Raw genomic sequence first — 57,671 nt, forward strand, 5'->3', positions numbered from 1 at the left:
TGTTCGCAGATGAAATCAATCTCGGAGGCGCCGAATTCATAGGTACGCCCCCGGCGCAGACCCCAGCACCCCTCGGGGTGGATATGTGCCTTATGGGTGCCGCCGTTCCAACTGGCACAGCCATCAAGCACATCGCGCGAGTTCGAGTAGACGTAAACGCTGCCCTCTGCTTCGGGCAGGATATGGGTCATAAAGCGCGAAACCATATCGAACAGTTCATCCAGCGAACGGCTGGATTGCAGCCATTCGTTCAGCTCCCCTAGCAGCCGCACCTCACGCGCCAGGCGGAGCTGGTCTGCCATCAGATCACGCTCTTTCTCGGATTGTTTGTGCAAAGAGCGCAGTTGCGCCCGGTTGGTCCTGTAGGTCACCAATGACACCATCGCCAGCGCCAACAGGGCCACACCGCTTAGAACGATCAGCGAAATTCTCAGCCGGGTTATGAAGGTCGCCCGCAAATCCGAGATATCGGTAAAAAACTCTATCGCACCGATGAAGCGACCGTTTTTTGTAACCGGCATAAAGACTTTGACTATGTGATGCGCACTGGAGTTCTGAATGTTGCCTGTGTGCAAGTCCAAGCCGTCAATCTCGGATAGGGGCACAACCTCTTGTAAATAGTACACCATTCCCCGGGCAACATCGGCGCGAAAGAACGCGCTGTCTTCGCGCAGACCGACCTCACCTTGACGAGTGGACCAGACCACGCGTCCACTCGTGTCGAACAACCTGAACCGGTAGACATCCGATGCTTCGGGCATCGAGGTCAGAAACTCTGCGTCATGCCCGTCTATATGGCCGGTTCGCAGCGTTGTTTCGGGGTCTTCAAGATGCAAAACAACGCGGCGTTTCCACAATTCTGACTGTTTGAGGATATCTGTCCGCAGCATCCGTTCCACCAAGGGCGCAGGAAGCCTATAGACACCCCAGCCCGCTCCAATGGCGAGGCTGATCAGCAATAGGGTGATCCCGGTCCATTTGAGTCGATGATTGATCGTCCCCCGCTCAGCCAATGCCATATCCATATGCTCCCAAACCTTTGGGCCAAGCATCTGACCTAAGGCTTTACAGAGAGTTAATGGCATCAGTCGAACACCGCTTCATTTGGTTGGAATTGAACGCAAGGAAAATCTTAAAAGCTTGTGAACAAGCCGTGAACAAAGCCTTTCCCTTTGCGCCCATCCGGCGTAGTTTGAGAGTATGAGCAGTTTTGACGAAATGGACGCCTTCGAGGGCGCATTGCTGTCGGCGCGGGCGATGCCTGCGGTGGCTGTCGACTATTTGAACGACCTCAACCCGGCACAGCGCGAAGCGGTCGAGCGGCTGGACGGTCCGGTTTTGATGCTGGCAGGTGCCGGCACGGGCAAGACCAAGGCACTGACCGCGCGGATCACCCATCTACTCAGATCACATCGGGTACGCGAGAACGAGATTTTGGCCGTGACCTTCACCAACAAGGCCGCGCGCGAGATGAAAGAACGGGTCGGGCGCATGTTGGGCCGACCTGCCGAAGGGATGCCGTGGCTGGGAACGTTCCACGCGATCTGCGTCAAACTGTTGCGCCGCCATGCCGAACTGGCGGGCCTCAAGTCGAATTTTACTATTTTGGATACTGATGACCAAAAGCGCTTGCTCAAGCAACTGACTCAGGCAGCCAATATCGACGACAAACGCTGGCCTGCGCGGATGCTGGCCGGGATCATTGATGACTGGAAAAACCGCGCGCTGACGCCAGATAGGGTGCCTGCTGCGGATGCCGGAGCTTATAATAACAAAGGCATTGAGCTTTATGCCCAATACCAGACCCGCCTGCGTGAGCTGAATGCGGTGGATTTCGGCGACCTGCTGTTGCACATGGTCACGATCTTTCAAACCCATCCGGATGTTCTGGAGCAATACCAGCGCTGGTTCCGCTACATCCTCGTGGACGAGTATCAGGATACCAACGTCGCTCAGTACCTGTGGCTGCGGCTGCTGGCCGGGGGGCACAAGAATATCTGTTGCGTCGGCGATGATGATCAGTCGATCTATGGCTGGCGCGGGGCCGAGGTGGGCAACATCCTGCGGTTCGAGAAGGACTTTCCCGGCGCCTTCGTGGTGCGGTTGGAGCAGAACTATCGCTCGACCCCGCATATTCTGGCGGCGGCGTCGAAGGTGATCCGAGGCAATGAAAGCCGGTTGGGCAAAGAGCTTTGGACGGCTGCAACGAGTGGAGAAAAAGTCAGCCTGATCGGTCATTGGGATGGCGAGGAGGAAGCTCGCTGGATTGGAGAGACGATCGAGGACCTCGCCAACGGTAGTTCACCTTTTGCTAAACGAAGGCAAAACTCTCGATCAGAACAAATGATGAAAGAGGTGGAGCGTCTCGACGAATTGGGCGCACTACGAGAGCTTAATAGTAGAGAGCAAGTTCTTGATCAGTTGAAGGAGCATAAGAGCTACTTTGCGGAAGAAGGCTTTTGGGCGGAAGAAAGTAACCAAGACCTCGTCTGGGAGTTAACAATGAGGCAACAAGAGGGGCTTTCCTTGGAAGCTCCTTTCCAAAGATTTGATCTCGACGAAATCGCCATCCTCGTGCGCGCGTCGCACCAGATGCGCGCGTTCGAGGATCGGTTTCTGACCATCGGGATGCCTTACAAGGTGATCGGCGGGCCCCGATTCTATGAGCGAATGGAGATTCGCGATGCCATGGCCTATTTCCGGCTGGTGGTCAGCCCTGAGGATGATCTGGCGTTCGAGCGGATCGTGAACACGCCCAAACGCGGCCTTGGTGACAAGGCGCAGCAGACTATTCAAGTGGTGGCGCGTGAAAACGGGGTGTCCCTGGTCGAAGGCGCGCGGATCGTGGTCGAGCAGGGGTTGATCAAGGGCAAGGGCGGCAAGGCGCTGCGCGAGTTGATCGACGGGCTGGCTCGGTGGAATGCGATGACACGCGGACCACGTATCGAAGTGGATGATGACACCGTCATTGATGACGGGGTGTCTCCGATCCGCTATGGCGCGCCCGAGCACACGCATATCGAACTGGCGCAGATCGTGCTGGATGAATCCGGCTATACCGCCCATTGGCAGAATGAGAAAACGCCCGAGGCGCCGGGGCGGCTGGAAAACCTCAAGGAACTGGTCAACCAGCTGGACAATTTCGAGAACCTGCAAGGGTTCTTGGAACATGTCAGCCTGGTCATGGACAATGAAAAGGAAACGGATGGGGCAAAGGTCTCGATCATGACTCTGCATGCGGCCAAGGGGCTGGAGTTTCCCGCCGTGTTTCTACCAGGTTGGGAGGACGGGTTGTTCCCGTCGCAGCGGTCGATGGACGAGACCGGAATCAAGGGGCTCGAAGAGGAACGGCGCCTGGCCTATGTGGGCATCACCCGTGCCGAAGAGGTCTGTACGATTTCCTTTGCCGCCAACCGCCGGGTGTTCGGGCAATGGCAGAATTCGATGCCATCACGGTTTATTGACGAACTGCCCGAGGAGCATGTCGAGGTTCTGACGCCTCCGGGACTCTATGGCGGGGGGCAGCCCTCGGCCGGGATCGAAACCCGTGCGGCTGAGGCAAATGTCTATAACTCACCCGGCTGGAAACGGCTGCAGGCGCGGCAGGGACAATATGGCATGTCGCAACCGCGCGAAACCCGCAACACGGTGATCGACGCAACCGCAGTGGCAAGTTTCACGCTGGGCGAACGGGTGTTTCACAAGAAATTCGGCTATGGCGCTGTGGAGGGCATCGAGGGCGACAAGGTTGAGGTCGCGTTCGACAAGGCGGGCACCAAGAAGGTTGTTGCCCAGTATCTTTTTCCGAAGGACGACGTTCCGTTTTAACCAAAAGGAATGCGCCTGACGGCGCATGCTCAATGTTTTGAAAGGCGCCTGGGTGGGCGCCTTTTTCTTTGGGAGAAACGAAAAACGGCGGTTCCCAGGGAGGAGGAAGGAAACCGCCGTTCTTTTCAACACCAAGGCAGGGAGGAGGAGAGCCCCGATGTATCCGAACCCGGGTTTGATCCCGGTATGAGGAAGACGCGGCGACGTCAGGGAGGAGGAGAGACGTCGCCGCGTACTTTCAACATCAGGGCAGGGAGGAGGAGAGCCCCGATGTATCTGCTTCCGGCGTTCAGGGCCGGTATAAAAGGCGGCAACGTCAGGGAGGAGGAGAGACGTTGCCGCAGATTACAGACCCAAGGGAGGAGTAGGGTCTGATCTCTGTATTGCTGTGCGCTTAACGCGCGAATTGTTCTTCTGCGGCCTGCATTGCCAGCCGACGGATCATTGAGCGGTGCAGGCCCAGGTCGGCCAACTCGCGATCGGACAGCTCGGACAGTTCGTTAACCGTCTGGCGGTAGGCCCGATAGCGTGCAAACCGGGTTTTTGCGGTTTCGATCATCGAAGCCAGGCCGAATGCCGGAGCGCTTCTCAGAGCGGTTTGTTGTGTTGCTACACCCATCTGCGTAACCCGTTTCGTATGTTGGTGCCGAAGTGTTTCGGCGTTTGCTTGAGGATGAAAATAAGCAAATGCTGCGATCGCACAATAGCTGACGTCGTCAATGCTGCTATGCAGCAAATGCATGGATATCAAAGAGTTGAATGTTGGCAATCGAATATGCCTTAAAAATATGGGTTTGAGTTGCGCCAAGGGTGTCGCTCCTAACCCGGTTCCACTGAAAACCATAGGATCGTGACGTAAGGTCCGATTGCTTCGGTACGGTTATCGAAGCAGCCGAACGGCTGGGCTCGTGCGTATATGGGAAATCGTGGGTTCAGGTGGCTTTTAGTAACTTGGGAGTGCGTGGGAACCGAGCCACCTTTGTTGATTCGTAGTTTGGAATGGAGGATTTGCTGGCTCTATCTACGGGGAATCGACGAAAGTAAAAAAATGTTGGGAATTCATGGGACGCTCAGAATTGCTCTGATTTATCTATATATGGTTACTATAAGGTAGTTGTATCCTAATTATGGTGTATAAATTGAGTTTCCATTCATTTTCTTATCGATTACATTGTGAGTTGGGGCATGAGTGTGAGAAATTTTCTATTGATTTCCATGAATTCCCATGTCATCCCTTAGTTATCCGATGAGGACGAGGCACATGGGGCGCTAAACGACCCCGAACCAATAAAATCAGGTTTCATACAGGCTTCTCGCTTTCATCAATCAAGAGATCCGGCGCGCGGGCGAGCAGACATCCCCCCAGGTGGCGCGCGCAGCTGGACATCCCGCAAAGCGGGTCAATGCGGCGGGTTGATCAGTGGCAGCAGATCAACCCGCCGTTTTAATTCTGGGGGGAGTGAGAATTTCAAGTGGGGCGCAAGCGAAAGGGACAGTCGTCTTGGCGCGCAGGTTTAGAGGTGAAAGCCACCATAAGGTGGACACGAAGGGCAGGGTATCAATCCCGGCCTCGTTTCGCCGTGTGCTTGAAGCTTCTGATCCCAACTGGAAGCCCGGTGACAATCCCGAACTTGTAATTGTTTATGGCGATCACCGGCGCAAATTCCTTGAATGCTATACTATGCAGGCGATTGACGAGGTTGACGCCAAGATCGATGCGCTTCCGCGCGGTTCGATGCAGCGGAAAACCCTGCAGCGTATGTTCCACGGGCAATCCTTTCCGACCAATGTGGACGAGACCGGGCGTCTGGTCCTGCCTGCCAAGCTGCGCAGCAAGATTGACCTAGAGGGCGAAGCCTTCTTTATTGCTGCCGGCGACACGTTCCAGATCTGGAAGCCTGAAACCTATGAGTCTGATGAATTGGCGGCGGCCGAAGAATGGCTGGATGATCAGCCCGAAGATTTTGACCCTCTGGTGTTCCTAGATGGCGTCGGGGACGCGTGACGGCATGGCCGGTGCGCAACCCTCTTCTGACAAACCACATATTCCGGTATTATTGCGCCCTTTGCTGGCTGCGGTCTCTCCGGTGTCGGGTGTTTGGTTGGACGGAACCTTTGGTGCCGGGGGATATACCCGTGGCCTGCTCGAGGCAGGCGCGGACAAGGTCGTCGGCGTTGATCGTGATCCGCTGGCCTTTGAAATGGCTGCGGACTGGGCCAAGGGCTATGGCGATCGGCTGGTGATGCAGCCCGGCGTCTTTTCGCGTCTGGACGAATACGCGCAGGACTTGGACGGGGTGGTGCTGGACCTTGGGGTTTCCTCCATGCAGCTGGATTTGGCCGAGCGTGGCTTTTCCTTTATGAAGGACGGCCCGCTGGACATGCGCATGAGCCAGGACGGCGAAAGCGCGGCTGATCTGGTCAACACCGCAAGCGAAGCGCAACTCGCCGACATCCTGTTTCACTATGGTGAAGAACGCGCCAGCAGGCGAATTGCCAGGTCTATAGTCAAGGCGCGGGCGGAAGAGCCGATCACAACCACTTTGCGGTTGGTGGGGCTTATCGAATCCTGTCTGCCCAGGCCCAAACCCGGTCAATCGCATCCCGCGACACGCAGCTTTCAGGGGCTGCGCATCGCGGTGAATGCAGAATATGAAGAATTGTTCCAGGGCCTGATGGCCGCTGAGCGCGCGCTGAAACCTGGCGGGCAGCTGGCTGTTGTGACGTTTCATTCGATCGAAGACCGCATGGTCAAGCGGTTCTTTCAGTCGCGGGCGGGCAAAACAGGCCGGGCAAATCGCTATGCGCCCGAAATTACGCAGGACCAGCCGCAATTTACGCTCAAAACCCGTAAGGCAGTGGGGCCGGACGAGCAGGAATTACAAGAAAACCCGCGTTCGCGCTCAGCCAAGCTGCGTGTTGCTGTGCGCACTGAGGCTCCGGCGGGGGAAATTGAAGCCCGCGCCATTGGGATGCCGCAACTAGGGGGAAGGGCAAAATGAAGAGTGTATTGTATGTGTTGACTGCCTTGGCCGTGTTCGGGGTGGCCCTTTGGGCGTATCAAGAGAACTACCGCACCCAGCAAGTTGTGAAAGAAACGCAAACACTGCAACGAGAGATCGGCGTGGCGCAGGTCCGACTGGCCGTTCTGAATGCGGAATGGGCTTATTTGAACCGTCCTGATCGTCTTCGAGAGCTGGCGGATCTGAATTTTGAACGTCTCGGCCTGCTGCCCTTGCGAGCAGAGCAGTTTGGGCGCGCGGATCAGGTTGCCTATGCCGAGGATCCAGATCTTCCGATTGTCGATCCCATCGAATTGCAGGCGATAACCAACATTAAGGCGTTGGGAGAGGTGCAGTTCCCATGACGCGCACGCCCCTCCGCCCTCTGGCCCGTGTCCTGGATGCGCGTGCACGCGGTGAAAATCCCAAGGTTATCGAGCGCGAAAACATCCAGAAGCGCCATGAAGATATGAAGGACAGGGCCCGTGCTCGGGCCGAGGGCCGTTTGCTGGTGCTGGGACTTTTCTTCTTTTGCGCCTTCTCGGTGGTTGGTGTTCGGATGGGGATGCTTGCGACATCCGAGGCGCAAGAACCCTTGGCCAACGCCCCCGGTGCCACAATCGCGATGCAGCGCGCCAATATTGTTGACCGCGAAGGGCGCATTCTGGCCACCAACCTGGACACCTATTCCGTCTATGCCCAGCCGCCGTTGATGATCGATCCGATTGCCGCCGCGGATCAACTGGTGGCAATCTTCCCGGATTTGGAAAAAGACCGTCTGATCAAGGATTTCACCGGCAACCGCAAGTTCCTGTGGATCAAAAAGCGCATCTCGCCCGAGCAGAAGCAAGCCGTGCATGACATCGGTGATCCAGGTATTCTGTTCGGCCCGCGCGAAATGCGCCTTTACCCGAATGGCAAGCTGGCAGCACATATCCTTGGCGGGTCAGGTTTTGGGCGTGAAGGCGTCAGTGCTGCCGAGGTGATCGGCGTGGCCGGGATTGAAAAGCAATTCGACGATTATCTGCGGGACCCTGCCAACGGAAACAAGCCGCTGCAACTCTCGCTGGATCTGACTGTACAGGCCGCTGTCGAACAGGTGCTTTTTGGTGGCATGAAGATCATGAACGCCAAAGGCGCCTCAGCCGTTTTGATGGATGCGCATACGGGCGAGGTCATCTCGGCGGCGTCGCTGCCATCCTTTGATCCCAATGATCGCCCGCGCCCCCCGACGTCGGGGTTCGATCCATCGGACAGTCCTCTGTTCAACCGCTATGTGCAGGGCGTTTACGAGCTGGGATCTGTGTTCAAGATATTCACCGCCGCGCAGGCAATTCAGCTTGGTCTGGTGAACTCTGAAACGATCATCGACACCTCGGGTCCGATGAAAATCGGGCGTTTTCCGATTGGTGAGTTCAACGGCAAGAATTACGGCAAGATCAGCGTGGCGGATGTGATCGTCCACAGCTCGAACCGGGGTACTGGGCGTCTGGCGCTGCAAATTGGCGCGCAGCGGCAACAGGAATTCCTGCGTTCGCTGGGCATGTTCGAACCGACCCCGTTCGAGATTGTCGAAGCAAAAGGTGGCGAGCCGCTCAAGCCCAAGAAATGGGGTGAGCTGAGCACAGTGACCATTTCTTATGGCCATGGCTTGTCGACCAGCCCGATGCATCTGGCGGCGGGATATGCGGCGATTGCCAATGGCGGGTATTATGTCAGCCCAACGATTCTGCGCAGGAGCGGGTCACAATATGGCCCGCGCGTGATGTCTCTGGGCGCTGCGACGCAGGCGCAGAAGATGCTGCGCAAGGTTGTCACCGACGGCACAGCGAGCTTTGGCGATGTCGCCGGCTATGACGTGGCAGGTAAAACCGGTACGGCAGACAAACCGAAGCCGCGCGGTGGGTACTATGATGACAAAGTCATCGCCACTTTTGCGACGATCTTCCCGGCCTATGATCCGAAGTACGTACTTATCGTCACTCTGGATGAACCTTCCATCGTGGCCTATGGCGAAAAACGCCGTACAGCAGGGTGGACAGCCGTACCTGTGGCTGCGGAGCTGATCGGGCGTGTCGCGCCCTTGTTGGGATTGCGCCCCCGGCTTGAGCCTGAGGCGCGCGCTGCTATAACGCTGACCTCGAATTAGGCGTCCGGCGAAAGGTGGGTCATGGGCACTAGGACTAAGAAACTCAGCCAACTGGCCCTGACCGCACGTGCGGGTGCAAACCCTGAGATTACCGGGTTGGCCGTTGATAGCCGCGAGGTCAAAGACGGTTATCTGTTTGCGGCACTTCCGGGAACGCGCGTCCATGGCGCAGAGTTCATTCAATATGCTCTGCGCATGGGGGCCGCCGCAATCCTCACCGATGCCGAAGGGGCCGAGGTCGCAGCGGGCGTGCTTGCGGGGTCGGATGCCGCGCTGGTGGTGGTTGAAGACCCAAGGCAGGCGCTGGCAGGATGCGCAGCACTGTGGTTCGGAAAGCAGCCTCAAACCATCGTGGCTGTGACGGGGACCAATGGTAAGACCTCTGTCGCGACCTTTGTCCGCCAAATCTGGATGGAACTGGGTCATGCGGCCGTCAACCTGGGCACAACCGGGGTCGAGGGCGCATGGACTGCCCCTCTGGCGCATACAACGCCCGAACCGATCACCCTGCATCGGTGTTTGGCCGAGGCGGCTGAGAACGGTGTGACACATGCCGCGATGGAGGCATCCTCGCATGGTCTCGAGCAGCGCCGCCTCGACGGGGTACAGTTGGCGGCAGCGGGTTTCTCGAATTTCACCCAGGATCATCTGGATTATCACGAAACCTTCGAGGCGTATTTTGCCGCCAAAGCAGGACTTTTCGACCGCGTGTTGCCTCAGGACGGCACGGTTGTGGTCAACATGAGCGATCCAAAGGGTGGGCAGGTTCGTCGTATCGCTGAAACCCGCGGGCAAAATGTGCTGACCGTTGGATTGGGTGATGCAGATCTGTGTCTGCTCAATCAGCGCTTTGATGCAACCGGGCAAGATCTGCGGTTTTCGTGGCAGGATAAGGTGTATCAGACCCGATTGAACCTGATCGGTGGGTTCCAGGCTGAAAACATCCTGCTGGCATGTGGGCTGGTGATCGCTGGCGGCGAAGATCCCACGCGTGTTTTCGAGACCCTGCCGCATCTGACGACGGTCCGGGGACGGATGCAACTGGCTGCGACGCGTGAAAACGGGGCTGCTGTGTTTGTCGATTACGCCCATACGCCAGATGCTGTGGCCACGGCACTCAAGGCTTTGCGCCCTCATGTTATGGGCCGGCTGATTGCCGTCATCGGTGCCGGCGGAGATCGTGATGCGACCAAGCGCCCGCTGATGGGCAAGGCTGCGGCCAATAACGCTGATGTGGTATTTGTCACCGACGACAATCCCCGCACCGAAGACCCAGCTACCATTCGTACTGCGGTGATGCTGGGCGCGCCCGAGGCAACCGAAGTGGGTGATCGTGCCGAAGCCATCCTGCGCGGCATAGATGCCCTGCAACCGGGTGATGCGCTGCTGATCGCCGGTAAAGGGCACGAGACAGGCCAGATTGTGGGCGATCAGGTTTTACCTTTCGACGACGTAGAACAGGCCAGCATCAGCGTGGCCGCCCTCGACGGGAGGGTGGCATGACGCTCTGGACTGCGGCCGAGGCCGCTGCGGCCACGGGTGGGCGTGCCACTGCTGATTGGCAGATCAATGGCGTATCCATCGACACCCGGACACTGCAGTCCGGCGACTTGTTTGTTGCTCTCAAAGCGGCACGCGACGGCCACGATTTTGTGGCGCAAGCGCTTGAGAAGGGCGCAGGCGCTGCGCTGGTCTCGCAGATACCCGAAGGCGTTTCCCCGGACGCGCCGTTACTGATCGTAGAGGACGTGCAGACCGGGCTTGAGGCGCTGGGACAGGCGGCTCGTGCCCGGACAGAGGCGCGCGTGGTCGGTGTAACCGGCAGCGTCGGCAAGACATCGACCAAAGAAATGCTGGTCAACATCTTGGAAATGCATGGAAAAACACATGCCAGCGTTGCCAGCTACAACAACCATTGGGGGGTGCCGCTGACGCTGGCGCGGATGCCGCGCGATACCGAATTCGCTGTGGTCGAGATCGGGATGAATCATCCCGGAGAGATTGCTCCGCTGGCGCGTCAGGCCCGCCCGCATGTGGCCTTGGTTACCACCGTCGCGGCAGTCCATCTGGAAGCATTCGAGTCGGTTGCAGGTATTGCGAAAGAGAAAGCCGCGATATTCGAAGGGTTGGTCCCGGGCGGTGCGGCCATCGTGAATGCGGATATCGAACACGCCGACATCCTGCGCCAATACGCAGATGAGGCCGGAGCAGGGATCGTCGATTTTGGGCGCGCTGCGTCAGATTACGTGCTGACCGATGTTGTGCAGAAACCGGACTCGGTCCATGCGACGGCCAGGGTCGACGGAAAAGCCATCTCCTTTGATGTGCAATCAGCAGGCACTCATTTTGCCATGAATGCACTTGGGGCATTGGCGACCTGCATTGAACTTGGTGTCGACCTGAACGAAGCCATCGCAGGCTTGGGCAACTGGTTGCCGGTAAAAGGTCGCGGCGTTCGCGAGCAGATTTCACTGCCGGATGGTGGTCAGGTCGAATTGCTGGACGACAGCTATAACGCCAATCCAACTTCGATGGAGGCTGCCTTGGAAGTTTTGGCCGCCTCACAGGGCAGGCGCCGGATCGCATTTCTGGGTGATATGAAAGAGCTGGGCGCGCAAGAGATCCCCATGCATGCTGCGATGGCGAATGTCGCGGCTATGACGCAGATGGATCAGGTTCACTGCATTGGCCCGCTTATGAAAGCGCTTTACGATGCGTTGCCAGCGGAAAAGCGCGGACTTTGGTTTGAGACCAGCGTTGAGATGGCTGAACGGCTGCCAGAGCTGATCTGCGCAGGCGACACTGTTCTTGCCAAAGGATCACTCAGCATGGCGCTGGCGCGAATTGTTGACGGTTTGCGGGAAATGGGGCAAGGGGACGCGCTTGAGCCATGATCGCCGCACGGGAAAGGTATTGATATGCTCTATTGGTTGACCGGCCTGTCGGACGGAGGGGATTTTTTCAATCTCTTCCGGTACATCACGTTCCGGGCGGGCGGTGCCTTTATGACAGCGCTGATTTTCGGGTTTATCTTTGGCAAACCGCTGATCAATGTTCTGCGCCGCAAGCAGGGCAAAGGGCAACCGATCCGGGATGATGGCCCCGAGGGGCACTTTTCCAAGGCGGGTACGCCGACCATGGGCGGCTTGCTGATCGTGGGCGCGCTTGTCACATCGACACTGGTTTGGGCACGGTGGGACAACCCCTATGTCTGGATGGTCTTATTCGTAACGTTGGCCTATGCCGCCATTGGGTTTGCAGATGACTATGCCAAGGTCTCCAAGCAAAACACCAAAGGTGTTTCTGGAAAAATGCGGTTAGGACTTGGTGTGATTATCGCGGTTCTGGCGTCTATTTGGGCCACGATGCACCACCCTGAGGCGCTGCAGAATCAGCTTGCGGTGCCGGTATTCAAAGACACGCTGCTCAATCTGGGGATATTCTACATTCCCTTCGCGATTGTCGTGATCGTTGGGTCCGCAAATGCGGTGAACCTGACTGACGGGCTGGACGGGCTGGCGATCATGCCCGCAATGATCGCCGCATCGACCCTGGGGATTATCGCCTATGCAGTGGGCCGGGTCGACTTTACCGAGTATCTCGATGTGCATTACGTGCCCGGAACCGGCGAGATCTTTATTTTCACCTCGGCCCTGTTCGGCGCTGGCCTTGGGTTTCTATGGTACAACGCGCCGCCTGCTGCCGTGTTCATGGGCGATACTGGATCGCTTGCCTTGGGCGGCGCTTTGGGAGCGATTGCGGTGGCCACCAAACACGAATTGGTGTTGGCTGTCGTCGGAGGTCTGTTCGTGGTCGAAGCGCTGAGCGTGATCATCCAAGTGCTGTATTTCAAGCGCACTGGTCGTCGCGTGTTCCTGATGGCCCCGATCCATCATCACTATGAGAAAAAGGGGTGGGCAGAACCCACCATCGTTATCCGGTTCTGGATCATCTCTCTGATCTTGGCGATGATTGGGCTTGCGACGCTGAAGGTCCGGTAGGCTCCCGCCAGGTTCGGAGGACAGCCGGCCCGCCGCCTCCTGTTGGGCCGGGCTCGCGCTGCGCACGAACCTGCTGTCGATCTTGCCAATGGCAGGTTCATCTGTGCAGTGTGTCGGCGCATTTGAAGTCGAAAGAAGGTGGGAAATATGATCCCGGTCAAAGGGTTTTCAGGACAGAAAGTTGCGGTTCTGGGGCTGGGTCGGTCTGGCCTGACCACGGCGCGCGCCTTGCGGGCCGGTAATGCCGAACCCGTCTGCTGGGATGATAATCCGGCTGCACGCGCGGCGGCCGAAGCCGAAGGGTTCACATGCTGCGATCTAGGCCGTCACGGGGCGTTTGATGAGGTTGCCTGTCTGATTGTCTCGCCCGGGATACCGCCTCTCTACCCATCGCCGAACCCTGTGGTGGCGGCGGCGCTTGAGGCCGGGGTGCCCGTGGATAACGATATCGGTTTGTTTTTCCGCTCGTTCGCTGGGCCGGAATGGGACAATCTCGATACTCCGCCCCGCGTGGTTGCGGTGACCGGGTCGAACGGGAAATCAACCACCGCCGCCCTTATCCATCATATCCTTATCGAAGCCGGCCGTGAGGCACAGCTGGCGGGGAATATTGGCCGAGGCGTTTTGGACATTGATCCAGGGGGCAATGGCTCGGTCGTGGTGTTGGAGTTTTCGAGCTATCAGACAGAGCTTGCGCGGTCGCTGACACCTGATGTGGCCGTTTTCACCAATCTGTCACCGGATCATCTGGATCGTCACGGTGGCTTGGGGGGCTATTTTGCCGCCAAGCGCCGTCTGTTTGCCGAAGGTGGCCCTGACCGTGCCGTGATCGGAGTGGATGAGGACGAAGGCGCCTTTCTGGCCGGTCAGCTGGCCGAAGCGCCAACGGATGACCGGGTGATCCGTATCTCGGTTGCCCGCAAGTTGACCGGACCCGGATGGCAGGTATTTGCGCGCAAAGGGTTCCTGTCGGAGTATCGCAAGGGGCGACAGGCAGGGTCGATTGACCTGCGCGAGATCAAAGGTCTGCCCGGTGCACACAATCACCAGAATGCCTGTGCCGCCTACGCCGCGTGCCGCGCGTTGGGGTTGGCCCCTCGGATCATTCAGGATGCGTTGCACAGCTATCCGGGCCTGCCGCATCGCAGTCAGATCATCGCCGAAGCGGATGGGGTCACCTATGTGAACGATTCAAAGGCGACCAATGTCGACAGCGCAGTAAAGGCGTTGAACGCGTTCAAGAAGGTCCGCTGGATCTGTGGCGGGCTTGAGAAAGAGGGCGGGTTGTCTGCACTCAACTCAGCCAGTGAACATGTGCTCAAGGCTTATGTGATCGGGCGCGAAGCTGCCGGATTTGCAATGCAGTTACAGGCAGATACCGTGGTTTGCACCACAATGGCAGAAGCCGTTGAACAGGCAATGAACGACGCGCAGTCGGGCGAGACGATTTTGCTGGCCCCTGCCGCAGCCAGCTTTGATCAATATGACAATTTCGAACAACGCGGTGAGGATTTTGCCGAACAGGTTCGCAAACGGCTTTAGGACACGCCATTTGCAATAGATCGCCGGTTGGGCCAAGCTGAGATGCTATCAGCTTGACGCGCCATATTTTTTGGTTTTGCTACCCGTCAAATTCAACACGAGGTTATGACTATGCCATATCGTAAGTTTTCCCTGATCCTGCCTGCCATTCTGATTGCGGGTGCCTGCACCAACACTGGCGCAAACTACCAACCGATCATCGATGGTCCGGTTGGCCCGAATTACAACGTTGATCTGCAGCAGTGCCAACAGCTTGCGGCATCGCAGGCATCTGTTGATGGCACCACGGCCGGGAATGCAGCCATCGGCGCCGTTGGCGCAGCCGCAGTGACCGGGATCGTACAGGACAGCAGCGATAATCTGGGCCGTGCTGCAGTTGCAGGTGCGTTGGTTGGCGCCGGTGCGGATGTGATCAACAAGAACCAGAACAAAGAAGTGTTGGTGCGTAACTGCATGCGTGGCCGTGGGTACAACGTCGTCGGCTAGTGCCGCGCAAATACCGTGTCGGCTAACCCCGACTGGCGATTGCAGTTCCAGCGGCATGGCCTGAGGACCATGCCCATTGGAAATTGTACCCGCCCAGCCAACCGGTGACATCCACCGCTTCACCTATCGCATAGAGGCCGGGGACATCCCTGGCCTCCATCGTTTTTGACGACAGATCATCGGTGTCGATGCCGCCCAGCGTGACCTCGGCGGTGCGATAGCCTTCGGTCCCGGAAGGGGTCAGATGCCAGTTCGACAGGGCCTCGACCAGGTCCGAAAGGGCAGTGTCCGATTGGTCGGCCAGATTGCCATGCATGGGAATGTGTTGGCTCAGGAAATCGACCAATCGCGCGGGTAACTGCCGGGAAAGTTCAGTAGTCAGGGCTTTGCGTCCGCTGTTTTGGCGCTGATCTCGCAGCAGGTCGAACAGTGGCATATCCTGGATGAGGTTGACCCGGATCGCCTCACCCTCGCGCCAGTATGAGGATAGTTGCAGCGCAGCTGGTCCGCTGAGGCCGCGATGGGTGAAAAGCAAAGCCTCGTCAAAGCTGGTCCGGTCGTTCGACAGCCGCGTCGGCAGCGAGACACCGGACAGGTCCTTGAACCTGCCATCGGAAAAGGTGAACGGCACCAGAGCCGCGCGTGTCTCGGTCATCCGCAATCCAAACTGGTGCGCGATGTCATAAGCCAGACCCGTCGCCCCCATTTTAGGGATCGACTTGCCGCCTGTGGCCAGTACCAGATTGGTGCAGGTCAGGGCATGACGCTGCCCCTCGCGCTCAACCGTCAGCGCGAAACCAGTGTCGGTTTTGCGCAGGTCCTTCATCTCGGTCCTTACCCACAGCTCGGCCCCGGCGCGCTCTATTTCATCCAGCAACATTTGGATGATCTGTTTCGAGGAACCGTCGCAGAACAGCTGTCCCAGTGTTTTCTCGTGCCAAGCGATGTCATGACGCCCGACCATTTCAATGAAATCCCACTGCGTGTAGCGTGCCAATGCGGACTTACAGAAATGCGGGTTCTGAGACAGGAAGTTGCCTGACCCTGCATACATATTGGTGAAATTGCACCGCCCGCCGCCCGATATGCGGATTTTCTCACCCGGCGCCTTCGCGTGATCGATCACCAGAACGCGCCCAACGCAATGGGCGGCACACATCAAGCCAGCAGCACCGGCACCCAGGATGATCGTATCATAAGTCATGCGCGGGGGATGGCGTGGAATGGCTGGGATGGCAAGGGGGAGACGTGAAAACGCGCTGCAAACGTCCGTCCGTGACTGTGGCTCCGTCCTCTGATTGGTTTGGGAAAATGGAATGAAATTGGCAGTTGGAACATTTGTGATATTGGCCGGAATACCATGTGCCAGAATACGCCCGACAAAAAAGCTCAATATGACGCTCTGCACAGGAGGGCGGTTCAGTGATCACGCGCATTTCCCAAGTCACAGTTCAACTGGGAAAAAAGGCTGAATTGGTCGAATCCAGGGGGATAAAGCACAACGATCTTGTTCCCTAGGTGATCCGAACGCCCGGGACGGGAAGCCCTGAAGCGGATCACTGGCTTGAAGGCGCCAATTTCCCCCTGTTGCGGCGTCATTCCACTAGCCCAAACGCTAAAACCCCTGTAGACTCGCACGTAGACCCCGAAAACGGGGCGTTGACGAGGCAGATAGTGGCGGTATCTCATGACTGAGATGGTGTATGGCGCGGTCCAAGACCAGCGCGGAGAACCGATTCTACCGAAGTGGTGGCGGACGATTGATCGTTGGACGATGTCCTGCGTACTGATCCTGTTTGTCATCGGGCTGTTGCTGGGGTTGGCCTCATCGCCGCCGCTGGCTGGTCGCAACGGGTTCGATCCGTTCCATTATGTCGAACGCCAGGCGTTGTTCGGCGGATTGGCGCTTGTTGCGATGCTGCTGACTTCGATGATGTCGCCCACACTGGTTCGACGTCTGGCGGTGTTGGGGTTTCTTGCTGCTTTTGTCGCGCTGGTCTTCCTTCCCGTCTTTGGCACAGATTTTGGCAAAGGTGCGGTGCGTTGGTATTCGCTTGGCTTTGCCTCGCTGCAGCCGTCTGAATTTCTGAAACCCGGGTTTATCGTTGTGGCGGCCTGGTTGCTGGCCGCGTCACAACAGATCAACGGCCCGCCCGGTCGGCTATGGTCTTTTGCGCTGTGCATGGCGATTGTCGCCATGTTGGTTATGCAGCCCGATTTTGGTCAGGCCTGCCTGATCCTGTTTGGCTGGGGCGTGATGTATTTCGTTGCCGGTGCGCCGATGTTGTTGCTGGTTGGTATGGCGGGGTTTGTCGTGCTTGGCGGTATGTTCGCCTATTCCAACTCGGAACATTTCGCCCGACGCATTGACGGGTTCCTGAACCAAGAGGTCGATCCGACCACTCAGCTGGGCTATGCCACCAATGCGATCCGCGAGGGCGGGCTTTTCGGTGTCGGCGTGGGTGAAGGGCAGGTGAAATGGTCGCTGCCTGATGCCCATACGGATTTCATCATCGCTGTCGCGGCCGAGGAATATGGCCTGATCCTGGTGCTGATCATCATCGCACTGTATTCGCTGATCGTTGTGCGGTCACTGCTGCGCCTGATGCGCGAACGTGACATGTTCATCCGTCTGGCTGGCACCGGTCTGGCTTGCATGTTCGGGGTTCAGGCGATGATCAACATGGGCGTCGCCGTGCGCCTTTTGCCCGCCAAAGGCATGACCTTGCCATTCGTCAGCTATGGCGGCTCGTCCCTGATTGCAGGTGGTATTGCAATCGGCATGCTTCTGGCGTTTACCCGCACCCGCCCTCAGGGCGAACTTGGTGATATTCTACGCGGACGAGGCTGATGGGCAAACCCTACCTTCTGATTGCGGCTGGCGGGACCGGGGGCCACATGTTCCCGGCTCAGGCGCTAGCCGAGGCGATGCTGCACAGGGGCTGGCGTGTGCGCTTGTCCACCGATACGCGCGGCGCACGATATACGGGTGGCTTTCCGCATTCGACTGAAATTGTCGAGGCGTCCTCGGCAACCTTCGCTCGTGGCGGACTGCCCGCCAAACTGATGGTCGGTCCCAAGATCGCAGGTGGTGTCGCCGGTATGGCGTTTCAGATGCTGCGCGACCGACCGGACGTAGTGGTCGGCTTTGGCGGTTACCCCTCGATCCCAGCGCTGGGTGCTGCGACGATGTTGAAGATCCCGCGCATGATCCATGAACAGAACGGCGTTTTGGGCCGCGTGAATCAGCTGTTTGCGACCCGCGTGGCGCAGGTGGCTTGTGGTGTCTGGCCGACTGATCTGCCGGACGGTGCAAAGGGCATACATACCGGCAACCCGGTTCGGGCCGCCGTGCTGGACCGGGCTGCGGCGGGCTATATCCCACCGGGCGATTACCCGATGTCGATCCTGGTGATGGGTGGCTCGCAAGGTGCGCGCATCCTAAGTCAGATTGTGCCCGAAGCGATTGCCGCGCTGCCTGATGAGATGCGCCGACATATTCGTGTCGCGCATCAGGCCCGCGACGAAGACGGCGCCCGTGTTTCCGCGTTTTATGACGACCACGGTATCCGTGCCGAAGTGAAACCGTTCTTTCAGGATGTGCCCCGTCGTATGTCCGATGCGCAGCTGGTGATATCACGCTCAGGCGCGTCAAGTGTGGCGGATATATCCGTCATCGGGCGGCCCTCGATCCTGATCCCGTATGCCGCCGCAGCGGGCGATCATCAGACCGCCAATGCACGCGGGCTGGTTCAGGCCGGAGGGGCAATCATGATCCCCGAGAACCTGCTTGACGTTCCTTCGCTGACACAGCAAATCACCGCAGTTCTGACAAACCCCGAAGCCGCGCAAAAGATGGCCCATGCCGCCTTATCGACCGGCGCACCGGACGCGACCGAGCGCTTGGTCGCCCAGGTCGAACAGTTGGCGCAGAAGGAGACCGCATGACCCCAGCAACCAAACTGCCGCAGGATGTCGGGCCGATCCATTTCGTGGGTATCGGCGGGATCGGGATGTCGGGCATTGCCGAGGTGCTTTTGAATCTGGGCTACCGGGTGCAGGGCTCGGACCTGAAAGCGTCGAAAATCACCGACCGTTTGGCGGGGCTGGGGGCCGAAATCTTCATTGGTCAAAGCGCCGAAAACCTTGAGAACGCCGCCGTAGTTGTGGTGTCGACTGCGATCAAACCGGGCAACCCGGAGCTGGACGGCGCCCGTGAGCGCGGCCTGCCAGTGGTGCGTCGGGCCGATATGCTGGCCGAGTTGATGCGCCTGAAATCCAACATTGCCATTGCCGGAACCCACGGCAAGACCACCACCACCACGATGATGGCTGAACTGATGGTGGCAGGGGAATTTGACCCGACCGTGATCAATGGCGGTATCATTCACGCTTATGGCTCAAATGCGCGGATGGGGCAGGGCGAATGGATGGTGGTCGAGGCGGACGAATCCGACGGCTCGTTCAACCGGCTGCCTGCGACCATTGCCATCGTCACCAATATCGACCCCGAGCATATGGAGCATTGGGGCGATTTCGACCAGCTGCGCGACGGGTTCTACGAATTTGTCTCGAACCTGCCGTTTTACGGGCTTGCCGTCTGCTGCACCGACCACGCCGAAGTGCAAACACTGGTGGGTCGCATCACAGACCGGCGCGTGCGGACTTATGGTTTCAACGCGCAGGCGGATGTGCGGGCCGAGAACCTGACCTATAAGGGCGGCGTCGCACATTTCGACATTCACCTGCAATACGAAGACAAGAGGATCGAGGGTTGCACCCTGCCGATGCCCGGCGACCACAACGTCTCGAACGCATTGTCGGCCGTCGCTGTTGCCCGCCACCTGGGCATGAAAGCCGCCGAAATCCGCGAAGCGTTGGCTCATTTCGGTGGCGTCAATCGTCGCTTTACCAAAGTGGGTGAGGTCGATGGCGTCACGATCATCGACGATTACGGTCACCACCCGGTTGAAATCGCAGCGGTTCTGAAAGCCGCACGCCAGGCCACCGAAGGCCGAGTGATAGCGGTCCATCAACCCCACAGGTATTCGCGTTTGTCTAATCTGTTCGATGATTTCTGTACCTGTTTCAATGACGCCGACGTTGTTGCCATCGCCGATATTTTCGCTGCCGGAGAGGACCCGATCGAAGGGGCGTCCCGCGATGACCTGGTTCAGGGGCTGATCCGGCATGGGCATCGACATGCCCGCGCATTGATGGACGAATCCGATCTTGAACGCCTGGTTCGTGAACAGGCCCGCCCCGGAGACATGGTTGTCTGCCTTGGTGCCGGTACGATCAGCGCCTGGGCCAATGGCCTGCCTTCGCGCTTGCAGAAATAACAGGCGATGTGACGTAATGGACTCTTTTGTGGTGCAACCCTAAAGAGTGATCGTGCAACCGCAGAAAAAGCGGTCTCGGAGGCAAGATTTGGCGTATTCGGTATTATTTGCAGGGTTGTGGGTCATAGCATCGACTATCGTGGCCATGCTACCGATGCGCCTGCAATTTCCACCGGGGATTGTGTTGGTTATCGTTGCGCCGGCGCTGATTGTCTGGCTGGGTTACGATTTCGGCTGGTTCTTTTCGGTCCTGGGCTTTGCGGCTTTTGCATCCATGTTCCGAAACCCAATTCGCCACTATTGGCAACGTTGGACAGGCCGAGGGGACGACGAATGAATTGGTCCATTGCCCTTGCCGCCCTGTGGGGAGTTGTTGCGAATGTCCTGGCGATGATCCCCAGCAAGGATAATCACTGGACCCGCGCCTATTTCTTGATTGCTGCGGGTATTCCTATCGTTGGCTATGTCACGCTGCAGAACGGTCCGTGGATCGGGTTGATTGTTCTGGTTGCTGGGATCTCGGTACTGCGTTGGCCCGTGATTTATCTGGGCCGGTGGTTGCGTCGGATCCTGGGTGCCGCGCAATAGCGGATACAGCTTGCTTTGGCGGTTCGAATCCGCGAATTAGCGGCCATGACTTCTGTTCCCTCGCCACGCGGCAAGCTCACCCAGAACCGCCCGCTGAATGATCTGACCTGGTTGCGGGTCGGAGGACCGGCGGATTACCTCTTTCAACCCGCCGACCAGGAAGACCTGCAGCAGTTTCTGCGCGACTTGCCTGACGATATCACGGTTTTCCCGATGGGCGTCGGCTCAAACCTGATCGTCCGGGACGGTGGGCTGCGCGCCGTAGTGATCCGGTTGGGCCGGGGATTTAATGGCATCTCGATTGAGGGCAACATTGTCACCGCAGGCGCGGCAGCGCTGGATGCGCATGTGGCGCGCAAGGCAGCTGATGCGGGCGTGGACCTGACGTTTTTGCGAACCATTCCGGGGTCGATTGGCGGCGCTGTGCGGATGAATGCGGGATGTTATGGCAGCTATACGGCGGATGTTCTGTGCAAGGCGACGATCATTACGCGGCAAGGGCAGGTCGTCGATCTGACGCCCGAAGAACTGAATTTTCGCTATCGTCAGTCGGATCTGCCTGAGGGTGCGGTGCTGATCTCGGCCACGTTCGAAGGCCCCCTAGATGATCCTGATGAACTGCATGCCCGCATGGACTCGCAGTTGAAAAAGCGGGATGAGACCCAGCCGACCAAAGATCGCAGCGCGGGCTCGACCTTTCGCAATCCGGCGGGATTTTCCTCAACCGGTCGCGCGGATGATGTGCATGACCTCAAGGCCTGGAAGGTGATCGACGACGCGGGAATGCGGGGCGTGATGCGGGGCGGGGCGCAGATGAGCCCCAAGCATTCCAATTTTCTGATCAACACCGGCTCTGCCACCGCTGCCGACCTCGAAGGGTTGGGCGAAGATGTGCGAAAAAAGGTTTACGAAACAAGCGGCATCACGCTAGAGTGGGAAATCATGCGGGTCGGTGATCCGCTGACAGATTAAAGCTCCGACCGTCAGACCCAAAACAGGCAAAATAGGGCGACGGATCAAAGGCATAAAGCAGGACGGACCACCACATAAGGTCCGCAGGATTTGAGGCGCACGACGTGGGTAGTTCGAGCAGGACAAACCCCAAAGTGGCGGTATTGATGGGTGGACCCTCGGCGGAACGTGAGGTGTCTCTCAGCTCTGGGCGCGAATGCGCGGCCGCCCTAAGGGGAGAAGGCTTTGAAGTGGTCGAACTGGACGCGGGTCCGGACCTCTATGTGCGCCTTTTGGATATCAAGCCGGATGTGGTCTTCAACGCTCTGCATGGTCGCTGGGGCGAGGATGGCTGCGTGCAGGGTCTGCTGGAGTGGTTGCGTATTCCCTATACTCATTCCGGTGTGCTGGCATCGGCGTTGGCCATGGACAAGCAGCGCAGCAAAGCGGCGTTCCGTATCGCGGGTCTGCCAGTCGCCGAAAGTGTGATCGAGGCCAAATCCGAAGTTGCCGCGCGTCACACGATGGAACCGCCCTATGTGGTCAAGCCCAACAACGAGGGTTCCAGCGTCGGCATTTATCTGGTGCATGAAGGCGCCAACACTCCACCGAAACTGGCAGACGACATGCCCGAACTGGTAATGGTCGAACAATATGTGGCTGGCCGCGAGTTGACCGTCACAGTCATGGGCGACCGCGCTTTGACCGTGACAGAAATCATGACGGATGGCTGGTACGATTACGATGCCAAGTACAAGCCGGGTGGGTCGTGGCATGTGCTGCCTGCTGAAATCCCGCAGGACATTTTTGACCTTTGTATGGGCTTTGCCAAACAGGCGCATGATCTGTTGGGTTGCAAAGGCGTCAGCCGCACAGATTTTCGGTGGGATGACAGCAAGGGCGCAGAGGGCTTGTTCCTTCTGGAAACCAACACCCAGCCGGGAATGACGCCGACGTCACTGGCTCCGGAACAGGGCGCGCATTGCGGGATAACCTTCGGCCAGTTTTGCGCATGGATGGTGGAGGACGCATCATGCGACCGCTGACAGCCACCCGTGCGCCGGTTATCCATCGGTCAAAGCCACTTGCCGGTCCGGATGCCGATTTCGCTTCGGGGGGCCGCAACAATGTAGAACCCAAGTTCCGCCTGCGGCGACTTTGGGGGCGTAAGTCATCGGCGTTTGATCCGGCGCCGTCCCGCCTAAGCTATCGGTTGCAGCGCTGGATGTTGACGCCTGGTGTTCGCCGTGGCCTGAAATACGGGCTGCCGGTCTTCGCTGTGTGTGCTGCGCTTGGCGGGTATTTCAGCTCTCAGGACCGGCGCGAAGCGATTGTGGCTCATGTCCATGATGTGAAAATCTCGATCCAGCAGCGACCAGAATTCATGGTCAACCTGATGGCGATTGATGGGGCGGGAACCAACCTTTCGGAAGACATTCGTGAAGTGGTGCCGCTGGACTTCCCAATCAGTTCCTGGGACCTGGATGTCGAACAGATGCGCGAAACGATCACAGGATTGGATCCGGTTAAATCAGCCTCTGTGCGCATCCGTCCAGGAGGTATCCTGCAGGTGGATGTTGTCGAACGGCAGCCCGCCATTGTCTGGCGTACCCGCCGAGGGGTCGAATTGCTGGATGAAACCGGCGCGCATGTTGAAATCATCGCATCGCGGCAGGATCACTCCAATTTGCCACTGATCGCGGGTGAGGGCGCGGATTCCTATGTACCCGAAGCGCTGCAACTGACGGCCACAGCCAGCAGTCTGGGCAATCGGGTGCGCGGTCTGGTGCGAATTGGCGAACGTCGCTGGGATCTGGTTCTGGATCGCGGTCAGCGCATCATGTTGCCGACGGAACGGCCAGTGCGCGCATTGGAACGCGTGTTGGCCGTGAACGAGGTTCAGGATCTTCTGGAACGCGATGTGGCCGTGGTGGATATGCGCCTGGGTCAGCGACCGACAATCCGAATGACCAAAGCCGCCAGCGAAGACTGGTGGAATACAAAAGTAGATGTGAGTAGCGGGCAGTAACGACAATGATGACCGATCTTTATCAGTCCCAACGGGCCATGCGGCAAATGCGCAGGCAGGCGATGCAACGCGGCGTTGTCGCTATTCTAGATGTCGGGAGCTCTAAGATTTCCTGCCTTGTGCTGCGGTTCGACGGCGCCGGGCGTTTGCACGAGGACAGTGGCATCGGGTCTCTGGCCGGACAATCCGGGTTTCGGGTGATCGGTGCCGCGACCACGCGGTCCCGTGGTGTGCAATTTGGCGAAGTCACTGCGATGCAGGAGACCGAGCGCGCCATTCGAACCGCGCTTCAGGCCGCGCAGAAAATGGCAGATATCCGTGTCGACCATGTGATCGCCTGTTTCTCGGGGGCAAACCCGCGGTCCTATGGTTTGGATGCCCAGGTGGATCTGGAAGGTCAGCTGGTAACCGAGGCCGAAGTTGGCCGTGTTCTCAATGCCTGTGACGTTCCCGACTATGGTGCGGGCCGCGAAGTCCTACATGCTCAGCCGGTGAATTTTGCGCTGGATAACCGATCGGGCTTGATCGACCCAAGGGGTCAGATGGGGCAATCGCTGGCCGTCGATATGCACATGCTGACCGTGGACGCGGTTGCAATCCAGAATATCGTGCGCTGTATCAAGCGTTGCGATCTCGAATTGGCCGGTATCGCGAATTCGGCCTATGTCTCGGGTATTTCGGCGCTGGTTGAGGATGAACAGGAACTGGGTGCCGCCTGTATCGACATGGGCGGTGGCACCACGAGCGTGTCAATATTCATGAAGAAACACATGATCTATGCCGATTGCGTGCGCATGGGTGGGGATCATGTGACCAGTGACATCTCGATGGGGCTGGGCGTTCCGGCGTCTGTTGCCGAACGGATCAAGACATTCAATGGCGGCGTTCACGCGACCGGCGCGGATGACCGCGACCTGATCGACATTGGCGGTGATACCGGCGATTGGGAACATGACCGCCGTACCGTCAGCCGGGCAGAGTTGATAGGTATCATGCGTCCACGTGTCGAAGAAATCCTGGAGGAAGTGCGTGTACGGCTGGATGCGGCTGGCTTTGAGCACATGCCCAGCCAGCAGATCGTCCTGACCGGAGGCGGCAGCCAAATCATGGGGCTGGACGGGTTGGCCTCTCGTATTCTGGGGCAGCGTGTTCGCCTTGGTCGCCCGCTGCGGGTCCATGGGTTGCCGCAATCGGCCACAGGGCCGGGGTTCTCTTCGGTTGTGGGGCTAAGCCTGTTTGCAGCCAACCCACAGGATGAATGGTGGGATTTTGAAATCCCCGTAGACACCTATTCCGCACGCCCGTTCAAGCGCGCTGTGCGGTGGTTCCGTGACAACTGGTAAAGCCGCGATCGCGGCGCTGGTCATGGCTGTGCCGTCAGCGATAGAGGCTCAGACCCGTATCACACCCGAAGCCTTCCTGGGGGCCGTTCAAGGAAAGACCGTAAAGTTTCACGTCTATGACAGCGGTATGCTGGTCGGCACCGAAGAGTTCCTGAGCCCGACTCTCTCGGTCTGGCGTATGGAGGGCAAGGGTTGTGTGTACGGGAAAATTACAACTCCTAATGGGCAGATTTGCTTTCTGTACGACGATGACGAGGATGGTCTGCCAGTTTGCTGGTGGCCGTTTTTGTATGAAGACCAGTTGATGGTGCGAATGGTCGGTTTCTCTAGGACAGAAATTCAAGAGGTCAGGGACATTTCTGAGAAGGGTCTTAACTGCCCAAGTGCCCCAATTAGCTAAAGAAATATCTTGCAGGGGCTGTCAAAATCCCACAAGATATCCTCAGGGCCCGTCAGAGGCCTTGCGAGAGGGCTTGAGCAGTTTTCCGCAGACAGAATGTGAATGAATTGCAAGTGACGCGCCCGTCAACAGTGGCGCGAGCGTCGCATGTTTTGTGGTGCTTTGAGATAATTCCGCAACATCTGGCAATCTTTGCCAAATACTGTTTCCAGGTGCCTTATTTCCTCCATATTTTGTGGATTTTCGCGATTTTTGGCGTGACGTTTGCCGTTTGGATCGGTAGGATTGTTAGTGGATAGGTAAGAAAAACACCGCGTTGGCGGGTTATATAAACAGGCGGACAGAAGCATGACATTGAATCTTTCGATGCCCGGGCACGACGAGCTGAAGCCTCGGATTACAGTTTTTGGCGTTGGCGGAGCGGGCGGTAACGCCGTCAACAACATGATTGAAAAACAGTTGGACGGTGTCGATTTTGTCGTTGCCAACACCGATGCCCAGGCGCTGCAGCAAAGCCAGTCTTCGTCACGAGTTCAACTGGGCGTGAAAGTCACCGAAGGTCTGGGTGCGGGCGCGCGTCCGACAGTGGGTGCGGCAGCGGCCGAAGAAAGCATCGAGCAGATTGTAGACCATCTGGCAGGCGCGCATATGTGCTTCATCACGGCCGGTATGGGCGGTGGCACCGGCACGGGTGCCGCACCGATCATCGCGCAGGCAGCGCGTGAATTGGGTGTTTTGACCGTCGGTGTTGTGACCAAGCCTTTCCAGTTCGAAGGCGCTAAGCGGATGCGTCAGGCCGAAGACGGTGTTGAAGCCTTGCAGCGCGTTGTCGACACGCTGATCATCATTCCAAACCAGAACCTGTTCCGTCTGGCCAACGAAAAGACCACGTTTACCGAGGCGTTTTCGATGGCGGATGACGTTCTGTATCAGGGTGTCAAAGGCGTGACCGACCTGATGGTGCGTCCGGGCCTGATCAACCTCGACTTCGCGGATGTTCGCGCCGTTATGGACGAGATGGGCAAGGCGATGATGGGCACGGGCGAAGCCACCGGCGAAGATCGCGCCGTACAGGCCGCCGAGAAGGCCATCGCCAACCCGCTGTTGGACGAAATCAGCCTCAAGGGCGCCAAGGGCGTTCTGATCAACATCACCGGCAGCCACGACCTGACCCTGTTCGAACTGGACGAAGCCGCAAACCGTATCCGTGAGGAAGTGGACCCAGAGGCGAATATCATCGTCGGCTCCACGCTGGATACCGCAATGGAAGGCGGCATGCGCGTTTCGGTTGTGGCAACAGGTATCGACGCCAGCGAAAAGCAGGATGATGTGCCTGTCGCGCGTCGTTCGATGTCGGCACCGCTGACCCGTTCGGTTTCTGCAGAGGAAGCGGCCCTGGAAGAAATGTCAGTGGCGGCAAGCGCCGAACCTGAACCTCAGCCCGAACCAACGCGTGAACCTTCGCTGTTTGAGGCAACTGAAGAGCCGATGGAACCGCAGTTCCAACCGCGCGCAGAACAGGATGATGACGGCCTGCCACCCCCGGCTTATCAGCCGCGCGTGGCCGAATTCGAGCCGACTCCCGAGCCGGTCGAATACGCCCCAGAAAGCTTTGTCGCACCTCAGCCGCAAGCACCCGCAGGATCGCCATCACCCGAAGCTCTGAGGCGCTTGCAGGCAGCCGTCCAGAATGTACCTCCGGCTGAAAGAGGTCATCCTGCGCCTCGGCCACAGGAGGTCTCCGATAATCATGGGGATGCCGACCGCCCGCGATTTGGTTTTAACCGCCTGATTGATCGCATGACCGGCCACGCAGCCGATACTCCGGCGCAGCAACCGGCCCGCCAGCAGCCGGTATTGCGCCAATCTGACGCTACGGCACCTGCACATGTCGAGGACGACCCGGAGCAGGATCGGATCGAAATACCGGCCTTCCTTCGCCGTCAAGCCAACTGATCGCGGTAACAATATACTAAAGAGGGGCTGCCATTTGGCGGCCCTTTCTTATTTTAAAACAGTGCATTATCCCTATGTGAGCAGGGTTTTGCCGACCTGTCACATTCATGTTTCATTCGGTTGCAAAGAGTGAGTTGAGCCTTTTGACCTGCTTCCTTAGTTGAATGCCAACACGGCCATCACAGGTCGGACGCCACTCACCGAGGTCACACTTGCAACATACGCTCAAATCTCCGATCACGTTTACAGGCCTCGGGCTGCACAGCGGTAAGCCTGCGACGATGATCCTGAAGCCGGCTGCTGCTGGCCACGGCATCTGGTTCAAACGGACGGATATCGAGCTGGGCAATGCGTTGATCCCTGCAATCTACGATGTGGTCGATCGTACCCCGCTTTGTACCCGACTGGTCAATGAAGCGGGCGTTACGGTTTCCACCGTCGAGCATATCATGGCAGCTTTGGCTGGATGCGGTGTCCACAATGCGCTGATCGAGATTGATGGCCCCGAGGTGCCGATCATGGACGGGTCTTCGATTGAATTCGTTCGTGGCATCATGTTGAAAGGCGTGCGTCGTCAGGCAAGCCCGGTCCTGGCCTATGAGGTTCTTAAACCTGTGACCGCAACCCGTGAGGGTGCCAGTGCTTCGATTGCGCCTGCGGACGGTTTGATTATCGATTTTCATATCGATTTTGAAGACAGCGCCATTGGTCGTCAGACTAAGACGCTGGATATGTGCAATGGCTCTTTTGCACGCGAGCTTAGTGATTGCCGGACATTCTGCCGTCGTACCGACGTCGAAGCAATGCGCGAGAACGGCTTGGCTCTTGGCGGCACGCTTGAAAATGCTGTGGTCGTTCAGGGCGACGAAGTTCTGACCCCGGGTGGCCTTCGCCACGCAGACGAGGCAGTGCGTCACAAGATGCTAGATGCTCTGGGTGATTTGTATTTGGCGGGTGGACCGATTCTGGGTCATTTCACCGGCGACAAGTCTGGTCATGCGATGACAAACACGCTGCTGCGCAAGCTGTTTGAAACGCCCGGTGCTGTGCGTCCGATCCTGTGTACCCCCGAACAGGCCGCGCGTCTGCCCGGACAGGGTCTGGTCTGGGACGAAATCCCCGAAGTCGCCTGATTGGTTCCACTCTGCTGACAAATCCGCCAAAGGGCCTACTAAGGCGTTTTGCACTGGAATTTTATGTGCTAGACCAAGGCCCAAACCGGGGTATTCCCATTAAGCAAGACGACAAGGATTGGCGGAATGATAGGCACCAAAGCGGCGGTCAGATTCGCAGGGGCGGTACTTCTGACAGCAGTTTTGACAGCGTGCAACAGCGGGGGCGCTGACCGCAATCAGAACCTAGAAGGGTTCACCCCCGAACAGATTTTCACGCGTGGGGAATTTGAGCTGTCGGAGAATCGTTCCGACGATGCGGCGTGGTACTTCTCCGAGGTTGAACGTCTTTACCCTTACTCTGACTGGGCAAAGCGCGCGCTGATCATGCAGGCGTTTTCGTACCATGCAGATGAGAATTACGAAGAAAGCCGTGCAGCAGCACAGCGCTATATAGATTTCTATCCAACCGACGAAGATGCGGCCTATGCCCAATATCTGTTGGCACTCAGCTATTACGACCAGATTGACGAGGTGGGCCGCGATCAGGGCCTGACGTTCCAGGCGCTTCAGTCATTGCGCACGGTGATCGAGGTCTATCCGGACAGCGAATATGCCACCTCCGCCGTGCTGAAATTCGATCTGGCCTTTGACCATCTGGCTGGCAAAGAAATGGAGATCGGACGTTATTATCTGCGTCAGGATCACTATACTGCCGCGATCAACCGGTTCCGCGTTGTGGTAGAGGATTTTCAGACAACTTCGCACACCGCCGAAGCGCTCTATCGCCTGATCGAGGCATATCTCTCGCTGGGTCTGGTGGATGAGGCGCAATCGGCCGGTGCAATTCTGGGTTACAACTACCAATCCTCGGAATGGTATGACGCTGGCTATAAGCTGCTGACCTCTCGCGGGCTGAAACTCAAAAGCCGCGGCAACAACTGGCTCAGCACGATTTATCGCCAGACCGTCAAAGGTCAGTGGTTGTAATCGTCATGGCAAAAGGCGTGGGACGCTGAGACCCGATGCTGCGCGCCCTTGATATCCGCGATATGCTGATCATCGACCGGTTGGAACTGACGTTCCAGCCGGGATTGAACGCGTTGACCGGCGAGACCGGCGCGGGCAAGTCGATCCTACTGGATTCGCTTGGGTTCGTTCTGGGCTGGCGCGGGCGGGCAGAGCTGGTGCGTCAGGGGGCCGCTCAGGGCGAAGTTGTGGCCGAGTTCGAGCTGCACGAAAAACACCCCGCACATGCGATTTTGGCCGAAGCCGGATTGCCCGGAGGCGAAGAGCTGATCCTGCGCCGCGTGAACACAGCCGAGGGCCGGAAAACCGCATGGGTCAATGACCGGCGTTGCTCGGGCGAGGTGCTGCGGGCCTTGTCGGAAACCCTGGTGGAACTGCATGGCCAGCACGATGATCGCGGCCTGCTGAACCCACGTGGCCACCGCGCGATGCTGGATGATTTTGCCGGGGCAGGGGGGCAACTGGCCACTGTGCGCTCTGCATGGTCCGAGATGTCGCGTGCGCGCAAGCTTTTGTCTGAGGTCGAATCTGCCTTGGCTGCCATGCGGGCAGAGGAAGAATTTCTGCGCCATGCGGTCACTGAGCTTGATAAGCTTGATCCGCAGCCCGGCGAGGATGCCGAACTGGATGCAAGGCGCCGCATGATGCAGGGGGCAGAGCGGATTCGCGATGACGTCGCCCGTGCCTATGACTTGCTTGGCAGTGATGGGGCCGAGGGCGCGATGTCTGATGCTCTGCGCTGGCTGGAAGGCGTGTCCGATAATGCAGGCGGGCAGTTGGAAGAGCCTGTTGCCGCACTGGGGCGTGCACTTGTCGAATTGGGCGAGGCGCAAGATGGCGTTAATGCCAGTCTTCAGGCGCTGGACTTCAATCCAGCTGAATTGGAGGCAGTCGAGGAACGGCTTTTCGCCATTCGTGCGTTGGCCCGCAAGCATGACGTTGCCCCGGACGACTTGGGCGGGTTCGCGGAGACCTTGCGTGAGCGGCTGAACCGTTTGGATGCTGGTGACGCTGATCTGGCCGACAGGCGCGTTGCGGTTGAGACTGCGCAGGCAGTTTATCACAAGGCTGCGGAGGCACTCAGCAGCCTGCGCCAACGGGCAGCGGGTGAACTTGACAGCGCTGTGATGGCCGAGCTTGCACCGCTGAAAATGGAACGCGCTGTGTTCCAGACCGAGATCACCCCGTCCGATCCCGGCCCCGAAGGTGCGGATGCTGTGGCGTTCACCGTTGCCACCAACCCCGGTGCACCGTCTGGACCGTTAAACAAAATCGCCTCGGGCGGTGAACTGAGCCGCTTCTTGCTGGCGCTCAAGGTCTGTCTGACCGGCGATGACAGCGTGCGCACGATGATCTTTGATGAGATCGACAGGGGTGTTGGCGGCGCGACTGCGGACGCCGTCGGCAGGCGTCTGGCATCGCTGGCACAGGGCGGGCAGGTATTGGTCGTGACGCATTCCCCGCAGGTCGCCGCACGTGCCGCCTATCACTGGCGTGTTCAGAAACATGTGACCGATGGGCAAACTCTGTCGACCGTGGTGCCTTTGGCCCAGGCCGACCGGGTGGACGAGATCGCCAGGATGGTCGCCGGTGACACGATCACGGACGAAGCGCGTGCCGCTGCCCGTGCTCTTCTGGACGCATAGGCCCTCACAGACGCGCGATCCGGCTTTTATCCGTGCCCTCCGTGGCTTAGTAAGGGGTGTATCCTGATCCCCTGAGGGCAAATGACCCAGTCAACCCGCACCGTTCTGCGCAACCAGCTCAATCAGGCTCTGGCCGCGATGAAGGACGCGTGGCGGGTGATGCGCAGGCGCGGGCCCAGCCAAATTCAGTTCTGGTTCATCGCGCTGGCGATTGGGATTGCCGCAGGCTTTATGGCATTGGGATTTCGTAAGGCAATTCAGGCATTGCAGGCCTATGTCTACGACACCGGGGATATCTCGTTACTGCACAGCCATGTGGAAAAGCTGCCGTGGTTCCTGATCCTGATCACACCGATCATCGGCGGTCTTATCGTTGGCATCATCCTGCACCGGTATACCGATGACGGGCGCGTGCGTTCAGTTGCCGATGTAATCGAAGGCGCTGCCCTCACCGATGGTCGGGTCGAAGGCAAGGCGGGTATCGCGTCTTTTTTCTCCTCGCTGATTACGCTGAGCACAGGTGGATCTACGGGTCGAGAAGGGCCGGTTGTGCATATGGCAGGCGTGATCTCGACCTGGGTCAGTAATCGTATCCATGCCGACGGAATTACCGGGCGTGATTTGCTGGGATGTGCGGTGGCGGCGGCAGTTTCGGCCAGTTTCAACTCACCCATTGCCGGTGCTTTGTTCGCGCTTGAGGTGGTGCTGCGCCATTTCGCGGTGCATGCTTTTGCGCCCATCGTTATCGCTTCGGTCGCCGGGACGGTGATTAACCGGCTGGAATACGGCGACGTGACCGAATTCACGCTGGATACGCCCGGATCCCTGCAATTCTATGTCGAGCTGCCCGCGTTTCTGATCCTTGGGTTGATCTGCGGGTTGGTGGCCTTGCTTCTGATGCGGTCGATCTTCTTTGCAGAAGATATTGGCAATCACATTCAAAGCCGGCTGTCCTTGCCCGGATGGCTGCGTCCTGCTGTATCAGGCGCAATGTTGGGACTGATCGCGATCTGGTTTCCCCACATCATCGGCGTTGGATACGAAACCACGATCCGGGCCCTGGCCGGAGATTTGGTTCTGACAACCGCCATCCTGTTCGCAATCATCAAAACTGTGGCTGTTGCGATCACGATGGGGGGACGTATGGGTGGCGGTGTGTTTTCACCCTCGCTGATGATAGGTGCGTTAACCGGGTTGGCATTCGGGTTGATTGCAACGGGTTTGCTGCCCGATGTATCGGGTACCCATACCCTCTACGCATTTGCCGGGATGGGCGCGGTGGCCGCTGCCGTGCTTGGTGCCCCGATTTCGACCACGATGATTGTCTTTGAACTGACCGGAGATTGGCAGATCGGTCTGGCGGTGATGGTGTCGGTTTCAATGTCCACGGCGCTGGCTTCGCGCCTCGTGGATCGATCCTTCTTCCTGACCCAACTGGAACGGCGCAATGTGCATCTGGCCGCGGGGCCACAGGCCTATCTTCTGGCGATGTTGCGCGCAGGCGCAGTGATGCGACCGCTTGGCGATGCACGTTCAATCACCCGGGAAGAAGCACAGGTTTTGATTGATCAGGGTCTTTTTGTTCAAGCAAGCGCTACGCTTGAGGCGGCGATGCCGTTCTTCGACCGAGACGAAATCCTCTGCATACCGGTGGTGGTGAGCGGTGATGACGGAGCTGAGACGCCAGTCGGTACGCTCTACCATATTGATGCGCTAAAGGCCTATAACCGCGCGTTGGCAGCCACGGCTGCAGAAGAACATTCATAACAGAGGCCCCTGTAACATTGGTCTTTGTCCATCTTGTTCCTTGATACAGGCGAGGCATTGAAGCGATACGATCTTTGGATCTGCACCTGCCGGGCGTGGCCAGTCGAAATCCAGAGGCTCATGTGTTCGATCTGACAAGCTGTGCAGAACTGAGCTTTCTGGCTGAAAAGCATCAGGCCTTGGAGTGCTGGTGAAGGACTAACTTTACCTCACTGACGCTCTGGAATTTGTGGAACGACGCGCAACTTTGAGCCGTCGACAGCTTCCCAGTATCTTTTGGAGCCAGCGGGTCATGCAATATTGGCCGTAACATCGAGAAATTCTGATCTATTGCGGACTTTTGTCGGTATCTGGTCAAAGAACGGCAGTGCGGCGCAGCCCAATTCCGCTGCGGCTGCGCCAATGTCTGATTTTGGAAGTTAGATTCAATTTCCGCAGAATCCGATTTGCACACTCTTTGTCTGTCATCGCGCTCTGAGGGCAACAATCCGAGCGAGTGATGAACTTTGCGCCAACACCGCTCCTTACGATCTGTTGGCATTCGCCGCTGGAAGGAGGCCATCCGGGCGTAACAGCAGCAGCAAGATGACTGAGGCCAGAACCATTGCGTCCCGGTATGGGGCCAGACTGTCTGCCAGGAAAGCCTGTAGCAGAACCTCCAGCCCGCCGACGATGAACCCTCCAAGGACAGCGCCGCCCAAGCTGCCCAAACCCCCAAGTACGGTCGCAATGAAGGCCTTGAGAACGGGGAAAAATCCCATCAGTGGATCCACTGACCCGCGTTGTGCCGTCCAGATGACAGCGGCAATACCCGCAAGTAGCCCTGACAGGGCAAAAGCCACAGCAACGACCCGGTTGGCCTTGATACCCAGCAGTTTGAGCATCTCGATATCTTCGGCAGCGGCGCGCATGGCCATGCCAATCGTTGTGCGCCGCAACACGAATGTCAGGCCTGCAAGGGCTGAAAATGTTACGATGATTGATACGGTCGGGATAATGCCAAATGTCGTCTGGCCGATATGATACGTGCCAGACCATGACGCTGGAAAAGAGATCGGGACGGGTCTGGCGGAAATTCCGTTCTGGAACAGAACTTTGAGGATCTCGGACACCGCGAAAGATGTGATCAAAAGTGCAACGACATCCGCGCCGCGCATGGCGCGAAACGCTGTACGCTCCATTGCCATGGCCATGAACACAGAAGCGCCAAGCCCGACAACAAGAGCGGCGATCGGCGGCAGGCCAAAGCTCATGGCTAGAAAGATGCCATAGCCCCCGAACGTCATGATTTCGCCATGCGCGAAATTGATCAATCGCACAATAGAGAACACAATCGCCAGCCCCAGGGCCAGCATCGCATAAATTCCCCCAAGGCTAAGCGCGTTGATCATTTGTTGAAGAAGAACTTCCATCGCTCAAGCCGCCAGATATGCGGATTGCAAGACCGCGTCATTTGCTAGTTCCGACGGTGCACCGGCAGCGGCAACAGCGCCATTCGCCAGCACGACAGCATGATCGGCAATGTCCAGGGCAAGAGCCGCGTTTTGCTCGACCAGAAGCACTGAAATACCGTCGGCTTTCAATTCTTCTACGATGTCGAAAATCTGATCCACGACCTGCGGCGCAAGGCCAAGCGACGGTTCGTCCAGCAACAACAAGCGCGGTCCGCTCATCAAGGCACGTCCCACCGCCAGCATCTGTTGTTCGCCCCCCGACAAAAGCCCCGCCATCTGACGGCGGCGTTCGCCCAGGATCGGGAAACGCTCTTTCATCTCGGCCAAACGTTTGGCGCTGAGCGTCTCGTCGCCCAGAATTGATCCGGCCAGCACAAGATTTTCTTCGACCGTCAGCTGCGCAAACACGCGGCGTCCTTCCGGTGAGATGGCCACACCCGCCCGCACAATGGCGTCGGGTGTGGCCCCTGTCATATCCTTGCCAAAAAGGGAAACAGCGCCCGATACCACGGGCAAAGCACCTGCGATGGCCATGACCGTCGTTGTCTTGCCTGCGCCATTGGCCCCTAAAAGCGCCGTTATGCCGCCTTTGGGGACGATCAGGTCAATGCCCTGAACCGCGCGGATTGGGCCATAGCGGACGTGCAAGCCTTGGATATCGAGTGCTGTTTCCATTGGGTTCAGACCTTACGGCTGTGGCAGGATTGCGGGATCAGCTGAGGTGCGCAGGACAAACTCTTTTTCGCCTGCATCGGTAATCCGTGCGACCACAACATCACGCAGAGGCATCCGGTCGGTCCCCGCGAAAGTGAAGTTGGACATGATACCCTCACCATTCTCAATGCCGGCCATTGCGGCAGTCACGGCAGCAGGGTCTGTCGTGCCAGCCGCTGCGACGGCATCCTCGATCATATGCGCAATATCGCAGCCATTGACGTAGTAATTGTTGTCAGGCGTGATCCCCTTTGCAGCAGAGAACCGAGCGATGAAATCGGCATAGGCAGAGCCTTCGTCTGGGAAGCCACCAGATGTATGCGCTACGCCTGTGACGACATCACCAAGGCCGCGTACGGTTGGTGAATCGAGTACGTCACCTCCCATCACCTGGGTATCAACCCCGGCACCGCGCAGCGCACGGATGAAGGCCGGAAAATCAGGCTCCCACGCCCATGTGACGATCACGTCCGGAGTGGTATCCGCATTCTTGATGGTCGTCACGATGGCAGAAAAGTCCGGCTGGTTCAGCGAATAGTTGCTTTCCCCGACAACGGCACCACCAAGCGATGTGAAGGCCTCGCCAAAGTACTCGGGCCCACCCAATGTGTAGGCACTGTCTGGGGATTTCACGAGCCAGACACGTTCGAACCCTTGCTCGCGTGCGTGGCCTGCCAGTACGGCGGCCTGTTGGTTGTCCGCAGGGTAACTGCCAAAGACATGTTCACCGACTTGCGTCAGAACCGGGGCTGTTCCGGCAAAGGTCATTGTTGGGATGCTGTCAGCCGCTGTGATCTGGGCCGCGGCGATTGTCGGATCGGCATCGGCTGACGCCACGATGAACTGCGCGCCGTCATCGATCATTTCCTGTACGACTTTAACGCCTTCGGCGATGTCAGACCGGGTGTCGCGCACGATCAGCTCAACCGGTGTTGTGCCGTTCAGGCCCCCCTTGGCGTTCATTTCGTCAATGCAGAACTGGAACCCGGCATAGGCGGGTCCATCATAGGGGGCCAGATAGCCCGATTGCGCGGACATTACGCCGATTTTATAACTCTCAGCCATCGCTGTTCCAGCCAGGCCGGTGATAACTGCTGTTGAAAGAAGAAGGGCATTACGTATCATTTTATTGCTACCTCTGTTGGTTGACTTCGGTTGGTTTCGCTAATTTCTGCTTTTTGGGCTGTGCGCCCTTTGCCGATGTAAGCCTCGATGACTTTGGGATTTGCGCGCACGTCTTCAGGCGTGCCTTGCGCGATGACGCCACCTTGGTGCATCACCACGATCCAGTCCGACAGGCGGTTCACGAACCTCAGGTCATGATCGATCAGAAGGACACCGATGCCGCGTGTTTTGCCGACCTTAATCAGCCGATCAGCCAGGTCATCTGTTTCGCTGGGATTCATGCCAGCGGCCGGTTCATCCAGTAAAAGAATCTTCGGGTCTTGTGCCAAAGCGCGGGCGATTTCCAGGCGCTTGCGGGCACCATATGGCAGGCCGTCGGCGCGATACCCGGCGACTTCCCCAAGATCAAAGGCATCCAGTTCACGCAGCGTGATAGCCGCGGCAGTCTTGCGGTCGTGACCTGCGGCCAAAGCGGCAACAAGAACATTTTCGTAGGCTGTCAGACCGCTGAACAGGCGCAAGTTTTGGAAGCTACGCGAGACACCAAAGCCTGGCACTTTGTGATGCGAGACACGGGTCAAATCAACCTCGCCCATATGCGCAGAACCGGTGTCCGCCTGATAGGCGCGTGTCAGCAAGTTAACAAGCGTGGACTTGCCAGCACCGTTGGGGCCAATCAGGCCAGTGATGCGCCCAGTCGGAGCTTCGAAACTGACGTCTCTTACGGCTTTGACGCCTGCGAAACTTTTTGACAGGTTTGATGCTTTCAGCGTGGCTGGGACGACGGACTCGGGCGTGCGCGCAGGAGTTACTCGGGGCTTCAGGCGCCCGAGCAGATTTGCATCGGCGCCAGGGCCAAGTTCAAAGCCTCCGACCAGACCCTGAGGTCGCGCCCAGATCACCAGCAGGATGGCAAGCCCCAGGACAATCGTCGTCAGGCCAAAGACCTCGGGCAAGGTGACGCCAAGCACAGTTGAGCCGCCTTCGAACTGGCGCACAGTGTCCTGCAGCAGCGTCACCGCGATCACCCCGACCACTGCGCCGCCAACCGATGACATTCCACCGACAATCATCATGACCACTTGCGCAAAGACGAGCCCAAGGTAGAAGGATGCGGGTGAAAATGCCCCCAGCATATGCCCATAAAGTGCACCCGCGACTGTCGCCATGGTACCAGAGGCACACCAAGCAATGAATCTTGTGCGTCGGGCATTGATGCCAAGTGCTGTTGCGGCATCCTCATCGTCACGGGCCGCGCGGGAAAACAGACCCAAACGGCTTTCGCGATACCAACGGGCCAGCAGGATTGCACCCGTGGCCGCGCCGAGGGCCAGAACCAGGTCTGTCACCCTTGGCACACCGTAAAACGTCTGGCTGCCGCGTGTGATCTCGCGTGCGGCGATGGCCACGCCATGGGCGATGATCAGCAGGCCAAGCGTGGCAATCGTGGCAGACGCACCCACAAGCCGAGCGATGGCGCTTCCGGTTAGGGCTGCAAAGGCAAGTCCCGCAAGGGCGACCACCGGCAGCGACACCCAGATCGTTACTTCATGGCCTGCCAGAAATGACGGAAGATCCGGCAGGGCAGAACGTTGAAGAGCAGCAGGCATGGTGAGAATGCCTGACAGATAAGCGCCTAGCGCCAAAAACGCGCCATGCCCGAAAGACACAATGCCCGTGTTGCCGCAATAAACCGCAAGGGCCACTACAGCGACCACATTGACACACATCTGTACAGCAATCCGCTCGCCAGTGCGTCCAAAAATCAACGTCAGCCCAAGCACCACAGCCAGCAGCACAGCAACCGCCGCCGCCGTCCGGAGCAAGTTGGACGCCCGCAAGCGTCCGGGATGTGTATGAAGGGGGACGATGCTCATGAGGGAATGTCCCCTACTGCTGTAAGGATTGCGTCTGCCAGCAGATCCGCCCACAGCCCGACTTGCGATTGTTCGCGGATTTGATCGTTTCGAATTTCAATCAGGCAATGCACGAGCTCACGGGGTTCTGCATGCGCTGGAATAAACCAATCGCCCTCAGTTTCGATCTGATAGGGCTTGTTCAACGCAAAGGCCATGTCAGGGCGGCGCTGCGCGATATGTGCCATCAATGCTTTGGCAGCACCGCCTGTTCCGCGGCTTAAAAAGCCTGCCTGCCAAGGCCGGTCCTTGCCATCGAGATGCGGTGTAAAGGAATGGATCGAAAACGCGGCACGACGCGGACGGTTGGCAAAGAGCCGATTCAACTCTGCATCCATAGGTCGAAAGATTTCATCGACACGCATGGCCCGGCTCAATTCGGTGATCGCGCTGTTACCCGGCACCTCAACCTGGTCGCTGATCGCAGGGACCGCCAAGGGGCTGTCAGGGGGACGGTTACAGTCAAATACCAGCCGTGAGTAATTTTGGACGACGAGAGGCGCGTTCAACTGTTCAGCCAACTGGCGCGCTACATCCTGAGCACCAATGTCCCAGCCGCGGTGGCTTTCAATGACGTCGCGGGAGACTCCCAAATCTCCAAGCATCTCGGGGACTGCATTGCCTGCATGCTCACACAGCAGCACGATCTCCGACGTGCTATCTGCATTAACGACGTCAATCGGCGCAGGATCGTTCGGCCCCAATAAGGTATGAGTACACAAATTCATGCAGCTTGGACCGCACGGTGTGTGCATCGTCTTATCATACCGAGCAGATCCTTGGGGTCGTGCGGGTCGGCAACCAGATCCAGCATTTCGCTTGGGGCGCCGTCAGTCGCTTTTTGGTGCAGCCAGCGCGTGGCCGAGAAATCCTCGACCACAAAGCCAACACCATCAAAAACCGTGATCTGATCTTCGGAGGTTCGTCCCTTTTTAGAACCGGTTAGAACCTGCCACAGTTCGTTGACCGCGTGATCCGGGTCGAGTTGCTGGATATCGCCCTTGATGCGCGTCTGTTTTGGGTACTCTACAGAAATGTCATTGCGCATCAGAATATCCCGTTGCCGATACTCGCAGCGGTTTTAGCTGATTTGGGGGCCAGTATACGCGTCACCATCGCCGATGTTGCCACCGTGCGAAGCGCCGTCAGAAGGGTCATTTCAGAAAAGGGCTGTGGATAGACGGTATCAACAGAGGCCAGCACACCAACGGCGGTTAGGGTTTGCAGGCCGACCTTGGTGTTCGATCGGTGCCCGTTCGCGGACTTGAAGGTGTGATCCACACCATCAGAGGTTGGCATCAGTTCAATCACACCCGCCTTAGAATGGGACGCAACGCGCGGTGTTTTGTCAAATACCGGCCAGCGTTTGAAATCGGCTTCGATCATATTGGCCAATCCTGCAAGGCAGTCCCGTAGGCCATGCTTATGGACCAGGGCCCGCATGTTTTCGACGCTGACAAATGGAACCAATGCTCTGTCAGAGGGCGCGCTCATCAGTATGTTCCTTCATACGCGGCGCATTTTTGTGCTGTGTCCATGTCTTTTACCGCGTCGATTTCTGCAGCCTTATGGGCGGCGTAGACGCTCGCGAAATCTGGTCCGAACCAACCGGTGACTGTCGTATCCGCCTGAAACGCCTCAAGGGCGGCCTCAAGCGTTTCGGGCAGGCGCACAAAACCACGCGCCGTGAGATCGTCCGCTGACAGAAGTGACAGGTCTTCCTCGGTCGGCGCAGGCGCTTTCAGCCCATCTTCGATCCCCTGAACACCAGCATGTACAACAGCGGCCAAAGCCAGGTAAGGCGACGCCGCTGCATCCGCCGCGCGGTACTCAATGTTGAATTGTCTGGCGATTGAAGCGGGGTCCTTTGCCGTCACAGGGCAGACCCTTAACGAGGCCTCGCGGTCTCGGAACCCGAGATTGTTATACGCAGCCGACCACCGGTGCGGAGTAAGGCGTTCGTATGACACGACAGACGGTGCCGTCAGCGCTAAAATGTTAGGCAGGTATTTTAGCACGCCAGCAGCGAACCCATCAGTAAGTCTGGACATCCCGCAGGGGCCGCTTGCATCAAATGTGACCGGCTCGCCGGCATCGTCGACAAAGCTCATGTGGATATGAACGCCATTGCCGACGCTCGCCACATCGCGGATTGGCGTAAAGGTTGCAGCCTCACCCAGGTGACGCGCTGCCGAGCGAGTAAGCTCGCGCAGGATTACTGCCGCATCTGCCGAGCGCACACCTTTGGCAGGGCCGATAACGACCTCGTATTGATTGGGGCCGAATTCCTTCATGATACTGTCTGGCTCGAGCCCGTTTTCGGCGAGTGTCGCCATCAGCACTTCGCAAAGCTTCCGCTGAATCTCGAACCCTTCGCGTCCGTATCCCTGGTTTTCCACCGCCGGTGGGCTTTTCAGTTGAAACTCGTGCTCGAACGCCGAGATCAGATGAACGCCCGCCACATCATGCAGGCGCTTCAGCGCGGATTTGAGGATAGCGCGCGTACAAAAGGCCCAAGGATCCCCGTCAAGCGTGACGACATCGCCCATCAGGAAATGCTCGGTCACATCTCCAAATGTCGCCCGGGCCTCTGCGTTTGCATCGGGAATCAAAAGCAAATCACCTAGTGCGCCGAACGGGCTGTCAGCGATTATGTCGAAACAGGTGATCTGCACATTGGTAGGGGTCCAGCCGACCCCCCGCACCAGCCGTTTTTCCAACTGATCAGCGGGAAAGGCTTTGCCGCGCACCTTTCCGGCAACATCGGATATGGCAGCAAAAATTAGCGGCAGGGTCATTTTTCATTTTCCTCTTGAGTAAAGCGCAAAGCATCCCAGGCCTTGATGCGGTCTCGGGTCTGTTCCCAGTTGTCCTCGGCAATCCGCGTCACGATGGCCTCGGTCACCGAGAGTGCCGCCGAGTAAGTATCCCACAAGGTGCCGCTATCAATTGGCACCGGCATGACCTCATGGGCGTGTTTGGCAATCGGTGAAATCCATTTGTCCGTCATCAGGATCACACGGGCATTCCGATCGCGTGAGGCAACAAGCGACAGCTGCTCCAGCGCCGGTTGGTAACGGCGAAAATCAACAGCATAAAGGATATCCCCGGGCCGCATCCGCAACAAATATTCTGGCCAGCCTTCAGGCGTATCAGGCAGATGAAACACATCCTTGCGGATCTGACGCAGGTGGAACGAAAGATGCTTGGCGATCGTATCGCTGATCCGGCCACCCAGCACGTAAACGCTGCGTTTCGGGTCGGTCAGAAGGGTGCAGATCTGGTTAAACTGATCTTCGGTGATAGCATCAGCCGCCATGGCCATCTGGCTGGCCGATTTGGAAATAAAGTCCTTCAGATATCCCCCATGAACGGGCCGTTCCGCCTGGTGGAGTTGAACCGGCGAGCGGTGCCCTTCTTTCAATTCCGCGATAAGATCACGTTGGAAATCCTGATATCCATCAAGTCCAATCTTGGTAACAAACCGTGAGATTGAAGGCGGTGACACCTCGGCGTGTTTTGCCAGCTCCTGGATCGAGGAAAGGCCAGCAAATGGGTAATCCGACAGGATAGCTGCAGCAAGTTTGCGCTCTCCGCTGGTTAGCATATCGGCTGCGTTTTCGATGCGGTCTCTGATCAACATGCGCTATATGGTGGTGGAAAAATATTTTCTGTCAATCTAAATTGAGTTGACTTTGGAATTTTATTTTCTTTTAGTGTGGACGTCATGATCGCCCTCATTCATAAAATTAGACCTCTTGGGCAAACATTTGAAAGCAGAGACAGGCATGGAATTGACCCGCGATCTTCCACTAGAACATGACCAATCGGGATTGCTATTTATTGACGTGCAGAACTTTGCAGCCCACAGGGATGGTGCCGAATTCGAAGGGCTGACAAATGCCGATTTTGACGCAAAGTTTGGCTGGTTTTTTGAGCAGCTGAAATCCCGTATCGTACCTAATATGCAAGCCTTGCAAAAGGGATTTCGCGCGGCGGGAATCGAGGTTCTTTATACAACGATTGAAAGTCTGACCAAAGACGGGCGCGACAGATCTCTGGATTACAAAATCACGGGCTTCAACGTGCCCAAAGGATCCTGGGACGGCAAGGTGATCGACGAACTGGCACCAGCCGATGATGAGATCGTGTTTCCAAAATCTTCGTCTTCAGTCTTTGTCTCGACCCACATAGATTACGTGCTGCGCAATCTCGGCATTAAGCAATTGGTGCTGGCAGGGATCGTGACCGATCAATGCGTCGAAAGCGCAATTCGCGATGCCTGTGATCTGGGCTATCTGGTCACCCAAGTGACGGATGCCTGCATGACCTACACGCAAGAGCGTCACGACAATTCCCTGAAAACGATCAAAGGCTACTGCCGGCAGGTGACGACAGCCGAATTGCTTGACGAAATCGGTCGTGGCTAGGTCGGTGAGGCGTCCAGCCGATCCGTTTGACGGCGCGTCTCAGGCGTTACCCACACCCGTTTTCTCGCCAAATTCCGATTTTTCCCTGCGCGTCAGTCCAACCTGTCATCATCCAAAAAATCGCTCAGAAATAATTGGCGAGGCACACTCAAAACAGCATGTGAGATCAGAGACAAACCCACACTTTTCGGTAAAACGTCCAAGCATTATCTGCCCTCACCACATGTTTTCCTTGATGCAGCGAATGCCAGTTTCAGAGTGACATAGTAAAAAGGCTACATAAGTGGTCACGGATTTGCCGATACACAAAGTAAATGCCAGTTTGAAACCATTTTTTTGATCGGTATCGGGGCCTTGGGAACAGCGGTAGGGCCACGAGCGTTGTAATTGCGGCTCCAAGTGGTTACATAGGGAACACTAAAGTTCTGGTTTTCTGCAGCCCAGGCGTATCGCCTGCTAGAGTGAACTAAGTTCTTCCACCATGAAAATTCAGCTGTCACGTCCTCTACTTGGATTTGATGTTTGGGAAAGTTGCCGATGTTATCGCGCACGACCACATCGCTTGTGATGTTAGTTGATCCGTTTGTGGTGATCAGACGCACCGATGGCTTGCCAATAAACCACAACGCAACCGTTGATCAAATGAGCTTCCGATAGGCAAGAACTGCGCCTATCGACCATCGCGTCCTGGGATTGGCCCGGGCGCAAGATCAAGATTGCGCAGAAAGACATAAAACAGCGAGGCGGCGCTTTCTCCGCCAGAGGATCCAAAATGACATTTCCAGAATGGACGAAACCAGGCATCTACGGTGCTTTGTGTGGTGCGGTTGCGGTCTCAATCCTTGGCTTTACCTGGGGCGGATGGACAACCAGCGGCAGCGCTCAAGAGTTGGCGAAAGACCATGCTAGCGAAGAAGTAACGCTTGCGATGGTGCCGGTCTGCCTGAATAGGTCAACCGCTGACCCCAAGCGCGAAGAAATAATCGAAACACTGCAAGAGGCCTCTGGCTTTAACCGCCGCAAGGCCATGATGGATACAGGTTGGGCAACACTGCCGGGGTCAGATTCGCCAAGCCGCGACCTCGCAGATGCCTGTATCGCGGGGCTTGAGCTGGATGGATCATAAGGCAAAGGCAATGCCGCAACTCTTTCGGACGACTTGGCGCGCAAATCTGTCACTAGGCATTCAGATGAGTGCGGTGCTGATTGGGTTTACACTCTGTGCTTTGCTTTTATTTTCGATGCCTGCATTCGCTCAATCTACATCGCAATCGGTGCCAGAAAATGCCACTGCAACGAGTTACGGTGACGGTTGGAAATGCAACGCCGGGTATAGGTTGAGTGGCGACGTCTGCGCAGCTGTCGTAGTGCCAGAAAATGCCTATCCGACCAACCGTACCTATGGTTTAGGTTGGGAATGTCTTCATGGTTTTCGCGAGAACGATGAAGCGACCTGTGTTGCGGTGATTGTACCCGATGGCGGATTCCTTGATTCATCAGGTGAACGCTGGCATTGCTCTCGCGGTTTTCTCAAAATCGACGATACGTGCCAAGAAATTGTCGTACCCGCAAACGCTTATCTGGCTGATACGACCTATGGACCCGCGTGGGAATGCAAACGTGGGTTCGAAGCATTGGACGACCGTTGCGTCGCCATTGTGGTCCCGGCTAACGCGTATTTGAATTCATCAGGATACGGCCAACCCTGGACATGTGAACGTGGATATTTTGTAAAGGATGGCACGTGCGCGGCCGTCGTGATCCCTGAACATGCCTACTTGGACGATGCAACGTACGGCACGGGATGGAAGTGCGAGCGGGGATACGCGACCTCAGGTGTGAATTGCGAAACAATAGAGCTTCCTGCGAATGCCCATCTTGACAGGTCCGGAAACCGTTGGAACTGCAACAAGAATTTCAAGTCATCTAAAGGTCTGTGCGTTCTCGATAACTGAGCGCGCGGCGCGACTATTTCGACTTTGGTATCCGATGGTGACGACCGTGTTGCCTTGGGTGTCGACCACACAAAGGAAACATCATGAAAACCGACTTTAACGTGGCAAACACGATCCGTCGTCCTGTTAGCGGGGCGCAGGCGCCGCCATTTACCAGCGACGAACCCATAAGATCAACTTCTGCCACTCAGATCATCTTGCCGCCAACTGCGATTGTCTATTGCCAAGGTAACTTTGCCAAGGCGGATGGCAAAACTGCAAATGGCCTCGTTCGCCATTCAGAGGCCTATAGGATCCTGTCTGTCATAGATAGCGATCACGACGGCAAAGACAGCGGGTTGGTTCTTGACGATACTGTAAACCACATTCCGGTCTTCAGAAGTCTGGACGCTGCTGTTGTCCATGAAGCTGTAATCCCGGATACCCTCATTTACGGGATGGCACCATCTACGGGCAGGCTCTCATCGACAGATCGTGACGTTGTTCTCGACGCGATATCACTTGGTATGAACATCGTCAGTGGATTGCATGAGTATCTGGGCGATGATCCAGAAATCGCCTCTTTTGCGGCCGAACGCAAAGTCACCATCCGAGATATTCGCAAACCTAAACCCAGCAAGGATATGCGCCTGTTCGATGGGAGTATTTCTGGTGTGAAAGCACTGCGCATAGCGGTTCTTGGGACCGACTGCGCCATCGGAAAGCGGACAACAGCGACTGTTTTAGCCCGTGCCTTGAACACAAGAGGCATCAAGACTGTTCTTGTTGGTACGGGCCAGACAGGTTTGATGCAGGGTGCAAAATATGGGGTGGCAATGGATGCCGTACCACCGCAGTTCTGTTGCGGCGAACTTGAAGGCGCGATCGTCGACGCTTCCGAGTCTGAACGACCCGATGTCATATTGATCGAAGGTCAAGGGGCGTTGAGCCATCCGGCATTCTGCACATCCGCCTTTATCCTGCGGGGCAGCCAGCCGGACGCCGTAATCCTCCAGCACGCTCCAAAGCGCGCGCATCGCTGTGACTTTCCCAATATGCCGATGCCCAAGCCTGCAAGTGAGATTGCCCTAATCGAAGCATTTGCTGACACAAAGGTCATTGGTGTCACGCTCAATCATGAGGGGATGTCCGAGGCCGAGGTAACCGACACGATCGCCGCACAGTCACAAATACTCGGGCTGCCTGTAACGGATGTACTCAGCCGGCCGGCTTCGCATTTGCTTGCAATGGTTGTTGCCGCTTACCCTGGGTTACGTCACTCCACACCCGTGGCTGCGATATGAGTACCCCTCGCATTGAGGTGCATCTGAGCAAGATACGTCACAATGCGAAGACTGTTGTCGAGCGCCTCAAGACACGCGGCATCGGTGTCACCGGTGTGACCAAGGCAGTGTGCGGGCATCCAGCCATCGCTCAGGCTATGCTCGACGGCGGCGCTGTGGGGCTTGCGGAAGCGCGGCTTAGTAACGTGCGAAGGTTACGCAACGCGGGCATGACATGCCCGATCACATTGATCCGTACACCAACGCTGAGCCAGGTCGATCAGGTCATCCAATACTGTGAGGCGAGCTACAATACAGAAATCCTCGTGATTACCGCTCTGGCCGCCGCCGCGATCCGGAAAGACTGCATTCACGGCATTATCCTGATGGTTGAGATGGGCGATCTGCGCGAAGGGATCATGCCAAAAGACCTCGGCTCAGTTGCACAGCAAGTGGTGGACATGCCCGGCGTTACGCTGAAAGGCATCGGAGCGAACTTTGCATGTCTGGGGGGGATTGCCCCGAATGCTGCAGATATGGAGGCCCTATCTGACCTGGCGAATGAAACAGAGGGGCAGTGTGGTCCCTTCCTTCACACTGTATCTGGCGGAAACTCGGCCAACCTTCCTTGGGCCCTCGGCGGACACCCAGTTTGTCGCATCAATGATCTAAGGCTGGGGGAAGCAATACTTCTGGGCGTTGATCCGGTTTCCGGAGATCAGATAGGCGGGATGTATACGGATGCCTTCACGCTTGTCGCTGAGGTAATTGAAACAGGGTCCAAACCTGCATCTCACCCTCAGAGCATCTGCGATCCGGTATTCAAAAGACTTCACCTCGTCCCGAAAAGCGGACAGAGCACACAAATAATTCTGGCCGTTGGTCAGCAAGATACGGACATTTTGGGGCTTTCGATGCCCCCTGGATACAGGCTTATTGGTGCAACAAGCGATCATCTTGTCGTTGGCACTTACCATTCGACGCATAGCGTAGGATCGGAAATGAAGTTCCAAATGAACTATAGTGCGTTGATGAATGCTATGTCCGCTCCTGACGTTAAGACAAAGTTGCTCCGTGGCAGTCATTCACGACACGCGCATGTCTCTCAAGGATCAGGCAATCACCTGGCATCGATTTGAACACTCAACTGATAAATGCACCGTTGAAAACGGTTAGGAGAATAACCATTGGCAAAGCTGACAAAAAAAACTGTCTTCAATGCACACGTTCCCAAGGCGGAAACACCGATGGACAAAACAACGCGGATCGTTAGAGAAATGGTCAACGAAGAAGCAGAGCAAAGACAAATCAAGAATGCCCGGCTCCGCAAAACTCGGCTCGAAAGGGATGCGAATACACTATCTGAAGCCTGTCCGCCGAAGCCCGTCAAAAAGCGGTGACAGGATTGTCGCCCCTTCTTTTTGCGCGACTGGAATGATCGAAACACGAACAAAGCGGCTAGCGAGCATTGTTTTTCCCATGCATCAATCGCACCCATACTCATTTTACGGATACTGCCATGACAATCTCAGATGAGAGCTCAGAAAAAATTCACTATATCTGCCAGACATATGTGGAAAATAAGCCCGGTCGCGGAGGGCAAGGAAACTTGAAAATTGGTAAGCAATTTGAATATTCCACGGCGGCAGAGGCACAAAACAGAGCAGAAAGGGAAGCGCTATCCGACGATTGCGCTGGCGCTGATGCCTACATGGTCAGTGAGGACCCGAACAGTGGCGAGGTCGGGGCGCCAAGCTTCATCATTAGGCTTGGAAATGTTCCGGAATTTGATGAGTTTTAGATCTTGAGCAGGCTTCAGTTTAACTCTCTAAACTCACCTTGTTTGCGGCATTAGATCGACCAAAAACAAATCTATTTGGTGCCAGAAAAACAGACCATTTTGGGCGTGGGTTTTGCCAAGAAACTGCGCCATGAATACCGGAAAAAAGCAGTTTTTAGTGTAGGTGCAGCGAGAAATCCCAAGGTGCAGGTCGGGCTCGTTTGATACTTTCGTGGTATCCAGCGTAAAGGATCGTTCACTTACTTCGATCCAGATTTTGACGTGAAGGCCAAAGCGATCTGGCCTTTCATATTGTGCAACAACTCGATTGAGTAGAGGTATTGCGCATCTGGGACATGCGTCAGATTTGTTCGACCTTCACGGAATCAAGCGGGTAGAAGGCGACATGGCCTTTGATGTCTAAGGCAGAATGGATCGGGTCTTCATAGCTCCAAGCAGCGTTTTCAGTGACCGAGGATTTGTTGACGATCGAAAAATGCGTGGCTTGGCCCTTGTGTTTGCACTGCGTGACCTTGTCGGTAACATCCAGAAATGCCATCGCGATATCGGTACGAGGGAAATAGATGACCGGATCAAGATTGCCCTCGAGCAATTCCAGAGCATTTGTGGTTTCACCCAGAATGGCGCCTCCTGAACGGACGCTCCATTTGCCTGGTGTCTTGCGAATGGTGATCTCGGTCATCTTTGCTCTTTCCTCTGGTCCGGTTTCCCGCTTGTCCACTGCCCGGTATATGTAACGATGCGGTGTCAGATCGGTGCGGTTGCGGCATCCAACCACAGTTGGGCGTCATCTCCCAGCCTTGGTCGAACTTTTTCGGCAACTTCGCGGTGATATGCGTTCAGCCAGTCGCGTTCGACTGCCGTCAGCATATCGGTCAGAACCAAGCGTCGGTCGATAGGGACATAGGTCAATGTGCGCCATTCCAACATGGGACGTTCCGCGTCACCACTGGGCAGGGTAGGGGCAGATTGCACCACCAAAAGGTTTTCAATCCTGATTCCAAACGCACCTTCGCGGTAGTAACCCGGCTCATTCGACAAGATCATGCCCGGCAGCAAGGGCTCATGGCTGGCTTTGGACAGACGCTGAGGGCCCTCATGCACACTCAGATAGGCACCGACGCCGTGCCCGACACCGTGATTAAAGTCCTGACCCGCTGCCCATAGGGGAATACGCGCCACGGATTCGATATCACGTCCAGCCAACCCGGCAGGCCAGCGCAGCATAGACATGGCGATCATGCCTTTCAGCACGCGAGTAAAGCAGGCTTTTTCTTCTTCACCCACATTGCCGATAGCAATGGTCCGGGTAATATCAGTCGTGCCATCCAAATATTGTCCGCCGCTGTCCAGCACCAGGATATGACCGTCTTGCAGCAGGCTGTCGGTTTCCTCGGTCACCCGGTAATGCATGATCGCGCCATTGGGTCCTGTCCCTGCAATCGTATCGAACGAGATATCCTGCAGGGCATTATCCTTGCGCCGGTTCTCCTCAAGCCGAGTGACCACCTGCGTTTCCGTAACATCGCCAGCGGCTTGCGCATCCAGCCAGAACAGCGTTTCGATCACAGCGACAGCATCGCGCAGATGTGCCTCGGCACTGCCTGCGATTTCGGCAGGGTTCTTGCAGGCTTTGGGCAGCGCACAAGGGTCGCCGCCATCGACCATCTGCCCCTCTAGCACATCGGCCACCGCCTGTGGCAGCGTACCAAGATCAACCTGAACCTTCCCGTCAAGCGCTGCGACAGCCGTCAAAAACGTGTCCGGCGCATGAACTGTGACTGAATCGGCCATCGCCAAGTTCAGCTTTTGGTGCGCCATGAACAGATCCACGCGGCCATCCGCATGCAGTATAGCAAACCCATGCGCCACCGGGTTGTACCCGATATCGGAGCCCCGAATGTTCAACAACCACATGATCGAGTCGGGCAGGGTAATCACCGCTGCGCTACAGCCCGCGTCCTGCAGGGACTGCGCCAGACGCGCAATTTTGCTGTCTGCGCTTTCGCCCGCGAATTCGATCGGGTGCAGCTTTACCGGGTTCATTGGTGGATCGGGTTGATCCCGCCAAACCCGGTCCACCAGATTGTCGCTGCGCACCAGTGTAATATCTCGGCCTTCAAGGTCGGTCTGCGTTTTCGCGATCTGACCCGCCGAATGTAGCCACGGATCAAAGCCAACCCGACCACCCTGCGGGAGTTGTTCCTTTAGCCACGCGGCAAGGCTGACCTCGGGCCATGGAACAGGTGTGTAATCGGCGGCGACCTGCGCTTTGACCTGCGTGCGATATCGTCCGTCAATGAAGACGCCGGCCTTATCTGCCAAAACCACGCAGAACCCGGCCGAACCTGTGAACCCGGTCAGCCAGGCAAGCCGTTCGTCGCGCGGGGCCACATATTCGCCTTGATACACATCCGCGCGCGGGACCAAGAAACCGTCCAACCCGTCGCGTGCCAATTCGGTCCGCAGATCGGCCAGCCGGGGCGGGCCCTGTTCCGGCCGTGCGGTCACGGCGAAGGACTGAAACATGTCATACCTCTATCAGTTGGAGCGCGCGACGCCATGTCATGGAAAAGGCGATTCAGCCTACTCTCTTCATTCCCATCACCCGCGCTCGTGCGCGCGGATCACTGTCAAACAGAGCGGCCAGTTGCTCGGTCATGGCTCCGGCCAGTTGCTCGACATCCGTGATGGTCACGGCGCGGTCGTAATACCGGGTCACGTCATGGCCGATGCCGATGGCAAGCAATTCCACCATCTTGCGCTTTTCGACCATTCCGATCACATCGCGCAGGTGCTTTTCCAGATAGTTTGCTGGGTTCACGCTGAGCGTTGAATCATCGACCGGCGCCCCGTCCGAGATTACCATCAAAATCTTGCGCTGCTCGCGCCGTGCCGTCATCCGGCGATGCGCCCATTCCAGCGCCTCGCCGTCGATATTTTCCTTCAGTAGCCCTTCTTTCATCATCAGCCCCAGATTGGGCCGGGCGCGTCGCCACGGGGCATCCGCGCCTTTGTAGATGATATGGCGTAGATCGTTCAGACGACCGGGCTGCTGTGGGCGGCCATCGTTCAGCCAGGCTTCGCGCGCCAGCCCGCCTTTCCACGCTCGCGTGGTAAAGCCCAGAATCTCGACCTTGACGTTGCAGCGTTCCAGCGTGCGTGCCAGAACATCCGCGCAGATCGCCGCGATCGAAATAGGTCGCCCGCGCATCGAGCCCGAATTATCCAACAGCAGCGTCACCACCGTATCGCGGAACTCAGTGTCCTTCTCGACCTTAAAGCTCAGCGGTGTGGTTGGGCTTGCAACAACACGCGCCAGACGGCCCGCGTCCAGAATGCCTTCTTCGCGGTCGAACTCCCAGCTGCGGTTCTGTTGCGCCTGCAACCGGCGCTGCAATTTGTTGGCCAAACGGCTGACGGCACCTTTCAGCGGTTCTAGCTGTTGATCCAGATAGGCCCGAAGGCGTTCCAGCTCAGCGGGCTCCGCCAGATCCTCGGCGGCGATCTCTTCGTCATGGGTGCTCAGGTAGACCTTATAGTCGGGATCAGCATCGGATGCAGGCGGAGGGGCAGGCGGCTCCAGCGGGGCCTCGCCCTCGGGCATCTCGGCCTCTTCTCCCATTTCATCCTCGGCCATCTCATCCATGGAGACTTGGGCCTGAGACTGATCCTGCTGTTCTTCCTGTGACTGCTCAGGGGTCGCATCCGCGTCCTGTTCGTCCTGATCATCCTGACCGGTGCTGTCGGGGTCGGGCTGTTCTTCGGCGTCGTCTTCGGCCTGATCTTCCTGATCTTCGTCCAGCTCATCCGGGTCATCGCCCAGCTGATCGCCATAGCCCAGATCCTTGATCATCTGGCGTGCAAACTTGGCGAATTCGGCCTGGTCCGAAAGCACCTCGTCAAGGTTCTCCAGTACGCCCCCTGCCTGATCTTCGATAAACCCGCGCCACAGGTTCATGACATTGTCAGCCGCAGGCGGCAGGTCGCGACCAGTGGCCAGATGCCGGATCAGATAGCCGGCGGCCACCGAAAGAGGCGCGTCAGCTGGCTGTTTGCATTGATCATACCCACGCCGGATCGCTTCGTGCCCGATCTTGACGTCGATGTTGGACGCAGTGCCTGGCATGTCCCGCGCACCCATCGCTTCGCACCGGGCAACCTCCATCGCCTCGTACAGATCGCGGGCCATGTCACCTGGAGGCGCATAGCGATTATGAGTAGCATCATCGTGATAGCGTCGCTGCAAAGCCAAAGCATCCGCGGTCCCGCGCGCCAACAGAACCTCTTCCCGCGTCATGCGCCGCGAGACCTGAGGCAACCGCATCGACTCACCCGACAGGCCCGACGGGTCGACCGTATAGCTCACCGTAAGTTCCGGATCGTCGGCCATCACTTTGGTGGCTTCGGCCAGAGCTTTCTTGAACGGATCAGCGGGGTTGTCTTTGGGTTTGCTCATCGGTGGCAGGTCCGGTCTTGTTCTACTCGGGCAACCTAGAGCCAATCATAGGTCTTGACCATAGGGTCGGCCTTGTTTTCCGGGTAATCAGCGGCACGCCCGAATTGCAAAAACGCCAGACCTGTAGAAAAGAGGCAACGCCCGGCTTCTGCGTGGCCTGTGATTCTAACTGGGGGTGACTTTTCCGTCAGTACAATGCAAAACGAACGGTACACGAACGCGTGATATAGTTATTTGTTTGGGACGGTTTAATGGGACTCAGAAGACAATTTCGAAAATTGTTCGGGATCAAAAGACAGACCATAGAATTACAGCCCTCGGGCTGGTTAGCCGAGAATGTTTTCTGTCAGTCACCCTCAACGCCGCTAAGTGAGATAGTTCACGTTTTCGATCCCAAATACAAAGATCCTGACCCAATCAACCTAGTTCATATCGTCAATTTCTTTTCTGTCGACGGAGCGATGAATGATGTCCAGCGCGCTACGTTGGATAGCATGGTGACTGCCAAATCAGATCCGTTGGCTGGTGAAGGTGAAACAACTTTGGTGCAGGTTCCGGTGCATGGGGACGAAGATCTGATTCAAGCCCATTACGGCCTGCAAGTTGCGACAAAACTGGAACGCACGGTTCTGGATGTCGGAACGTTTCGAATTCCTCGGCCTTTGCCACTTTTGTTTGATGTTCTGGAAAAGGGTGCATCCGTTGCTAAACCCGGAGATTTTGTAATCTACACTAATGCAGATATTTGTCTTCAGCCCTATTTTTATGGCGCGGTACGTCAGCTTATTGCGGGTGGTTTCGATGCCATCACGATCAATCGTCGGACATTTGGCGATGCGCATGGGTTTTCCCATGACCCCCTGTCTATGGGCGAGGTTGGTATGCAGCATCCGGGTTTCGACTGCTTTGTTTTTTCCAAAGAAGTTTTCGATCAATTTGTTCGCACAGATTCCTGCCTCGGGATGTCTGGGGTCATACAGCCAATGCTATTCAATCTCGCTGCGCACTCGAAACGAATGCTGATGCTCAAGAATGTCAGTCTGACGTTTCATTTCGGCGATGATCGGCCGTGGAAAACCCAGGACTTTGATGATTATGCCATGCATAACTTCACAGAGGCGGCGGATAGTTTAACCAAATTGGCGGAAGACGTCAGTAAACGCGGTCATCTTCGCGAGTTCTGTGACAATCACATTGGAATCTGGAAACTTGACGACGATGGATTGTTGGCTCCAGATGCGGCTCAAGAAGTTGCACAGGCACATTTGGCCAATAATGCATAAAAGCTAACTTTCATAGCTTTTGATGATGTGGCCCTGCAAGAGCTTCCGAAAGCCTGTGCCACGCACAAGCCCCCGGAAATTCCGTATATTTTGTTATCCCAAGCTGGTGCTTGCAGCGCTTTCCGGGAGTTCCTCGTCAAAACACCGCTGATAGAACTCGGCTACTGTCTGGCGCTCCAGCTCGTCGCATTTGTTCAGAAAGGATAGGCGGAAAGCATAGCCGACATTGCGGAAGATCTCGGCGTTTTGGGCCCAGTTGATCACGGTCCGGGGACTCATCACGGTCGAAAGATCACCGTTCATGAATGCTGTCCGAGTCAGATCGGCAACGGTGACCATCTGAGCGACGATCTTGCGGCCCTCGGCAGTGTTGTAATGCGGCGCTTTGGACAGAACGATCATCGTTTCTGCGTCATGGCTAAGGTAGTTCAGCGTCGCGACCAGAGACCAACGGTCCATCTGGGCTTGGTTGATCTGTTGTGTGCCGTGATACAGGCCGGTCGTGTCACCCAGGCCAACAGTATTGGCGGTGGCAAACAGGCGGAAATATTTGTGCGGGGTCAGAATCTCGTTCTGGTCCAGCAGAGTCAGGCTGCCATTGGTTTCCAGAACGCGCTGGATCACAAACATCACGTCTGCGCGCCCGGCATCGTATTCGTCAAAGACGATAGCAACAGGGTTACGCAGAGCCCAGGGCAGAATTCCTTCGTGGAAATCCGTGACCTGTTTGCCATCACGCAGCTTGATCGCATCCTTGCCGATGAGGTCGATCCGGCTGATATGGCTGTCCAGATTGACGCGCACGGCCGGCCAGTTCAGTCGCGCAGCGACCTGCTCGATATGGGTCGATTTACCGGTGCCGTGATAACCCTGAATCATCACGCGGCGGTTATGGGTAAACCCTGCGAGGATTGCCAGCGTCGTATCTGGGTCGAACTTATATGTGGGGTCGATCTCGGGAACCCGTTCTGTCTGTTCGTAAAAGCGTTTGACCTGCATGTCAGAATTGATGCCGAACACATCTCGGACCGAAATCTCTTCTGTTGGTTTTGCGTTTGCGTCAATCGGCCAATCCATGCCTGTCGTCCTTATCCTTATACCGCGGCCCCCGCGCGGGCTTCTGAACCCGTGTGTGGTGCAACATATTGCAGATAAGGGCAAGGGAAAGCGGCCCCCTTGGAAAGGTGAGCAGGTTTTTCTTTCAAACTGGCCCTATTGACGCGCGGGCGATCCTTGGTCGCGACGCGTACCAGGTGCAGGTCAAGCCGCGTTTGTCAACAAAGGCACTGCGGCCTGTTCGGACGCACATGCCGATCCATGTGTCGGAAATGCTGTATGCAGGTAAGTATTCAATAATCCAAATGTTGAAAATGACCTTATCAGACATATGAAAAATGGTCTCATGGGGCTTTTTGCAAGTTGCTCAAGTACACAGCAGATTTCTTTGCTAGTCGCGAGCCAGAACTGTCAGTTGGCAATACCAGACGTCGAGATGGCAGTTTCTGGATTCAGCGTCATCCTAAGGACGTGTAGAAACTAGGCAGGGCAACACTTTCGGCGAACGGGAAAGTGACCTCGGGCAAATGCCACAAGAAATCGTCACAACTTGCGGCTCGTCACGTGCAGATATTGAAATGTGTTGTGGAGGTGGTACACTATTTTGGACTTAGTTTAAGTAAAAGGTTGCCATGGCTTTAGTAATTACCGGTCCAACGAGGATTTTCTTTCCTCCGAACACGGACACATTTTCTGTGGACTACAACTCCAGCAAGCCAGCATCTTGGTTTGTATCTGTAACAGATGACGGACTTCTTTCCCCTTCAGATTACTCGGTTACGATTTCCAGTGCTGGTTTACTAACAGTGGACCTGCAGCCGGGGGTTATTGTTCCCCCAAATACAACTCTGAGTTTGATCGTCAGAGCCTCCAGCGGGCCTGGAAATGGCAACAATGCCTCGATTGGGGTAACCGTTAGGTTGCCCGCTGGAACGGTGCCGTGTTTCGTGAAAGGGACATTGATTGAAACTGAAAGTGGCTGTCGCGCTGTTGAGGAACTCGCTGTTGGTGACAAAGTGCGTGCTTCCAGTGGTGAACTGCTACGCATCGAGTGGATCGGAGAGAAGACCCTGCAGGCAGAAGCTTTGAAGCGAAACCCCCAGTTACGTCCGGTTTGCATTCAGAAAGGTGCATTCGGAAAAGGACTGCCTGACCGAGATTTGTACGTTTCTCCACAACATAGGATTGTCGTGGAGGGTTGGCGCGCAGAGTTGCTGTTTGGAGAGCCAAAAGTTTTCGCCGCGGCAGTTCATCTCGTTAACGATCATACAATTCGCCAAGTAAATACTTATGATCCCGTTACATACTACCATATTGCTTGCTGTCGCCACGCGATACTGTTGTCGAATGGTTTGCCAACTGAAAGTTTGTTTTTAGGTGAAATGGCGGTGATGTCCTTCGATCGGGAAGATGCCGAGGAACTCCGTGAGCTATTTCCCGAACTGCGAAACGCGGCACCCGCTTTTGAGCAAACGCGCGTACGTTGCCTAAAACGCCCCGAAGCTGCTGCGTTACGCGATACGTTCGCGCACTGAACCCACTACCTAAAATTCCGGCTGTCCTTGATCTGATCCCACGCCCAGACAACCTCTTGCAACTGCTCTTCCTGAGAACGGTCGCCGCCGTTCATATCGGGGTGCAACACCTTGATCAGCTTTTTATAGGTCTTTCGGATTTCGGCCTTGGACCAGCTGTCATTGGCTTCCAGAATCTCGATAGCGCGACGTTCGGTTGGGGGCAGGCGGCGGCCGCCTCCGCCTGTAGTGCGCCCTTTGTTCTGGGTACTGTTCGCGCCCAGCACCTGGTGCGGGTCTTCGATTCCCAAACGGGCCCAGGCACGTGCCTCGGGATCGCCCATGGGTTTGGTTTCACGCTCCCAGACTTTGTCCTTAGACTGTTGAGCATTCATTTCGGCCTCGGTCGTGCCGTCGAAGAAATTCCATTTCTGGTTATACTCGCGCACATGCTGCTGGCAGAACCAGAAGAAATCATCCAAAACATCCGGTGCTTTCGGGGCCCGAAATTTACCAGGCTCTTCACAGCCCTCATGGTCACAGATTCGCACCGAAGTTTCAGACGCGCCAGACATACCACGCCGTCCACGCGGGTTTTTTTTCTTCGCGCTGGAGACGGACATATCGAATCCAAATGGGTCTGATTTCGTCATGCTATGATCCTTAAGAACGCATCTTCTCGACTCGGAGGCAGCAGTTTAGTCTAAGCAGCCGAAAGTAGAAGAGGGGGGCGGTAATATTTTTGCCGCTGAGCGTAAAAATGACCGTGACCGAAGAAATGCGAAGCCGCCTGCAATCGGCGTTTGATCCACATGAGCTTGAAATCGTTGACGACAGCGAAAGCCACCGCGGGCATGCCGGATTCCAAGAAGGTGGTGAAAGCCATTTCAACATCCGAATCCGCGCGGCTGCATTCGAGGGGCAATCTCGCGTTGCCCGCCACCGCGCAGTGCACAAAGCGCTTGGAGATATCGTGCCGCGGATCCATGCTTTGGCATTGGATATCGGTGTTTAGGCAGGCTTTTGTAACGCGGCCCGGAACGGTCGCACCCCTGCAGCGAAGACAATTCGCGGGTTTTGCCGTGATCGTTCAGAGATTGGCACAGGGTCGCGGGTTGGATAGGTGAAAGCCGGTCGGTAATTTTTCGGTGTTTTGGTGATTTCGACCGGTTTCTTGCAGTGATGGCAACAAATCAGGAAATTCAGTCTGAATGTGAAAACATTCCATGCATAACAGTTGCTCGAACGCGGGCCCTAATCTACCCTCCATTGACGGGATGTTTTTCAGGTATTTGGTTTTGAGAGTTCTTTTTGTGCAGGCTGGATTTGGGCCTGGGGGGGCAGAGAAAGTAATCGCCATGGTTTCAGGGCATTTTGCCCGGCGCAGTTGTGCTGTTCACGTTACCGGTTTTCAGATGCCGACCGATGGTCCCTATTTCCCGATGCATCTCGATGTTGAACTCAGCGTTGCAGAAAAGGCGACGGGACAGGCGTCACGTATTACGCATATCCGCTCTGTCATAAAGAAATT

At 56.8% G+C, this 57,671-nt stretch carries 52 protein-coding genes and 1 pseudogene (2 of these 53 running past the window's edge); 36 read left to right on the plus strand and 17 right to left on the minus strand.

All coding sequences use genetic code 11. From position 1 onward, the window contains the following. Positions 1-1,019, minus strand: partial view of a sensor domain-containing diguanylate cyclase gene (locus AC2FFF_RS08190; RefSeq protein WP_142635191.1) — the 5' portion only. Its footprint begins 769 nt before the window's first position; 1,019 of the gene's 1,788 nt are visible here — the first part of the coding sequence; the start codon lies at positions 1,017-1,019; its stop codon lies off the left edge, out of view. A 181-nt stretch (positions 1,020-1,200) separates the two neighbouring features. On the opposite strand from AC2FFF_RS08190, the gene AC2FFF_RS08195 reads away from it, so the two are divergent. Further along, positions 1,201-3,828, plus strand: coding sequence for an ATP-dependent helicase (locus AC2FFF_RS08195; protein WP_281972761.1), 2,628 nt, complete (start codon positions 1,201-1,203; stop codon positions 3,826-3,828). Positions 3,829-4,222: 394 nt separating this feature from the next. Here the strand turns inward: AC2FFF_RS08195 and AC2FFF_RS08200 are convergent, their stop codons facing one another. Then, positions 4,223-4,447 carry a DUF1127 domain-containing protein gene (locus AC2FFF_RS08200; RefSeq protein WP_142635057.1) on the minus strand — a complete coding sequence of 75 codons (225 nt, stop codon included), beginning with the start codon at positions 4,445-4,447 and terminating at the stop codon, positions 4,223-4,225. A 918-nt stretch (positions 4,448-5,365) separates the two neighbouring features. Here AC2FFF_RS08200 and mraZ point away from each other — a divergent pair. From mraZ to AC2FFF_RS08245, 9 genes are all read left to right on the plus strand, one after another. Further along, positions 5,366-5,833, plus strand: coding sequence for a division/cell wall cluster transcriptional repressor MraZ (gene mraZ / locus AC2FFF_RS08205; RefSeq protein WP_271950297.1), 468 nt, complete (start codon positions 5,366-5,368; stop codon positions 5,831-5,833). Positions 5,834-5,837: 4 nt separating this feature from the next. Beyond that, positions 5,838-6,830 (plus strand): 16S rRNA (cytosine(1402)-N(4))-methyltransferase RsmH, encoded by a 993-nt coding sequence (gene rsmH, locus AC2FFF_RS08210; protein WP_281972837.1) that lies wholly within the window; start codon positions 5,838-5,840, stop codon positions 6,828-6,830. After that, on the plus strand, positions 6,827-7,195 hold the full coding sequence (gene ftsL / locus AC2FFF_RS08215; RefSeq protein ID WP_142635053.1) for a cell division protein FtsL: 369 nt from the start codon (positions 6,827-6,829) through the stop codon (positions 7,193-7,195). The genes rsmH and ftsL overlap by 4 nt, the downstream gene beginning before the upstream one ends. Then, complete coding sequence (locus tag AC2FFF_RS08220) at positions 7,192-8,979, plus strand: peptidoglycan D,D-transpeptidase FtsI family protein (RefSeq protein WP_142635051.1); 1,788 nt, start codon at positions 7,192-7,194, stop codon at positions 8,977-8,979. Before ftsL ends, AC2FFF_RS08220 begins: the two co-directional genes overlap by 4 nt. A 21-nt stretch (positions 8,980-9,000) precedes the next feature. Continuing rightward, positions 9,001-10,482 carry a UDP-N-acetylmuramoyl-L-alanyl-D-glutamate--2,6-diaminopimelate ligase gene (locus AC2FFF_RS08225; RefSeq protein WP_496882913.1) on the plus strand — a complete coding sequence of 494 codons (1,482 nt, stop codon included), beginning with the start codon at positions 9,001-9,003 and terminating at the stop codon, positions 10,480-10,482. Then, positions 10,479-11,873: a UDP-N-acetylmuramoyl-tripeptide--D-alanyl-D-alanine ligase gene (locus AC2FFF_RS08230; protein ID WP_281972763.1), complete on the plus strand. Its 1,395-nt coding sequence runs from the start codon at positions 10,479-10,481 to the stop codon at positions 11,871-11,873. Before AC2FFF_RS08225 ends, AC2FFF_RS08230 begins: the two co-directional genes overlap by 4 nt. A gap of 24 nt (positions 11,874-11,897) precedes the next feature. Then, positions 11,898-12,980, plus strand: a complete 1,083-nt coding sequence (mraY, locus tag AC2FFF_RS08235; protein ID WP_142635045.1) for a phospho-N-acetylmuramoyl-pentapeptide-transferase — start codon at positions 11,898-11,900, stop codon at positions 12,978-12,980. A 147-nt stretch (positions 12,981-13,127) separates the two neighbouring features. Next, positions 13,128-14,522 (plus strand): UDP-N-acetylmuramoyl-L-alanine--D-glutamate ligase, encoded by a 1,395-nt coding sequence (gene murD, locus AC2FFF_RS08240; RefSeq protein ID WP_281972764.1) that lies wholly within the window; start codon positions 13,128-13,130, stop codon positions 14,520-14,522. 111 nt (positions 14,523-14,633) lie between these two features. Then, positions 14,634-15,008 carry a glycine zipper family protein gene (locus tag AC2FFF_RS08245; RefSeq protein ID WP_246097157.1) on the plus strand — a complete coding sequence of 125 codons (375 nt, stop codon included), beginning with the start codon at positions 14,634-14,636 and terminating at the stop codon, positions 15,006-15,008. Between the two features lie 22 nt (positions 15,009-15,030). Here AC2FFF_RS08245 and AC2FFF_RS08250 read toward each other — a convergent pair whose 3' ends face one another. Continuing rightward, positions 15,031-16,212, minus strand: a complete 1,182-nt coding sequence (locus AC2FFF_RS08250) for a BaiN/RdsA family NAD(P)/FAD-dependent oxidoreductase (protein ID WP_281972765.1) — start codon at positions 16,210-16,212, stop codon at positions 15,031-15,033. Positions 16,213-16,695: 483 nt separating this feature from the next. Between AC2FFF_RS08250 and ftsW the strand changes: the two genes are divergently transcribed. From ftsW to AC2FFF_RS08325, 15 genes are all read left to right on the plus strand, one after another. Then, positions 16,696-17,859, plus strand: a complete 1,164-nt coding sequence (gene ftsW / locus AC2FFF_RS08255; RefSeq protein ID WP_142635039.1) for a putative lipid II flippase FtsW — start codon at positions 16,696-16,698, stop codon at positions 17,857-17,859. Beyond that, a complete protein-coding gene (locus AC2FFF_RS08260; protein WP_142635037.1) occupies positions 17,859-18,956 on the plus strand; it encodes a UDP-N-acetylglucosamine--N-acetylmuramyl-(pentapeptide) pyrophosphoryl-undecaprenol N-acetylglucosamine transferase in 1,098 nt (365 codons plus the stop codon). The genes ftsW and AC2FFF_RS08260 overlap by 1 nt, the downstream gene beginning before the upstream one ends. Continuing rightward, positions 18,953-20,350: a UDP-N-acetylmuramate--L-alanine ligase gene (gene murC, locus AC2FFF_RS08265; RefSeq protein WP_281972766.1), complete on the plus strand. Its 1,398-nt coding sequence runs from the start codon at positions 18,953-18,955 to the stop codon at positions 20,348-20,350. Before AC2FFF_RS08260 ends, murC begins: the two co-directional genes overlap by 4 nt. 88 nt (positions 20,351-20,438) lie before the next feature. Beyond that, positions 20,439-20,687, plus strand: coding sequence for a DUF2484 family protein (locus tag AC2FFF_RS08270; RefSeq protein WP_142635033.1), 249 nt, complete (start codon positions 20,439-20,441; stop codon positions 20,685-20,687). Then, the gene (locus tag AC2FFF_RS08275) at positions 20,684-20,938 is read left to right on the plus strand and encodes a DUF2484 family protein (RefSeq protein ID WP_142635031.1); all 255 of its coding nucleotides are present in this window, start codon (positions 20,684-20,686) and stop codon (positions 20,936-20,938) included. The genes AC2FFF_RS08270 and AC2FFF_RS08275 overlap by 4 nt, the downstream gene beginning before the upstream one ends. Before the next feature lie 45 nt (positions 20,939-20,983). Then, a complete protein-coding gene (gene murB, locus AC2FFF_RS08280) occupies positions 20,984-21,910 on the plus strand; it encodes a UDP-N-acetylmuramate dehydrogenase (RefSeq protein ID WP_142635030.1) in 927 nt (308 codons plus the stop codon). Positions 21,911-22,014: 104 nt separating this feature from the next. Further along, positions 22,015-22,935 (plus strand): D-alanine--D-alanine ligase, encoded by a 921-nt coding sequence (locus tag AC2FFF_RS08285; RefSeq protein WP_281972767.1) that lies wholly within the window; start codon positions 22,015-22,017, stop codon positions 22,933-22,935. Further along, positions 22,923-23,918: a cell division protein FtsQ/DivIB gene (locus AC2FFF_RS08290; RefSeq protein ID WP_281972768.1), complete on the plus strand. Its 996-nt coding sequence runs from the start codon at positions 22,923-22,925 to the stop codon at positions 23,916-23,918. The genes AC2FFF_RS08285 and AC2FFF_RS08290 overlap by 13 nt, the downstream gene beginning before the upstream one ends. An 8-nt stretch (positions 23,919-23,926) precedes the next feature. Continuing rightward, a complete protein-coding gene (gene ftsA, locus AC2FFF_RS08295; RefSeq protein ID WP_281972769.1) occupies positions 23,927-25,261 on the plus strand; it encodes a cell division protein FtsA in 1,335 nt (444 codons plus the stop codon). Next, on the plus strand, positions 25,248-25,661 hold the full coding sequence (locus AC2FFF_RS08300) for a hypothetical protein (protein ID WP_271950279.1): 414 nt from the start codon (positions 25,248-25,250) through the stop codon (positions 25,659-25,661). The genes ftsA and AC2FFF_RS08300 overlap by 14 nt, the downstream gene beginning before the upstream one ends. A gap of 348 nt (positions 25,662-26,009) precedes the next feature. After that, entirely contained in the window at positions 26,010-27,617 is a 1,608-nt protein-coding gene (ftsZ, locus tag AC2FFF_RS08305) for a cell division protein FtsZ (RefSeq protein WP_496677586.1), read from the plus strand. Between the two features lie 212 nt (positions 27,618-27,829). After that, positions 27,830-28,750, plus strand: coding sequence for a UDP-3-O-acyl-N-acetylglucosamine deacetylase (lpxC, locus tag AC2FFF_RS08310; RefSeq protein WP_185956629.1), 921 nt, complete (start codon positions 27,830-27,832; stop codon positions 28,748-28,750). Positions 28,751-28,876: 126 nt separating this feature from the next. Next, positions 28,877-29,719 carry an outer membrane protein assembly factor BamD gene (locus AC2FFF_RS08315; RefSeq protein ID WP_142635022.1) on the plus strand — a complete coding sequence of 281 codons (843 nt, stop codon included), beginning with the start codon at positions 28,877-28,879 and terminating at the stop codon, positions 29,717-29,719. A gap of 35 nt (positions 29,720-29,754) precedes the next feature. After that, on the plus strand, positions 29,755-31,404 hold the full coding sequence (recN, locus tag AC2FFF_RS08320; protein WP_496882914.1) for a DNA repair protein RecN: 1,650 nt from the start codon (positions 29,755-29,757) through the stop codon (positions 31,402-31,404). Positions 31,405-31,485: 81 nt separating this feature from the next. Next, a complete protein-coding gene (locus AC2FFF_RS08325; protein WP_281972772.1) occupies positions 31,486-33,171 on the plus strand; it encodes a chloride channel protein in 1,686 nt (561 codons plus the stop codon). Between the two features lie 524 nt (positions 33,172-33,695). On the opposite strand, the gene AC2FFF_RS08330 is transcribed toward AC2FFF_RS08325, so the two are convergent. The 8 genes and pseudogenes from AC2FFF_RS08330 to AC2FFF_RS08365 all read right to left on the minus strand — a co-directional run bounded on the left by AC2FFF_RS08330 (position 33,696) and on the right by AC2FFF_RS08365 (position 42,023). Continuing rightward, complete coding sequence (locus AC2FFF_RS08330) at positions 33,696-34,583, minus strand: branched-chain amino acid ABC transporter permease (protein WP_281972773.1); 888 nt, start codon at positions 34,581-34,583, stop codon at positions 33,696-33,698. Positions 34,584-34,586: 3 nt separating this feature from the next. Further along, on the minus strand, positions 34,587-35,300 hold the full coding sequence (locus AC2FFF_RS08335; protein ID WP_281972774.1) for an ABC transporter ATP-binding protein: 714 nt from the start codon (positions 35,298-35,300) through the stop codon (positions 34,587-34,589). A 12-nt stretch (positions 35,301-35,312) separates the two neighbouring features. Next, complete coding sequence (locus AC2FFF_RS08340) at positions 35,313-36,464, minus strand: ABC transporter substrate-binding protein (protein ID WP_142635012.1); 1,152 nt, start codon at positions 36,462-36,464, stop codon at positions 35,313-35,315. Further along, complete coding sequence (locus AC2FFF_RS08345; protein ID WP_281972775.1) at positions 36,461-38,341, minus strand: branched-chain amino acid ABC transporter ATP-binding protein/permease; 1,881 nt, start codon at positions 38,339-38,341, stop codon at positions 36,461-36,463. Before AC2FFF_RS08345 ends, AC2FFF_RS08340 begins: the two co-directional genes overlap by 4 nt. Continuing rightward, positions 38,338-39,108 (minus strand): N-formylglutamate amidohydrolase, encoded by a 771-nt coding sequence (locus AC2FFF_RS08350; RefSeq protein ID WP_185956628.1) that lies wholly within the window; start codon positions 39,106-39,108, stop codon positions 38,338-38,340. Before AC2FFF_RS08350 ends, AC2FFF_RS08345 begins: the two co-directional genes overlap by 4 nt. Then, positions 39,105-39,874: pseudogene (locus tag AC2FFF_RS08355) on the minus strand (Rossmann-fold NAD(P)-binding domain-containing protein). The gene AC2FFF_RS08350 and the pseudogene AC2FFF_RS08355 overlap by 4 nt, the downstream one beginning before the upstream one ends. Then, complete coding sequence (locus tag AC2FFF_RS08360) at positions 39,874-41,178, minus strand: glutamine synthetase family protein (RefSeq protein WP_142635006.1); 1,305 nt, start codon at positions 41,176-41,178, stop codon at positions 39,874-39,876. Before AC2FFF_RS08360 ends, AC2FFF_RS08355 begins: the two are co-directional and overlap by 1 nt. Further along, on the minus strand, positions 41,175-42,023 hold the full coding sequence (locus tag AC2FFF_RS08365; protein ID WP_271950266.1) for a MurR/RpiR family transcriptional regulator: 849 nt from the start codon (positions 42,021-42,023) through the stop codon (positions 41,175-41,177). Before AC2FFF_RS08365 ends, AC2FFF_RS08360 begins: the two co-directional genes overlap by 4 nt. A 145-nt stretch (positions 42,024-42,168) precedes the next feature. Here AC2FFF_RS08365 and AC2FFF_RS08370 point away from each other — a divergent pair, with 145 nt between their 5' ends. Then, complete coding sequence (locus AC2FFF_RS08370; protein WP_142635002.1) at positions 42,169-42,810, plus strand: cysteine hydrolase family protein; 642 nt, start codon at positions 42,169-42,171, stop codon at positions 42,808-42,810. A gap of 287 nt (positions 42,811-43,097) precedes the next feature. Here AC2FFF_RS08370 and AC2FFF_RS08375 read toward each other — a convergent pair whose 3' ends face one another. Next, the gene (locus AC2FFF_RS08375; protein ID WP_281972776.1) at positions 43,098-43,436 is read right to left on the minus strand and encodes a hypothetical protein; all 339 of its coding nucleotides are present in this window, start codon (positions 43,434-43,436) and stop codon (positions 43,098-43,100) included. Positions 43,437-43,582: 146 nt separating this feature from the next. Here AC2FFF_RS08375 and AC2FFF_RS08380 point away from each other — a divergent pair, with 146 nt between their 5' ends. From AC2FFF_RS08380 to AC2FFF_RS08405, 6 genes are all read left to right on the plus strand, one after another. Beyond that, entirely contained in the window at positions 43,583-43,936 is a 354-nt protein-coding gene (locus AC2FFF_RS08380; RefSeq protein ID WP_142635000.1) for a hypothetical protein, read from the plus strand. Next, positions 43,926-44,765, plus strand: a complete 840-nt coding sequence (locus tag AC2FFF_RS08385) for a hypothetical protein (protein ID WP_281972777.1) — start codon at positions 43,926-43,928, stop codon at positions 44,763-44,765. Before AC2FFF_RS08380 ends, AC2FFF_RS08385 begins: the two co-directional genes overlap by 11 nt. A gap of 83 nt (positions 44,766-44,848) precedes the next feature. Continuing rightward, positions 44,849-46,048 carry an N-acetyltransferase DgcN family protein gene (locus tag AC2FFF_RS08390; RefSeq protein WP_281972778.1) on the plus strand — a complete coding sequence of 400 codons (1,200 nt, stop codon included), beginning with the start codon at positions 44,849-44,851 and terminating at the stop codon, positions 46,046-46,048. After that, the gene (locus AC2FFF_RS08395) at positions 46,045-47,166 is read left to right on the plus strand and encodes an alanine/ornithine racemase family PLP-dependent enzyme (protein WP_281972779.1); all 1,122 of its coding nucleotides are present in this window, start codon (positions 46,045-46,047) and stop codon (positions 47,164-47,166) included. Before AC2FFF_RS08390 ends, AC2FFF_RS08395 begins: the two co-directional genes overlap by 4 nt. Positions 47,167-47,214: 48 nt before the next feature. Further along, complete coding sequence (locus tag AC2FFF_RS08400; RefSeq protein WP_281972780.1) at positions 47,215-47,427, plus strand: hypothetical protein; 213 nt, start codon at positions 47,215-47,217, stop codon at positions 47,425-47,427. A gap of 119 nt (positions 47,428-47,546) precedes the next feature. Further along, entirely contained in the window at positions 47,547-47,828 is a 282-nt protein-coding gene (locus AC2FFF_RS08405; RefSeq protein WP_142634991.1) for a hypothetical protein, read from the plus strand. 340 nt (positions 47,829-48,168) lie between these two features. Here AC2FFF_RS08405 and AC2FFF_RS08410 read toward each other — a convergent pair whose 3' ends face one another. The 3 genes from AC2FFF_RS08410 to cobT all read right to left on the minus strand — a co-directional run bounded on the left by AC2FFF_RS08410 (position 48,169) and on the right by cobT (position 52,287). Further along, entirely contained in the window at positions 48,169-48,510 is a 342-nt protein-coding gene (locus AC2FFF_RS08410; protein ID WP_281972781.1) for a DUF427 domain-containing protein, read from the minus strand. 65 nt (positions 48,511-48,575) lie between these two features. Next, the gene (locus tag AC2FFF_RS08415; protein WP_281972782.1) at positions 48,576-50,357 is read right to left on the minus strand and encodes an aminopeptidase P family protein; all 1,782 of its coding nucleotides are present in this window, start codon (positions 50,355-50,357) and stop codon (positions 48,576-48,578) included. Positions 50,358-50,409: 52 nt separating this feature from the next. After that, a complete protein-coding gene (cobT, locus tag AC2FFF_RS08420) occupies positions 50,410-52,287 on the minus strand; it encodes a cobaltochelatase subunit CobT (protein WP_142634986.1) in 1,878 nt (625 codons plus the stop codon). A 251-nt stretch (positions 52,288-52,538) separates the two neighbouring features. On the opposite strand from cobT, the gene AC2FFF_RS08425 reads away from it, so the two are divergent. After that, entirely contained in the window at positions 52,539-53,570 is a 1,032-nt protein-coding gene (locus tag AC2FFF_RS08425; RefSeq protein ID WP_281972783.1) for a hypothetical protein, read from the plus strand. A gap of 93 nt (positions 53,571-53,663) precedes the next feature. Here the strand turns inward: AC2FFF_RS08425 and cobS are convergent, their stop codons facing one another. Next, on the minus strand, positions 53,664-54,647 hold the full coding sequence (cobS, locus tag AC2FFF_RS08430) for a cobaltochelatase subunit CobS (protein ID WP_271950250.1): 984 nt from the start codon (positions 54,645-54,647) through the stop codon (positions 53,664-53,666). Between the two features lie 611 nt (positions 54,648-55,258). Between cobS and AC2FFF_RS08435 the strand changes: the two genes are divergently transcribed. Beyond that, positions 55,259-56,161 carry a Hint domain-containing protein gene (locus AC2FFF_RS08435; RefSeq protein WP_142634979.1) on the plus strand — a complete coding sequence of 301 codons (903 nt, stop codon included), beginning with the start codon at positions 55,259-55,261 and terminating at the stop codon, positions 56,159-56,161. A gap of 5 nt (positions 56,162-56,166) precedes the next feature. Here AC2FFF_RS08435 and AC2FFF_RS08440 read toward each other — a convergent pair whose 3' ends face one another. Then, on the minus strand, positions 56,167-56,793 hold the full coding sequence (locus tag AC2FFF_RS08440; RefSeq protein WP_142634977.1) for a J domain-containing protein: 627 nt from the start codon (positions 56,791-56,793) through the stop codon (positions 56,167-56,169). A 107-nt stretch (positions 56,794-56,900) separates the two neighbouring features. Between AC2FFF_RS08440 and AC2FFF_RS08445 the strand changes: the two genes are divergently transcribed. Both AC2FFF_RS08445 and AC2FFF_RS08450 read left to right on the plus strand, forming a co-directional pair. Beyond that, positions 56,901-57,155, plus strand: a complete 255-nt coding sequence (locus AC2FFF_RS08445) for a BolA family protein (protein ID WP_142634975.1) — start codon at positions 56,901-56,903, stop codon at positions 57,153-57,155. A gap of 400 nt (positions 57,156-57,555) precedes the next feature. Further along, positions 57,556-57,671, plus strand: partial view of a glycosyltransferase family 4 protein gene (locus tag AC2FFF_RS08450; protein WP_496882915.1) — the start only. The gene runs 829 nt beyond the window's last position; the window shows 116 of its 945 coding nt (coding positions 1-116); its start codon is at positions 57,556-57,558; its stop codon lies beyond the right edge, outside the window.

This window comes from Ruegeria sp. YTSA226 (assembly GCF_059609905.1).

What these genes read in the sequence shown, in the direction of transcription:
- cobS (WP_271950250.1), bottom strand. Translation starts at nt 54,647, where the DNA reads ATGGATTGGCCGATTGACGCAAACGCAAAACCAACAGAAGAGATTTCG.
- AC2FFF_RS08220 (WP_142635051.1), top strand. Translation starts at nt 7,192, where the DNA reads ATGACGCGCACGCCCCTCCGCCCTCTGGCCCGTGTCCTGGATGCGCGT.
- AC2FFF_RS08275 (WP_142635031.1), top strand. Translation starts at nt 20,684, where the DNA reads ATGAATTGGTCCATTGCCCTTGCCGCCCTGTGGGGAGTTGTTGCGAAT.
- AC2FFF_RS08350 (WP_185956628.1), bottom strand. Translation starts at nt 39,108, where the DNA reads ATGAATTTGTGTACTCATACCTTATTGGGGCCGAACGATCCTGCGCCG.
- AC2FFF_RS08290 (WP_281972768.1), top strand. Translation starts at nt 22,923, where the DNA reads ATGCGACCGCTGACAGCCACCCGTGCGCCGGTTATCCATCGGTCAAAG.
- AC2FFF_RS08390 (WP_281972778.1), top strand. Translation starts at nt 44,849, where the DNA reads ATGAAAACCGACTTTAACGTGGCAAACACGATCCGTCGTCCTGTTAGC.
- AC2FFF_RS08230 (WP_281972763.1), top strand. Translation starts at nt 10,479, where the DNA reads ATGACGCTCTGGACTGCGGCCGAGGCCGCTGCGGCCACGGGTGGGCGT.
- murD (WP_281972764.1), top strand. Translation starts at nt 13,128, where the DNA reads ATGATCCCGGTCAAAGGGTTTTCAGGACAGAAAGTTGCGGTTCTGGGG.
- AC2FFF_RS08225 (WP_496882913.1), top strand. Translation starts at nt 9,001, where the DNA reads ATGGGCACTAGGACTAAGAAACTCAGCCAACTGGCCCTGACCGCACGT.
- AC2FFF_RS08415 (WP_281972782.1), bottom strand. Translation starts at nt 50,357, where the DNA reads ATGTTTCAGTCCTTCGCCGTGACCGCACGGCCGGAACAGGGCCCGCCC.
- AC2FFF_RS08195 (WP_281972761.1), top strand. Translation starts at nt 1,201, where the DNA reads ATGAGCAGTTTTGACGAAATGGACGCCTTCGAGGGCGCATTGCTGTCG.
- AC2FFF_RS08250 (WP_281972765.1), bottom strand. Translation starts at nt 16,212, where the DNA reads ATGACTTATGATACGATCATCCTGGGTGCCGGTGCTGCTGGCTTGATG.
- AC2FFF_RS08425 (WP_281972783.1), top strand. Translation starts at nt 52,539, where the DNA reads ATGGGACTCAGAAGACAATTTCGAAAATTGTTCGGGATCAAAAGACAG.
- mraY (WP_142635045.1), top strand. Translation starts at nt 11,898, where the DNA reads ATGCTCTATTGGTTGACCGGCCTGTCGGACGGAGGGGATTTTTTCAAT.
- ftsA (WP_281972769.1), top strand. Translation starts at nt 23,927, where the DNA reads ATGACCGATCTTTATCAGTCCCAACGGGCCATGCGGCAAATGCGCAGG.
- AC2FFF_RS08360 (WP_142635006.1), bottom strand. Translation starts at nt 41,178, where the DNA reads ATGACCCTGCCGCTAATTTTTGCTGCCATATCCGATGTTGCCGGAAAG.
- recN (WP_496882914.1), top strand. Translation starts at nt 29,755, where the DNA reads ATGCTGCGCGCCCTTGATATCCGCGATATGCTGATCATCGACCGGTTG.
- AC2FFF_RS08200 (WP_142635057.1), bottom strand. Translation starts at nt 4,447, where the DNA reads ATGGGTGTAGCAACACAACAAACCGCTCTGAGAAGCGCTCCGGCATTC.
- murB (WP_142635030.1), top strand. Translation starts at nt 20,984, where the DNA reads ATGACTTCTGTTCCCTCGCCACGCGGCAAGCTCACCCAGAACCGCCCG.
- AC2FFF_RS08260 (WP_142635037.1), top strand. Translation starts at nt 17,859, where the DNA reads ATGGGCAAACCCTACCTTCTGATTGCGGCTGGCGGGACCGGGGGCCAC.
- AC2FFF_RS08325 (WP_281972772.1), top strand. Translation starts at nt 31,486, where the DNA reads ATGACCCAGTCAACCCGCACCGTTCTGCGCAACCAGCTCAATCAGGCT.
- AC2FFF_RS08365 (WP_271950266.1), bottom strand. Translation starts at nt 42,023, where the DNA reads ATGTTGATCAGAGACCGCATCGAAAACGCAGCCGATATGCTAACCAGC.
- murC (WP_281972766.1), top strand. Translation starts at nt 18,953, where the DNA reads ATGACCCCAGCAACCAAACTGCCGCAGGATGTCGGGCCGATCCATTTC.
- AC2FFF_RS08435 (WP_142634979.1), top strand. Translation starts at nt 55,259, where the DNA reads ATGGCTTTAGTAATTACCGGTCCAACGAGGATTTTCTTTCCTCCGAAC.
- AC2FFF_RS08245 (WP_246097157.1), top strand. Translation starts at nt 14,634, where the DNA reads ATGCCATATCGTAAGTTTTCCCTGATCCTGCCTGCCATTCTGATTGCG.
- ftsL (WP_142635053.1), top strand. Translation starts at nt 6,827, where the DNA reads ATGAAGAGTGTATTGTATGTGTTGACTGCCTTGGCCGTGTTCGGGGTG.
- AC2FFF_RS08370 (WP_142635002.1), top strand. Translation starts at nt 42,169, where the DNA reads ATGGAATTGACCCGCGATCTTCCACTAGAACATGACCAATCGGGATTG.
- AC2FFF_RS08395 (WP_281972779.1), top strand. Translation starts at nt 46,045, where the DNA reads ATGAGTACCCCTCGCATTGAGGTGCATCTGAGCAAGATACGTCACAAT.
- ftsW (WP_142635039.1), top strand. Translation starts at nt 16,696, where the DNA reads ATGACTGAGATGGTGTATGGCGCGGTCCAAGACCAGCGCGGAGAACCG.
- AC2FFF_RS08440 (WP_142634977.1), bottom strand. Translation starts at nt 56,793, where the DNA reads ATGACGAAATCAGACCCATTTGGATTCGATATGTCCGTCTCCAGCGCG.
- cobT (WP_142634986.1), bottom strand. Translation starts at nt 52,287, where the DNA reads ATGAGCAAACCCAAAGACAACCCCGCTGATCCGTTCAAGAAAGCTCTG.
- AC2FFF_RS08385 (WP_281972777.1), top strand. Translation starts at nt 43,926, where the DNA reads ATGGATCATAAGGCAAAGGCAATGCCGCAACTCTTTCGGACGACTTGG.
- rsmH (WP_281972837.1), top strand. Translation starts at nt 5,838, where the DNA reads ATGGCCGGTGCGCAACCCTCTTCTGACAAACCACATATTCCGGTATTA.
- AC2FFF_RS08335 (WP_281972774.1), bottom strand. Translation starts at nt 35,300, where the DNA reads ATGGAAACAGCACTCGATATCCAAGGCTTGCACGTCCGCTATGGCCCA.
- AC2FFF_RS08410 (WP_281972781.1), bottom strand. Translation starts at nt 48,510, where the DNA reads ATGACCGAGATCACCATTCGCAAGACACCAGGCAAATGGAGCGTCCGT.
- AC2FFF_RS08405 (WP_142634991.1), top strand. Translation starts at nt 47,547, where the DNA reads ATGACAATCTCAGATGAGAGCTCAGAAAAAATTCACTATATCTGCCAG.
- AC2FFF_RS08345 (WP_281972775.1), bottom strand. Translation starts at nt 38,341, where the DNA reads ATGAGCATCGTCCCCCTTCATACACATCCCGGACGCTTGCGGGCGTCC.
- AC2FFF_RS08380 (WP_142635000.1), top strand. Translation starts at nt 43,583, where the DNA reads ATGACATTTCCAGAATGGACGAAACCAGGCATCTACGGTGCTTTGTGT.
- AC2FFF_RS08445 (WP_142634975.1), top strand. Translation starts at nt 56,901, where the DNA reads ATGACCGTGACCGAAGAAATGCGAAGCCGCCTGCAATCGGCGTTTGAT.
- ftsZ (WP_496677586.1), top strand. Translation starts at nt 26,010, where the DNA reads ATGACATTGAATCTTTCGATGCCCGGGCACGACGAGCTGAAGCCTCGG.
- AC2FFF_RS08315 (WP_142635022.1), top strand. Translation starts at nt 28,877, where the DNA reads ATGATAGGCACCAAAGCGGCGGTCAGATTCGCAGGGGCGGTACTTCTG.
- AC2FFF_RS08340 (WP_142635012.1), bottom strand. Translation starts at nt 36,464, where the DNA reads ATGATACGTAATGCCCTTCTTCTTTCAACAGCAGTTATCACCGGCCTG.
- AC2FFF_RS08330 (WP_281972773.1), bottom strand. Translation starts at nt 34,583, where the DNA reads ATGGAAGTTCTTCTTCAACAAATGATCAACGCGCTTAGCCTTGGGGGA.